The organism is Streptomyces sp. NPDC008139 (assembly GCF_042957025.1).
GTDB lineage: Bacteria > Actinomycetota > Actinomycetes > Streptomycetales > Streptomycetaceae > Actinacidiphila.
This window is the reverse complement of sequence record NZ_JBIBHM010000001.1, coordinates 57,127-114,383: the sequence shown is the minus strand read 5'-3', so window position 1 is coordinate 114,383 and position 57,257 is coordinate 57,127. Positions and strand designations below refer to the sequence as shown.

Genomic DNA, 57,257 nt, shown 5'->3' with positions numbered 1-57,257 from the left:
GGTCAGGACGCCGGGAACGACAGGCCGGGGGGCTCCTGACGGAGCAGTCGGGCGGAGCCGGTCGTCAGGACGCGGTCGCGGGTGCCGTTTCCGTACCGCCTTCCGCCCCGCTTCCCGCCCCGCTCTCCGTCCCCGCCGCCGGGTGCTGCCGCGCGTCGTACGACATCAGCTTCGGGAGAGCGGCGGCCAGGGCGACGACCGCCGCCGCGCACGCGACACCGCCGGTCCAGACGGAGGTACGGGCGGTGGTGAGGGCGGCCACGCCGCCGCTGCGGAGCTGACCGAGCTGCGGGCCGACCGAGTACGACAGCAGCTCGATCCCCGCCAGGCGTCCGCGCAGCTCGTCGGGGATCGTCTGATTCCACATCGTGGAGCGGCCGACGCCGCTGATCATGTCGCAGCCGCCCGCCGCCGCCAGGCACAGCAGCACCAGCCAGATCCGGCCCGTCCAGCCCGCCGCGGCCATGGCCAGGCCCCAGCCCACGGCCGCGTACACGACCATCCGGCCGTGCCGGTGGATCCGGGTGGTCCAGCCGCTGGTCAGGCTGACCGCCAGGGAGCCGACCGACCCGGCCGCGTACATCAGGCCGAGCGACCACGGCGCGTGCAGGTCGTCCGCGAGGAACGGGAAGATCGCCGCCGGGTACGCGAAGAACATCGCCGCCAGGTCGATCGCGTACGTGCCGAGGAGTTCCTTGCGACTCCACGCGTAGCGCGCGCCCTCCGCGATCGAGCGCAGCGACGGCGGCTTCGCGTCGTGCGCGGCCGGTGAACGGCTCAGCCCCAGGCCGAGCGCGACGGAGAGCGCGAAGGTCGCCGCGTCGGCCGCGTACGCCCACGAAAGGCCCGCGTACGCGATCACCAGGCCCGCGACGGACGGGCCCGCGATGGCCCCGACCTGCCAGCGCAGCGCGTTGAGCGCCGCAGCGGCGGCGAGTTGGTCGCGCTGGACGATCCTGGGCACGATCGCGTCCAGGGCCGGCCGCTGGAGTCCCGTCAGCGCGCTCGACAGCGCCGCCACCACGTAGAGCGGCCACACCACCGGGTGCGGCACCACCGTGTTGACCAGCAGCCCCACCGCCAGCAGGCCCTGCGCCGCCTCGGTCGCGTTGATCAGCAGCTTCCGGTCCATCGCGTCCGCGAGCGCCCCGCCGTACAGCCCGAACACGATCAGCGGCAGCAGTTCCACCGCGCCGATCGCTCCCACCGCGACGGCCGAGCCCGTCAGCTCCTTGATCTGCACCGGCAGCGCCACGAACGTCAGGAAGCTACCGAACGTCGTGATGGCTCCCGCCAGCCACATTCTCCGGAAGTCCGCCGAGGTTCGCCACGGCGTCATGTCGGGGAGCAACGCCCTCTTCCGCTTCCGCGGGGGTGGCGGGTCGTCGGCCACGGTCACTGTCACGTGAGGCGATGCTCCCTGCCGCGAGCTCCCCCCGCAAAGCCTTTTTCCCAGCGGAAGACCCGCCCGGCCCGCCCCCACCGGCCGGTGGTCCGGGGACCACCGAACTGCCCCGCCGGGGCGGGTGGTGACGTGAGGGAGCGTGGTGGCTTGTCGCGCAGTTCCCCGCGCCCCTAAAAAAGATCGGCTCGCCGCCCGGGCGGAGGACGGTCGCCCCGTCAGGGGCGCTGGGGGCACCTCCCGGCCGAAGGCCGGGGGAGGAACTGCGCGGGCAACCCGCCCACCGGCCGGTGGTCCGGGGACGACCGATCTGCCCCGCCGGGGCGGGTGGTGACGTGAGGGAGCGTGGTGGCTTGTCGCGCAGTTCCCCGCGCCCCTAAAAGATCGGCTCGCCGCCCGGGCGAGAGACGGTGTGCCCCGTGTCGTGAACGGGGTGGGGGTTACCAGCGGGGGGGGTGGGGTGGAGAGGTGGTCGGCCAGGCGGGAGAGGGGGTCGCGGAAAGGGGGGCGGCGAGGGGCCGTGGCCTCACCCGCAGCGGAGCTGACAAGGTGCTGGAGGACGTCGAGGGAGAGCGCGGGCGCCTCGGGGGAGGGAAGGCTCAGTACGTCGTGGGCGAGGCCGTCGAAAGGGTGACCCTCCGGGGAGGCGGAGAGGGCGAGGACGGTGGCACCGGAGCGCCTGGCGTCGTGGACGCGTTCGAGGATGCCGGCTCCCGGCCGGTCGGGGGCGACGAGCAGCACGGTCTCGCCGCGAGCGGCGGCGGCCAGCCGTCGCAGACCGACGGCGAGATGCGGCGGCGCGCCCGGCGGCACGCGGAACCGCAGGAGCGTGGGGGAGAGTTCGGGCACCCCGCTCCAGGCGGCCTCGTCGTCGAGGTGCGCGGCGAGGTGCCACGGCTCGTACGCGTCGGTGCCGACGAGCAACAGCGGTCCCGGCCCGCGCTGCACCGCGGTTCTGAGGGTCCCGCCGAAGGCCCGGGCGGCGCGCGGCCACTCCGTTCCGGCGAGCACTTCGCGCAGCAGCGCGACCCGTACGGCGTCCATGGCACGGCATCCTTCCGCCCCCGGAGTGATCCGCGCCACCGAACACCGTCGAACACCGCCCGCACCTGGCAGGATCGCCGGTATGACTACCCCTGAGGACGTGAAGACCCCGGCCAAGGCACCGGCCAAGGACCCCTGGGAGCTGCCCGACGTGTCGGGCCTGGTGGTGGGAGTGCTCGGCGGCACCGGTGACCAGGGCCGCGGGCTCGCCTACCGGCTGGCCAGGTCGGGGCAGAAGGTCGTCATCGGCTCCCGCAACGCCGAGCGCGCGCAGACCGCCGCCGCTGAACTCGGCCTCGGCGTCGAGGGCGCGGACAACGCGGAGTGCGCCCGCCGCAGCGACATCGTGATCGTCGCGGTGCCGTGGGACGGCCACGCCAAGACCCTGGAGTCACTGCGCGAGGAACTGGCGGGCAAGCTCGTCGTGGACTGCGTCAACCCGCTCGGTTTCGACAAGCAGGGCGCGTACGCCCTCAAGCCCGACGAGGGCAGCGCCGCCCAGCAGGCCGCCGCCCTGCTCCCGGACTCGCGGGTCACCGCCGCCTTCCATCACCTGTCGGCGGTGCTGCTCCAGGACCCGGAGATCGCGGAGATCGACACCGATGTGATGGTTCTCGGCGAGGCCCGCGCCGACACCGACATCGTCCAGGCGCTCGCCGCCCGTATCCCCGGCATGCGCGGTGTCTTCGCGGGCCGGCTGCGCAACGCCCACCAGGTCGAGTCGCTGGTCGCCAACCTCATCTCGGTCAACCGCCGTTACAAGGCCCACGCGGGCCTGCGCCTCACCGACGTCTGAGCCGCATCGAGCCGTAGCCGCGCCGCATCCGAGCCAGCCACGCGAGCCAGCCAGCCACGCGAGCCGGTACACGCGAGCCGTACGTCCGAGACGTACGGCTCGCGTCCCGAGCGGTCGGGGGCATGGGGGACAATGGCGGACGACCGTACGCGTCCGCCCGGACAGGAGCCGCACCCCATGCCCCGCCTCGCCCTCTACGCCCTCATCGCGTGCCTGCTCGCCGTCGCCGCCGCGGTGGTGTCCTTCGCGCACGGCAGCTTCCTGGGCATCGTGTGGGTGCTGCTCGCCGGGCTGACCAGCAACATGTGCTGGTACTACTTCCGCAAGGCGAAGATGGACGCCGCCGCTGCCGCCGACGCGACGGGCCGGCCGCAGAGCTGACGTCACTTCCGCCAGAACTGGAACAGCGTGTAGCCGTAGTCCACGTAGTCGCGCGGCACGTGCAGCCAGCCCATCACCGTGTCGATGGCGTGGAAGAACTTCACGTTCACCGCCGGGATCCACAGCACACCGAAGACCGCCAGCAGGCCGAACTGTGAGAAGGGCTCGAACTGGCGGCGGGCGGCGGGCGAGAGCCACGGCTCGATGATGCCGTAGCCGTCCAGGCCCGGGACCGGCAGCAGGTTCAGGATCGCGGCGGTCACCTGGAGCATGGCCAGGAAGGCGAGCGCGCACAGGAACTCGGTCGGCCAGGAGTCCAGCGCGCCGAGCGCGAACGGCAGCATCAGCAGCACCGCGAAGGCGACGTTGACCAGCGGGCCCGCCGCCGAGATCAGGCTGTGCCGCCAGCGCCCCTGGATCCGGCCGCGCTCGATGAAGACGGCGCCGCCGGGCAGGCCGATGCCGCCCAGGATCACGAAGACCACCGGCAGCACGATGGACAGCAGCGCGTGCGTGTACTTCAGCGGGTTGAGGGTCAGATAGCCCTTGGCGCCGATGGAGATGTCACCGCTGTGCAGGGCGCTGCGGGCGTGCGCGTATTCGTGCAGGCACAGGGAGACGACCCAGCCGGACACCACGAACAGGAAGACCGCGAAGCCGTGGTCGGAGGCGAACTGGCTCCACACCGCCCAGCCGGACACGGCCATCACCGCGACGATGGCGAGGAAGATCGGGCTGATCCTCCGGTCGCTGCCGCCGCGACGGTCGGCCCTGCGGATCGATGTGACGCTCATGGACGGGCTCCTGGCGTGGGCGGTGGGGCGCTGAGGCTACGGGAGGTCGTGCGCGGGCTCGGCGGCCCGACTGTGGGGGGACTGACGGTGGTGGGGACGGACGCGGCCTGAGGCAGCCGCCCGATCATGCCATCCGGGACGGAAACGACACAGGCCGTGCCCGGGAAACGTCCGGCGGCGTGACCAGGTTCCAGCGCCGCGTCACGCCGGGCCACCGCTGTACGCAGGCGCGTGAGCGGACGCCACGCCTCCGCCCCTCCGTGGACCGTACGCCGTCGCCGCCGCGGGCGGGCCGGGGCCGACCGGGGCGCGGTGACCGTGCGGGCTCCGTAACAATGGGGCCGTGCGATACGCGATTCTCGGCACCACTCAGGCTCTGCGCGACGACGGCACGCCCGCCGCGCTGGCGGGCGGTCGGCTGCGCGCGCTGCTGACGGCGCTCGCACTGCGGCCCGGCCGGGTGATCGGCGCGGACGCGCTCATCGACGAGGTGTGGGACGGCGACCCGCCCGCCGGGGCGACCGGCGCGCTGCAAGCGCTGATCGGTCGGCTGCGCCGGGCCATCGGCCATGACGCGGTCGGCTCGGTCGACGGCGGCTACCGGCTGGAGGCGACGCCCGAGGACGTGGACCTCTACCGGTTCGAGCGGCTGGCCGACGAGGGGGCGCGGGCGCTGGCCGACGGCGACCCGGTCAAAGCCGCCGGCCTGCTCGGCGACGCGCTCGCGCTGTGGCGCGGGGCCGCGCTCGCGGACCTGCCCGACCGGGGTACGGCCGCCGTCCGCAGCGAGGCGCTGCGCAGGGACGCCCAGCGGCAGCGGCTCACCGCGGAACTGGCCCTCGGCAGGGCCGGCCCGATCCTCCCCGAGCTGGCGGAGCTGGCCGCCGCGCACCCCCTGGACGAGCCGCTGCGCGCCCTCCACATCCGCGCCCTGCGCGCCGCGGGCCGTACCGCGGACGCCCTGGCCGCGTACGAGTCGGTCCGCCGTGACCTCGCCGACCAGCTCGGCGCCGACCCCAGCCCCGAACTGCGCGCCCTGCACGCGGAACTGCTGAACCCGCCGGGTGACCGTCCGGTCGGGGGGAATCCGCCCGGCCCGGGCGGTTCCGCGGCCGGAAGGGCGCCGAGCCGCGCCCGCGGCACCCGCCCGCCCACCCCCGGATCCGACACCCGCGACCCGACCGCGGCCCCCGGCCAACGCCCGGGCGATCACGGACAGGACGGCCGGGACCACCGGACCGGACCCGCTTCCGGCGGACACGGGCCGGGCGGCCCGGCCGGATACGGCCCGGGCGGATCCGCCCGGACCCGTCCCGGCATCGGTGGAGGCTGGCAGGGCGGAGACGGGCCGGGCGGCCCGGCCGAGTACGGCCCCGGCGGGGCCGTCATGGGCGCCGCCGGGGGCGAGGCGGCTGACGGCGGTGCCGTCGGGCGTCGGGGCGCGGCCTTTCCGGGCGGGGCCCGGCCCGTACCGGGGAACGCCCGCGCGCGGCTGACCAGCTTCGTCGGCCGCGAGGCCGACCTGGCCGCGGTGCGCGGCGACCTGTCGCGCGCCCGGCTCGTCACGCTCACCGGACCCGGCGGTACGGGCAAGACGCGGCTGTCGCAGGAGGCCGGTGACCTGGTGGCGCAGCGCTGGAAGGACGGCGTCTGGTACGTCGAACTGGCGCCGGTCAGCGATCCGCGGACGGTGCCCGAGGCGGTGATCAGCTCGCTGGGGCTGCGCGAGACGCTGCTGCACTCCGGCAGCGCCACCGAGGCCGCGCTGTCCGTCGAGACCAAGACCAAGGACCCGGCGCGGCAGCTCGCCGACTACTGCGCGAGCCGCGAGCTGCTGCTGGTGCTGGACAACTGCGAGCACGTGATCGGCGCCGCCGCGGCCCTGACCGAACAGCTCCTCGCGCACTGCCCGGGCGTCTCGGTGCTCGCCACCAGCCGCGAACCCCTGGGCGTGCCGGGCGAGTTGGTACGGCCGCTGGACCCGCTGCCGGACCCGACGGCGCTGCGGCTGCTCGCCGACCGGGGCGCGGCGGCCAGGCCCGGCTTCTCGGTGGACGAGGACCCGGTGGCCTGCGCCGAGCTGTGCCGCCGCCTGGACGGGCTGCCGCTGGCCATCGAGCTGGCCGCGGCCCGGCTGCGCAGCCTCTCGCCGCGCCAGCTCGCCGACCGTCTCGACGACCGCTTCCGCCTCCTGACCGGCGGCAGCCGTACGCTGCTGCCCCGCCAGCAGACGCTGCGCGCCGTCGTGGACTGGAGCTGGGACCTGCTGGACCCGGCCGAACGCGTCCTGCTCCGCCGCCTGGCCGTCTTCCACGGCGGCTGGACCCTGGAGGCCGTCGAGGCGATCTGCCCGGACCCCGAAGGGACCGACCCCGCGGAAGCCGGCCCGGCAAAAGCGGCGGACGGCGCCTGCGACGGCGTCCGCATCGACGCCCTCGACGCCGCAGCCCTGCTCGCCTCCCTGGTCGACAAGTCCCTCGTGCTGGCCGACCTCACCGACGACGGCGTACGCCACCGGATGCTGGAGACGATCTCGGAGTACGCGACCGAGCGGCTGGAGGAGTCCGGCGAGCGCGCGGCCGTCGAGCGGCGGCATCTCACGTACTTCAGGGAGTACGTGCGCACCGCCGACCCGATGCTGCGCGGCGCGGGGCGCGGCCAGCACCGGGTCGCGGGCGAGGAGGGCGTGGGCCAACTCGTATGGCTGGAACGGCTGGAGCGCGAGCACGAGAATCTGCGGGTCGCGCTGCGCCGGGCGGTGGAGACCGGCGACGAGCAGGAGGCGCTGCTGCTGGTGCTGAGCTGCTGCTGGTTCTGGGAGGTCCGCAACTACCAGTCGGAGCGCCGTCATTGGCCCGCGGCGGTGGCCGCGATGGGCCCCGACCCGTTCGAGACGCCGCCCGCCCTCGAACCGCTGGACCGCGGCCCGCTGGACGATCCGCCGCCGCTGGAGGGCGAGCGGCTGCTGGAGGCCAGGCGCTGGGTGCGGATCGAGGACATGGCGTCCATGCAGGGCGAGACCGACTGGTGGGAGCACCCGAAGCTGGCCCGTATCGGCCGCGCGCTGATAGAGACTTACCCGCCGCATCTGCCGCAGTCCGCCCGCTTCCCCGGCATCCTGCGGCCCTACGGCGCCTTCTTCTCCGGCGACTTCTCCCGGCTCGGCCCGCTGATGGACGAGACCGTGGAGAGCTGCCGCGTCCACGGGCGGCAGTGGGAGCTGGCCTTCGCGCTGCAACTGCGCGCCAAGATCAACAACGACATCAGTGAACGGCTCGCCGACGCGCTGGCCGACATCGCGGAGAGCCGCGGGCTCTTCCAGCGGCTCGGCGACGAGTGGGGCACCGCGGAGACGCTGTCCGCCGAGGCGGAGGCGGCCTCCAACGGAGGTGAGTGGGCGCGCGCCGCGCAATGCTGCCGCGACGGCATCGCGCTGGCCCGCAAGATCGGCTCCCACCAGCACGTACCGGTGCTCACCGTCCGGATGGGCGAGGCGCTGTTCAACTCGGGCGAGGAGGACGAGGGCGAGCGGCTGCTGCGCGAGGGGGTCGCGGACGCCGACAAGTACGCGGCGGCCAGCGAGGGCGCGGGCTTCTTCGGCCGGGTGCTGCTCGCCCAGGTGCTCAGCCGCCGCGGCAGGCTCGACGAGGCGCTGGAGCTGATCGACGACGCCCTCGACGCGACGATCCGCCACGCCAACGGTGTGCCCGGCTTCATCAAGGGGCTGTTGCACGCCATGCGCGGCTCCCTGATCGGCCGAGCCGGTGACCCGGAGACCGGGCTGCGGCTGATCGACGACGGTGTCGCGGAGCTCAGTCGCCACCCGCTGGCCACCGTCATCACCCCTCGGCTGGCGATCATGCTCTCGCCCGGAGTGGTGGAACTGCTGACGATGCTCGCCACCGCGGACGGCGCCGACCAGGAGCGTGCGCTGCGCAGGGCGCGCCGCGCGGTGGCGCTGCTCAACGCCAACGGCCGCCTGCGGCCGTCCGTGATGGCCCCGGCCGAGCGGCAGGACATGGAGCAGGCGGAGGGCCGGCTGCGGGAGATGCTCACCGACGCCGGGTACGAGGCCGCGCACGCGGAGAGCGACGGCCTCACCCTGGAGGAGGCCGTCGCTCTCATGCGTGACGTGGACTGAAGCGAACCGGTACGGGGTGGCCCGGCGGCCGGGTCAGGTCTTCTTGCGGAAGCGCGCCACCGCCAGCGGCATCGTCACCGCGGTGATGCCGACCGACCAGGCCAGGGTGATCAGCACCGGGTGGGTGACCGAGCCGCCGTTGATCAGCCCGCGGGCCGCGTCGGCCAGGTTGGACAGCGGGTTGACCTTGGTGAAGCCCTCCAGCCAGCCGGGCATGGTGGTCGGCGGCGCGAAGATCGAGCTGCCGAACTGAAGCGGCATCAGCACCAGCATCGCGACGCCCTGGACCGCCTGGGGCGTCTTCATGGCGAGGCCCAGCAGGATGAAGATCCACATCAGGGAGGCGCCGAACACCGCCGACAGGGCGATCGCCCCGAACAGGTGCAGGACATCGGTGTGGATGGACAGGCCGAGCGCGAAGCCCATGCCCAGCAGGATCGCGATGGCGATCATCATCCGGCCCATCTCGACGACGATCTTCGCGATGAGCACCGAGGACCGCGCGATCGGCATCGTGCGGAAGCGGTCCATGACCCCCTTGCGGAAGTCGTCGTTGACCCCGCTGCCGACGGCCATGGAGATGTTCATGCCCATCATGGCCATCAGGCCGGGGATCACGTAGTTCACGTACTCCTGCTGGTTGCCCTTGCCCGCCACCGCGCCGCCGAAGACGTACACGAACAGCAGGGTGAAGATGACGGGCATCAGGACCGCGTCGAACATCGACTCCGGGTCCTGCTTGATCTGGAGCATGTTGCGGCGCGCGAGCGCGCCGATGTGCCGGAGGTTGGCCCGCAGGCCGATCCGTCCCTCGCCGGTGGCCGCTGCCTTCGCGGGCGCGGTGACCGTCGCCGTAGCCGCGCTCATGCCGCGACCTCCACTTCGTTCTTGTCGTCGATCCGGGTGTCCTCGTCCGGCCGGGCGGCGGGCTGGCCCGCGCCGTCGTCGGACTTCTTGCCGGTGATGGCGAGGAAGACCTCGTCCAGGCTGGGCAGGTGGGTGCCGATGTGCGCGATGGAGAAACCGCGGGTGCCCAGCAGGCCGACCACGGCGGTCAGTTGCTCGTCGCTGAGGATCGGCACGCTCACCACGCCGTCCTCGCGGTCGGCGGTGGCGCCCGCCACCCCGTCGAGACCGGCGCCGGAGATGGCCTCGGCCATCGCCGCCACCATCGAGGGCTCGCTCGGCCGGATCACCAGGGTGCGCCCGCCGACCTTCGCCTTCAGCTCCTCCACCCGGCCGTTGGCGATCACCCGGCCGCGGTCGATGACCGTCAGCTCGTTGGCGAGCTGCTCGGCCTCCTCCATGTACTGGGTGGTGAGCAGGACGGTCGCGCCCTCGGAGACCATCCGCTGGACCTCGGCCCACACCTCGTTACGGGTGCGGGGGTCCAGACCGGTGGTCGGCTCGTCCAGGTAGAGCACCGCCGGGTTGCCGATCATGCTGGCCGCCAGGTCGAGGCGGCGGCGCATGCCGCCCGAGTACTCCTGGGCCGGGCGCTTGGCGGCCTCGGTGAGCGAGAAACGCTCCAGCAGCTCGTTGGCGCGGGCCTTGGCGTCCTTGCTGGACAGGTCGAGCAGCCGCCCGATCATGTACAGGTTCTCCCGGCCGGACAGCTTCTCGTCCACCGAGGCGTACTGGCCGGTCAGGCCGATCACCCGGCGGAGCTGCCGGGGCTGCTTGAGCACGTCGTATCCGGCGACCCACGCCGAGCCCGCGTCGGGCTGGACCAGCGTGGACAGCACGCGCACCAGGGTGGTCTTGCCCGCTCCGTTCGGGCCGAGCACGCCGAGCACGGTGCCCTGGCGGACATCGAGGTCCACCCCGTCGAGGGCCTTGGTCTCACCGTAGTGCTTGACCAGACCCCGTACCTCTACGGCGGAGTGCCCGCCGCCGTCAGTCAGTCGCTTCGTCATGCCGACAACAATGGCGGGTGCCGCTGACACCGCGCCGATATCGCGCCGACAGCCGGGGACCGACCGTAGCGATGGCGTGTCAGCGACCTGTCAGCGACCGGTCACCGATCGGTCGGTAACGCTAGAGTGGCACGCTGACCAGCAGTGTTCCGTCCGCCGCCCGGATCTCGAAGCGGCTGATCGAGTCCTTGTGCAGTCCCGCGGCGCCGTGCACGGTCAGCGGTCGCGGCTGGGCGTCCGTGCCGTAACCGGTCTCCGGCACCGCCCAGGTGGCCACCGTCTGGCCGTTGCCGTCCAGCGCGACCGCGACCAGGCTGCACGTCTGCGGGCCGCGTACGCCCGTCAGCCGCAGGTCCACCACGCTGCCCCAGCCCTTGTCCGCGATGCCGACGGTCGCCCTGACGCCGGTCTCCGGGTTGGTCGCGGAGCGCTGGTCGGACGCGAAGGCCCCGGCGGCCGGGCGCCCGCCGCCGTCGTCGGTGGCCAGCACCGCGACCAGCGGTCCGCCGACCACCAGCACCGCCACGGCGGCCACCGCGGCCAGCCGCCGCCGCTTGCGCGCCCCGCGCTCGCGGGCGACCTGGTCGAGCAGCCGGCCGAGCATCGCGTCACCGCCGGGCGGATGCGCGAAGGCGACGCCGTCCTCGCGCATCTCGTTGAGCACCGGCAGCAGCCCGCTCAGCTCGTCCAGCTCCCGGCCGCAGCTCTCGCACTCGACCAGGTGCTCCTCGAAGCGGGTCATCTCCGCTTCGTCCAGCGCCCCGAGCAGATAGGCGCCCACATCGACGTGCGGTGTCATGAAGTGGTCACCCCTCTCTCCTCCAGCGCGTTCCGCAGGGCCCGCAGCGCGTAGAACACCCGCGACCGTACGGTGCCCTGCGGCAGTCCCAGTTCGTCCGCCGCCTCGTTGACCGTACGGCCGCGGAAGTATGTCTCGACCAGCACCTCGCGGTGCGCGTCCGACAGGTCCCGCAGGGCGTCGGAGATGGTCATCAGCCGCAGCGACCGTTCCAGCTCGTCCCTGGCGGGGAGCAGGTCGAGCGCGGCGGGCGAGGTCTCCGGCGGCCGGGAGCCGCGGCTGCGGTGGCCGTCGATCACGATCCGCCGGGCCACCGTCACCAGCCAGGGCCGCAGTGAACGGGCCGCCGGGTCGAGCTTGGCCGCGCTCTTCCAGGCCCGCAGCAGCGTCTCCTGCACGACGTCCTCGGCCAGGAACCGGTCGCCCGCGACGAGCCGCAGCACATAGGCGTAGAGCGCGCCCGCGTGCTCGCGGTACAGCGCCCGCATCAGCTCCTCCTCCGGAGCCGACACCGGCGGTTCCGTCGGTTCCGGCGGCCCGGGGGCGCCGGGAGGTGGTCCGTCCACGGCGGCATCCTGCCGTACCCGCTGCCGTGGGTCGAGTTCGCCCGTGCCGGGACCCATGCCGACCTCCTCCCGTTCCGCGGCGCTCCCCTCCCGTATACGGACGCCGTGCCCGGATGACTCATGCCGTTCCGGACAAAACCGTTCCGGACGAGAACGCGGGTAAGAATGCGGACAGGTTTTCGGACAGAAACGAGAAGGGCGGCGCACCCGGGAGAACCGGGGCGCCGCCCTCCGCGGACGGGCGCGGGGATCAGTGGAAGGGGATCAGTGGAAGGTGTGCTCCTCGGCGGGGAAGGCCCCGCCCACGACGTCCTCGGCGAAGGACTTGGCGGCGTCGCCGAGCACGCGGCGCAGATCGGCGTACTGCTTGGTGAAGCGCGGCACCTTGCCGCCGGTGAGCCCGGCCATGTCGGTCCAGACCAGCACCTGGGCGTCGGTGTCGGGGCCCGCCCCGATGCCGACGGTGGGGATCTGGAGCGAGCGGGTGACCTCGGCCGCCACCTCGGCGGGGACGAGTTCGAGGACGACGGCGAAGGCACCGGCCTCCTGCGCGGCCTTGGCGTCCTGGACGAGCCGGTGGGCGGCCTCGTCGCCGCGGCCCTGCACGCGGTAGCCCATGGTGTTCACCGACTGCGGGGTCAGGCCCAGGTGCGCCATGACCGGGATACCGGCCCGGACGATCGCCTCGGTCTGGGCCAGGGAGCGCTCGCCGCCCTCCAGCTTGACCGCGCCGACCCCGGCCTCCTTGATCAGCCGGGTGGCGCTGCGCAGGGCCTGCACGGGACCTTCCTGGTACGCGCCGAAGGTCAGGTCGCCGACGATCAGTGCGCGGCTGGTGCCGCGTACGACGGCGGAGGCCAGGATCGTCATCTCGTCCATGGTGACCGGGACGGTGGTCTCGTAGCCGAGGTGACAGTTGCCCATCGAGTCGCCGACCAGCATGACCGGGATACCGGCCTCGTCGAAGACCGACGCGGTCATCGCGTCGTAGGCGGTGAGCATGGGCCACTTCTCGCCGCGCTCCTTGGCCAGGGCCAGGTCGCGGACGGTGATACGACGGGTGCCGGTGCCCCCGTAGAGCGCCTTGGGGTGGTCGGCGGGCTGGGCGCCGGGCGTGCCGGTCGCGGTCGTGCCCTGGCCGGCCCGGGAATCACGGCCCTGCTCGCGGGCAGCCGAAAGCTGCGTCATGGTGACGGCTCCTTCAGTCATCTCGAGGCGCCCTGACGGCGTCCCCGGATCCCTTCCATGCTGGCACGGCTCGCCCGGTCCGGAAAGAGGGGGCACGTTTTTGCCGCCCCTTTACGATACGAGACGGGATCGTATCGAAAAAGACCCTAGGCTGACCCTCATGGCCGACAACTCGATGACCGCCCCGCCGTCCCACGTGCCGGAGGCGATCCACCGCCGCCGCTGGGCGATTCTCACCGTGCTGTTGTTCAGCCTCCTCGTGGTGGTGCTGGACAACTCGATCCTCAACGTGGCGATGAAGACCATCGCCCAGCCCTCACCCACCGGCCTCGGCGCCTCGCAGAGCCAGCTCGAATGGGCCATCAACTCCTACACCCTGGTCTTCGCGGGCCTGCTGTTCACCGCCGGCCTGCTCGGCGACCGCCTCGGCCGCAAGAAGGTCCTGCTCTTCGGCATGGTCGTGTTCGGCGCCGGATCCGCGCTGTCCGCGTTCTCCGGCTCCGCGGGTGAACTGATCGGCTACCGCGCGGTGATGGGCCTCGGCGGCGCCTTCATCATGCCCGCCACCCTGGCGATCATCATGAACGTCTTCGAGCGCAAGGAGCAGCCCAAGGCGATCGGCATCTGGACCGGCGTGGTCGGCCTCGCCATCGCCATCGGCCCGATCACCGGCGGCGCGCTGCTCGAACACTTCTGGTGGGGCTCGGTCTTCCTGATCAACGTGCCGATCGTGATCGCCGCGCTCGTCGCCATGTTCATCCTGGTGCCCGACTCGCGCGACCCGCGCCCCGGCCGCCTCGACCCGGTCGGTGTGCTGCTCTCCATCGTCGGCCTGGTCCTGCTGATCTACGGCATCATCAAGGGCGGCCAGTTCGGCGACTTCACCAAGCCCGAGGTGTGGGCCACGATCGTCGGCGGCCTCGTCGTCCTCGGCGCCTTCGTGCTGTTCGAGAAGCGCAGCGACCACCCCGCCTTCGACGTCACCTACTTCAAGGACCGCCGCTTCTCCGCCTCCGTCGCCGCCATCGGCCTGGTCTTCTTCGCCCTGATGGGCGTCACCTTCTTCATCGTCTTCTACACCCAGACCGTGCGCGGCTACAGCCCGCTCAAGACCGGTCTGCTGCTGCTCCCGCTGGCCGCCGCGCAGATGGTCTTCGCGCCGCGCGCCCGGCTGGTGGTCGACCGCTTCGGGGCGCGCGCGGTGTGCACCGCGGGCCTGACCCTCACCGCGATCTCCTTCCTCGGCTTCCTGCTGCTCGGCCAGTCCACGCCGATCTGGGTGCTGGAAGTGCTGTTCTTCCTGATGGGTACGGCGATGGCGCACGTCATGCCGCCCGCCACCGTCATGATCATGTCGTCGCTGCCGCGCGAGAAGGCGGGCTCCGGGTCCGCGGTCAACAACACCTTCCGGCAGGTCGGCGGCGCGATCGGCGTCGCGGTCCTCGGCTCGGTGCTGTCCACCGTCTACCGCAACGGCATCAACGACCACCTCGACGTCCTGCCCGCCGGCGCGCGGCACTCGGCGGGGGAGTCCATCCAGGCCACCATCGGTGTCGCGGAGAAGCTCGGCCCCAAGGGCCAGTCGCTGATCCAGCCCGCGAACGACGCCTTCATCCACGCCATGCACATCACCGCCGCGTGCTCGGCCGCCGTCGCCCTGGTCGGCGCCGTCGTCACCCTGGTCTTCCTGCCCGCCAAGGAGCGGGTCGGACAGGCGCCCGACGCCGCCGCGGAGCCGGAGAAGGTGGGTGCCGAGCAGTGATCGACCCCGCCAGTACGTCGGCCGCGCGGCGCGGTCGCCCGCGCTCCGCGGCCGTCGACGGCGCGGTCATCGAGACCGTGCTGCGGCTGATCGCCGAGGGCACCTCGCTGTCCGAGCTGTCCATGGAGGGCATCGCGCGGGAGGCCGGGGTCGGCAAGGCCACGGTCTACCGCCGCTGGCCGGGCAAGGAGGCGCTGCTGATCGACGTGCTCGCCACGGTCGACTCCCACCCGCTGCCCGAACTGCCCGGCACGTCCTTCCGTGACGATCTGATCGTCGCGGTCGAGTCGATACGGCGGCGCGGTGTGGCCAAGCGGGAGTCCGCGCTGATGCGGACGATGCTGACCGAGGCGCAGAGCAGCCCCGAGCTGTGGCGGTGCTACCACGACACGGTCATCGCCACCCGCCGTGAGGCGCTGGCCCAACTGCTGCGTCGCGGCATGGCCGACGGCGACATCCGGCCGGAACTGGGCAGGGACGTCGAGCTGCTGGTCGACTTCGTGACCGGACCGATGCTGGCGCGCTCCACGCTCCGGCCGGACGCCGAACTGTCGCCCGACCTCACCGAACGGCTGGTCGATCTGCTGCTCGACGGGATGCGCCCACGCGGCTGACCAGCGGCGGGGCGTACGGGAGTACACGGGGGGCGCGGGGATGTCCACCGCGCCCCCCACATATGTCCTCCGTGTCCCCGTCGTGTCACAGGTGGGGCCGATGCGGTGGGTGAAGGAACCCGCCGCACCCCGCTGTCCGTCGGTTCTCATAACGATCCCCTAAGGTCGGCAGAGCACCCGGCAAGGCAGTGAGGACCCATATGACCCAGGCGCAGAGCGGCACGGACGCGACCACGGACGGCAGCGCCTTGCCGCCCAGGAACGCCTCCGGAGCCCGCGCCCGGTTCCGTCACTGGTGGCAGCCCGAAGGCATGTGGCGGCGCGGCATCATTCTCGCCGTCGTCGCCGTCCTCGTGGCCGTCCTGCTGCTCGTGCACGCCGACCTGCCGAACCGGATCGGCAACCTCGGCAGTCTGCTGGAGACCTTCCTGCCCTGGATCGGCCTGGCCGTGCCGGTGCTGCTGGTGGCCGCCGTGCTGCGGCGCTCCACGACCGCGCTGATCGCCCTGCTGCTGCCGTCGGTGATCTGGCTCAACCTCTTCGGCGGCCTGGTCACCGACAAGGCGTCCTCCGGCGGCGATCTGACGGTGCTCACCCACAATGTGAACGCCGAGAACCCGGACCCCGACGGCACCGCCAAGGACGTCATCGCGGCCGGCGCCGACATCGTCGCCCTGGAGGAACTGGCCGAGAGCCAGGCGCCCCGCTACGCGCGCGACCTCGCCGCCACCTACCCGTACCACTCGGTGCAGGGCACGGTCGGGCTGTGGAGCAAGTACCCGCTGTCCGGGGTGCGCACGGTGGACATCAAGATGGGGTGGACCCGCGCCATGCGGGCCGCGGTGAAGACCCCGGCCGGCCAGGTCGCGGTGTACGTGGCGCATCTGCCGTCCGTGCGGGTGAAGTTCAACGCCGGATTCACCGCGGGACAGCGCGACAACGCGGCGGACGCGCTCGGCCGGGCCATCGCGGGCGAGAACCTGCACAGCGTGGTGCTGCTCGGCGACCTCAACGGCACCATGAACGACCGGGCGCTGGCCTCGGTCACCTCGCAGATGCGCTCCACGCAGGGCGCGGCGGGCAACGGCTTCGGCTTCAGCTGGCCCGCGTCCTTCCCGATGGCCAGGATCGACCAGATCATGGTCAAGGGCATCGAGCCCAAGGCGTCCTGGACCCTGCCGAAGACCGGCAGCGACCACCTCCCGGTCGCCGCCCGCCTCCAGGTGCCGTAACCCCTCCGAACACGGCTTTCCCGCGGTTCGGCGCACTCCGCCGGATGGCGCACCGAGGTGGCGGCGCGGCGGCGGTTGCGCGAGCGTGACCCGCAGGTGCTCGTCGCCGGCGCCCGGTCCGCTGCCGTGAGGGTGTCGCCATGCAAGAACCGATGTCCGCCGCCGCGCGCAGACGCGGGTGGCGTGAGTGGCTTTCCCCCGCCCGGGCCGCCGTGGCCGCCGGGTGGTGCCTGCTGTCCGTCGCGGGCGTGTGGCTGGTGCAGCGCCTGGTGCGGGTCTCGATGATCGACGTGATGGTCTACCGGGCGGCGGGCTGGACGGTACGCACCGGCGGCGACCTGTACTCGCTGCGCGCCGACGGACTGCCGATGACGTATCCGCCGTTCGCTGGACTGCTGTTCGTCCCGCTGACCTGGCTGGACGTGGGCGCCATGCGCACCGCCGCGACCGTGGCGAATCTGCTGCTCGCGGTGGCCTTCGCCGCCCTGTCGCTGCGGCTGGTCGACCGGCGGCCGACCGTGGCGTCCGCGCTGCTCCTGACCGCGCTGGTGGTGTGGTGCGAGCCGGTCTGGGCGACCCTGCGCTACGGGCAGGTCAATCTGCTGCTCGCCGTGCTGGTGCTGGCCGACCTCACCTGCCGGGCCGACCGCAGGTGGGCGGGGGTCGGCATCGGCATCGCCGCGGGCATCAAGCTCACCCCGGTGCTGTTCGTCGCGCTGCTCGCCCTGGCCGCCTTCACCACCCGCGGGCGCGGCACACCGTATCTGCGCCGCGCGTCGGTCGCGGCCGGGACCTTCGCGGCCACCGTCGGCGTCGCCGCGCTGGCCCTCCCGCACGACTCGGTCCGCTACTGGACCCAGGACGTCTTCTCGCCCGACCGCGCCGGTTACGCCGAGGAGGTCGCCAACCAGTCGCTGCGCGGCGTCCTGGCCCGGCTGACGCACAGCGGCGACCCCGGCACGCTCTGGCTCTGCGTCGCGCTCGCCGTCGCCCTCGCGGGACTGGCCGTCGCGGTGGGCGCGCTCACGGCCGGGGACCGGCTGCCGTTCGCCGCCGCCTGGGCCGCGGTCTCCTGCGGTGTGACGGCCCTGCTGGTCAGCCCGGTGTCGTGGACGCACCACTGGGTGTGGGCGGTGCCCATGACCGTGCTGCTCGTCGCCGAGGGGGTACGCCGCCACGACCGGCGGTGGGTCTGGGGCGCGGCGGCGGCCGTCCTGGTGTTCTGCTCGTACGCGCTCTGGGCCCTCCCGCACGGCCGGGCACGCCCCGAACTGCACGAGAACCCCGCCCAGATGCTCCTCGCGGCCTGTTACCCGCTGGCCGGGCTCGCCTTCCTCGCCGTCGCGGGCCGCGTGGTGACCACGGCGCTGCGTACCGAGTCCCCGTCCCCGGCCCGCGCGGCGCGGTCCCGCGCAGCCCGCCTCAGGTCCCGTACAGCCGGCTCACGTTCGCCCGCGGGGCGGGCCGCGAAGCGGCGGCCCGCCCCGCGGCGAAGCCGGTCAGCAGATTCTCCGTGACCTTGGTGACGAACGTCCGGGTGCGCTCGTCCATGCCGTGGTCGCGGCCCATCAGACCGGTGCCCGCCATCAGCCCCTCGACCCAGCGCATCGTCCCGGTGGCGAAGACGCCCGCGCCGCCGGGCACCGTGTAGTACGCCGAGTCCGAGTGGCTGGCGCGGCCGTCGCACACCAGCGGCGAGTGGGCGACGACCTCGATCGGCGCCGGGGTCGGATAGCCGGGGTCCACCCGGTCGTACTCGACGCCGACCAGGTGGGCGAAGCGGTCGCCCCGCGCGGCGCCGGTGCCCGCGAAGAGCCAGTGGTCGGCGCTCTCCACCACGTACGGGGCGTCGGTCGGATACCCCTCGTAGATGACGCCGGTCAGCGAGGACTCGGGGTCGGGGGCGGGCCGGGCGCGGAAGTCGTTGGTCGGCTTCGCCGGGTCGCGCGCGAGGCCGGGGTCGCTCTGATAATCGGTCTTGTAGCAGACCACGGTGCGCGGTTCGCCGCCCCGGACGGCTTCGAGGCGGACCCGTCGGAAGCAGGTGTTCGCGCCGAGGAAGACCAGATTGGTGCCCGCGTCCCGCGCCGCCGTGACGTGCGCGCGCTGCTCCGGCGTCCAGTACTCGTCGTGGCCGAGCGCCACGGCCGTGGTCGCGCCGCGCAGCACGCCGGGGGCGCGGTGGACGTCGATCCCCGTCGTGTACGCCAGCGGCAGCCCGAGCCGCTCGGCGAGGACCACCAGGGCGCGCTCGTACACCAGGAACTTCTCGGCGCCGCTCTTCGCGTACGGCCGGTCGAACGACACGGCCAGCGACCGGTCTCCGTAGCCGCCGTCCCGGCCGTTGTAGAGGCTGTAGCCGCCCCAGTCGTTGTACGCCTGCCAGGTCGCGGGCGCGTGCATGATCAGGGTCCGGCCCGTGGCCACGGCCGAGCGGACCACGAGCGGGACGTACCGCTGATGGCCGTCGTCGGAGGTGAGCAGCAGCAGATAGGCGCCCTCGGGCCAGCCGTCGGTGGGGACGTCGAGGCCGCGCTCCCAGCCCGCCGTCACGGTCCTGGTGGACCCGGACGTCCTGGGCCCCGGCTGCCGGTGCCCCGCCGTCCGCGGCGACGTCCACACCCGTGTGGCCTGCGACCCGCCGTACCAGCCGACCCGGTAGGCGGCGACGCGGAAGCCGGGCGCGGTCGTCGACACGTACAGGCCCACGCGCTCGCCGGGCCGGACGCTGACCTTGTCGGCGTACCCCTCGATCGCGTCCGGCGGTCCCAGCGAGCGGATCCGCCAGTCGTCGGTGCCCGCCCGCCGGACGGGGGTGGGGCCGCTGGTGGGGGTGCGGCGCACCGCGGCGGAGCCGCTGTCGCACCCGGCCGCCGCCGCACCGACCACCCCGGCGACGGCCGCGTGGAGCACGCGCCGGCGGGCCGGACCGGGCGGCGCGCCGTCGTCGGCGGGACGGGCGTACGGGCCGGGAGGCGGGCTCCCGGCGCCCGGCTTGGGCGCCGGACCCTTCGCGGCCGGGTGCTCGCGTTCCTCGTCGGCTTCCTCGTCCACTTCCGCGTCCCCTTCCCGGTGCGCCGGGCGCTGGGGTGCGGCTCGGCTCCGTCAGGACGATCCTGCGCGTGATCCGGCCGCCCGCGGCCACGGCGCGCCGAACGCGGCGGTCACCGGGCGGTGTTGGTCAGCTCTGCTCGCCCTCGCGCCAGCGGTTGGTGATCGGCAGCCGGCGGTCCTTGCCGAAGCCCTTCGCGGAGATCTTCGTGCCCGGCGGGTACTGCCGCCGCTTGTACTCGGCGGTGTCGGTCAGCTTGAGGATGCGGGTCACCAGTTCGGCGTCGAAGCCCGCCGCGATGATCGCCTCGCGGCCCTGGTCCCGGTCGACGTACATCTCCAGGACCCGGTCGAGGACGTCGTAGTCCGGCAGCGAGTCGGTGTCGACCTGGCCGGGGCGCAGCTCCGCGCTCGGCGGCTTCGCGATTGAGTTCTCCGGGATCGGCGGGGTCTCGCCGCGCGCCTCGGCGTCGGCGTTGCGCCAGCGCGCAAGCCGGAAGACGGTCGTCTTGTAGACGTCCTTGATCGGGCCGTACGCGCCGACCGAGTCGCCGTACAGCGTCGAATACCCCACCGCCAGCTCGCTCTTGTTGCCCGGCGCGAGCACGATCTGGCCCTCCTGGTTGGAGATCCCCATCAGCGTGACGCCGCGCAGCCGCGACTGGAGGTTCTCCTCCGCGAGGCCGGTCAGCGACAGCGACGCCATGTAGGCGTCGAACATCGGGGCGATCGACACCGTACGGAGGTTGAGGCCGGTCCTGCGGGCCAGTTCCGCCGCGTCGCCCTTGGAGTGGTCCGAGGAGTACGCCGACGGCATCGACACGCCGTACACGTTCGCCGCGCCGATCGCGTCGACCGCGATGGCGGCCACCAGGGCCGAGTCGATGCCGCCGGACAGACCGATCAGCACCGAGCGGAAGCCGTTCTTCTCGACGTACGCGCGCAGGCCGGTGACCAGCGCGCCGTAGATCTCGGCGTCGTCGCTCAGCCGCTCGGCCTCGCCGCCGGTGAACTCGGCCGGATACGGCTCGACCGGCGTCTCGGACAGCGTCACATGGCGGATCTCCAGGCCGTCGGCCACCCGCCCGGACGGCGCGGGCCCGGGCGCGGCGGGCAGGTCGAGGTCGAGCAGCACGCACTCCTCGGCGAACTGCGGGGCCCGCGCGATCACCTCGCCGTCCTCGCCGACGACGATCGTGTCACCGTCGAAGACCAGCTCGTCCTGGCCGCCGACCATCGCCAGATACGCCAGCGTGCAGCCCGCCTCCCGCGCGCGCCTGCGCACCAGGTCCAGACGCGTGTCGTCCTTGTCCCGCTCGTACGGCGACGCGTTGACCGACAGCAGCAGACCGGCGCCGGCCGCGCGGGCCGCCGGGACCCGGCCGCCGTCCTGCCACAGGTCCTCGCAGATCGCCAGCGCCACGTCCACGCCGCGCACCCGGATCACCGGCATGGTGTCGCCCGGCACGAAGTACCGGAATTCGTCGAAGACCCCGTAGTTGGGCAGGTGGTGCTTGGCGAAGCGCAGCGCCACCTCGCCGCCGTGCAGCACCGCCGCGCAGTTCTGCGGCGCCCCTGCGGGCTGCCCGAACCTCGGCCGCGCGTTCTCGCTGCGGCCGAGATACCCCACGACCACCGGCAGTTCGCCCAGGCCCTCGTCCGCCAGCCGCTTCGCCAGCGCCACCAGGGCCGCGCGGCTCGCGTCCACGAACGAGGCGCGCAGCGCCAGATCCTCCACCGGGTACCCGGTGAGCATCATCTCGGGAAACGCCGCCAGGTGCGCTCCGCGCGCGGACGCGTGATGGGCCCAGCGCACGACGGTCTCGGTGTTCCCGGCGATGTCGCCGACGCGGGAGTCGATCTGATTCAGGGCGAGGCGTAGTTGAGGCATGGCCTCATCTTAATCGTCAATGCGACGAGATGTCGCCTGGGGCGCCCTTGCCCAGGGAGTCGGCCCCGAAGGGGCGCGGGGAACCGCCCGGCCACCTCGCGGTGGAGGGCAGGCGCGAAGGGGCGCGGGGAACCGCGCGCTCAGCCACCGTGCTCCCGCAGGTCACCACCGGCCCCGGCGGGGCAGATCGGTTGTCTCCGGGCCACCGGCCCGTTGGTGGCTGGCCGCGCAGTTCCCCGCGCCCCTTAAAAGATCGGCGTACCGCCCCGGTCAAGGAACCGGCCGGGGCCGCGCCCCAGAAAAGATCGGCCTGCCGTCCCTCGCAAGAAAATCGTTTCAGCGGCGCAGCCAGACGGCGGTGTCGGCGGGGATACGGCCGTCGAGGAGAGGTCCGCTGGTGAGCAGGAGCTCACTGTGCGCGGGCAGCTCCGCAGGAGCGTCGGCCAGGTTGACGACGCAGACGAACGCGTCGGTGCGGCTGAAGGCGAGGACGCCCGGGCCGGAGTCGAGCCAGTGCATGGGACCGTCGCCCAGACCGGCCTCGGCGCTGCGAATCCGCAGCGCCGACCGGTACAGCGAGAGCATCGACGCCGGGTCGGCGGACTGGATCTCGGCCGTGCGCCCCGCCCAGTCGGCCGGCTGCGGAAGCCACGGCTCCGCCGAACCCTCGGGGCTGAAGCCGAACGGCGAGGAGTCGCCGGACCAGGGCAGCGGCACACGGCAGCCGTCCCGGCCGGGGTCGGTGCCTCCGGACCGCAGGTACATCGGGTCCTGGAGCTTGGCCGCCGGAATGTCCTCGACCTCGGGCAGCCCCAGCTCCTCGCCCTGGTAGAGGTAGACGGATCCGGGCAGCGCCAGGGTCAGCAGCGCGGCGGCCCGCGCCCTGCGGGTGCCCAGCTCCAGGTCGGTCGGGATCCCGAACGCCTTGGTCGCGAAGTCGAAGCCGGTGTCGACCCGCCCGTAGCGGGTGACCGTACGCGTCACGTCGTGGTTGCACAGCACCCACGTGGCGGGCGCGCCCACCGGCTCGTGCGCGGCCAGCGTCGTCTCGATGGACTTGCGGAGCTGCTCCGGCGCCCAGGGGCACGCGAGGAAGTCGAAGTTGAACGCGGTGTGCATCTCGTCCGGCCGCAGATAGTGCGCGAAACGCACCGCGTCCGGCAGCCACACCTCGCCGACCAGGATCCGCGTGTTGTCGTATCCGTCGGCGATCCGCCGCCAGCCGCGGTAGATCTCGTGCAGGTCGTCCCGGTCGATGTACGGGTGCGGGGCGGCCGGGTCGCTGCTCAGGTCGGGCAGCTCCGGGTCCTTGGCGACCATCGCGGCGGAGTCGATCCGTACACCGCCCGCGCCGCGGTCGAACCAGAACCGCAGGATGTCCTCGTGCTCGGCCCGGACGTCCGGGTGGTTCCAGTTGAGGTCGGGCTGCTCGGAGTCGAAGAGGTTCAGGAACCAGTCGCCGGGCGTGCCGTCCGGGTCGGTCGTCCTCGTCCAGGCCGGGCCGCCGAACTGCGAAGGCCAGTTGTTCGGCGGCAGCTCGCCGTTGTCACCGCGGCCGGGGCGGAACCAGAAGCGGTCGCGCGCGGGCGATCCGGGACCGGCCGCCAGCGCCTCGCGGAACCACGGGTGGGCCGCCGATATGTGGTTCGGCACGATGTCGATGATCGTCCTGATGCCCAGCGCCAGGCCCTCGGAGATCAGCTTCTCGGCCTCGGCGAGCGTGCCGAAGACCGGGTCGATGTCCCGGTAGTCGGCCACGTCGTATCCGCCGTCGGCCATCGGCGACGGGTACCAGGGGTTGAACCAGAGGGCGTTGACGCCCAGCTCGGCCAGGTAGGGCAGCCGGGAACGCACCCCGGCGAGGTCTCCGGTGCCGTCGCCGTTGCTGTCGGCGAAGCTCCGCGGATAGACCTGGTAGATGACCGCGCCGCGCCACCAGTTCTCGTCGGCCTCGGGCTGAGGGGTGTCTGCCACGTCAACGTCCTTTCGGGCAGGTGGGACCCCGCCGCCGGCCCCGGAGGCGGGGATGTGGGCATAGAGGCCGGCGGCGGAGTTCTTGGGGGTGCGTTACGGAAGGCTTGCGGTCCGGTGACCCGTCAGCCCTTGAGGCTGCCCGCGGTCAGGCCGGACATGATGTTGCGCTGGAAGAGCAGGAAGATCAGCAGGGTCGGCACCGCGGAGATGGCCAGCGCGGCGATCAGCACGTTCTGCGGTACGCCCTGCGAGAGCGAGTTGATGCCGATGTTGATCGGCTGGTTCTTCGGGTCGGGCTCCACCAGCATCGGCCAGAGGAAGTCCTTCCAGACGTTGACCACCGCGAAGATCGACACGACGCCGAGGATCGGACGCGACATCGGCAGCACGATCGACCACAGCGTGCGCAGCGGCCCGGCGCCGTCGATCTTCGCCGCGGACATCAGGTCCTCGGGAATCGAGTCGAAGAATCGCTTGAGCAGGAAGATGTTGAAGCCGTTGGCCACCGTGGGCAGCCAGATCGCCCACGGGGTGCCGATCAGGTTCACGTGCAGCAGCGGCAGGTCGAGGACCGTCATGTACTGCGGCACGATCAGCACCGCCGCCGGGATCATCAGCGTGGCGAGCATCATGCCGAGGATCAGATTGCCGAGCACCGGCCGGAGCTTGGAGATCGCGTACGCCGCCGCCACGTCGAAGACGAGTTGCAGCAGCAGCGCGCCGAACGCGTAATAGAAGGTGTTGAAGAGCAGCCGGGCGATCTTCAGCTCGCTCCAGGCGTCCGAGTAGTTGCTCGCCCTCGGGTGTTTCGGGAAGAGCGTCGGCGGATTCGCCAGGACTTCCTGGGCCGACTTGAAACCGCCGGTCACCATCCAGTAGAGCGGGCCGAGGAACACCAGGGTGAAGACCAGGATGACCAGGCTCAGCACGGTCCAGTAGACGAATTTCGCCCGCGGTCGGCTCAAAGTGGCCGACGAGATCAGGGTCCGGTTTTGCTGGGTGAACGCTGCCATGTCCGTCTTCCGTCCTAGTCGCTGTTCCGGCTCAGCCGCGCGTACACACCGGAGAATCCGGCCAGCACCAGCAGCAGGAAAAGGCCCAGCGCCGCGGCGCTTCCGAAATTGTTGTAGCGGAACGCGTACTGGTAGACCATGTACACGACCGTCGTGGTGGAGTTCTCCGGGCCGTTGCCGCCGGTCAGCAGATAGACGTTGGTGAACTCCTGCATGGTCGCCACGATCTGGAGCAGCAGCATGAGTGAGAGCACCATGCGGGTCTGCGGGATCGTGACGTGCCAGATCTTGCTGAACAGCCCGGCTCCGTCCAGGTCGGCGGCCTCGTACAGCTCGCCGGGGATGTTCTGGAGCGCGGCCAGATAGATCAGCGTGGCGCTTCCCATGCTCATCCAGGTGGCCGCGATCACCACCGAGATCATCGCCGTGTGCGACGAGTCCAGCCATGCGGAGGTCGGCAGGTGCAGGGTCTTCAGAATGTGATTGAAGAGCCCGTACTCCGGGTTGTAGAAGTACTTGAACAGCAGCACACCGGCGACCGGAGGAAGCATCACCGGCAGGTACACCAGAATGCGCAGATACGCCTGTGCGTGCCGCAGTTCATTGAGCAGGATCGCCACGAAGAACGGCACGATGAAGCCGATCACCAGCGCGTACACCGTGAATTGCAGGGTGTTGCGCCAGGCCGTCCAGAAATACGGGTCGTGGTAGACCTGCTTGAGATTGTCGAAGCCCACCCAGGTGGTGACACCGCGCTTGGTCTTCTGGAAGCTCATGATGAACTCGCGGACCATCGGGTACCACGAGAAGAACCCGAAGCAGAGGACCGCGCCGATCAGAAAGCCGTACGCCTGGACATTCTGCCGGACTTTACGGCTCAGGCCGGAACGGCGCTGCGTTCCCTCGGGCTGACCAACGGGGCGCCCGGCGTGGCGCCTACTCGATTTCTCGGGGACGGTTGTCGCCGCCATGGGTGCTCCTCGACTGAAGTGATGCGTCGGGCCGGTACCGCTGAGCGGGGGCCGGTCGCCGGACCGGCCCCCGCGGGCTGTCGTTACTGAGAGGCGGCCAGGAGGCTGTTGACCTGGGACTCGGCAGTGGAGAGCAGCTTGGAGACGTCAGCGTTCTTGTTGGTCAGAACACCGGACATCACCGTGTCGAGCACGGTGTAGATCTTCTGGGCGTTCGGCGGCTCGGGCTTCACGGGCACCTGGGCGTCGACGTACGTCTTGAAGTTCTCGACCGGGACGGTCGCGTTCGCGGCCTTGGTGGAGTTGTCCTTGTCCTTCGACGCGCCGGTGAAGAAGAAGGGCTGCGGGAGACCGACGGGCAGGCCGTCCGTCTTGTTCCGCGGGTAGTTGAACTGGCCCTTCTCCAGGGTCAGGTACTTGAAGTTGATCCAGGCGATGCCGGCCTTGATCTGGTCCGGGGAGGACGACTTCTTGAACATGTAGTCGGCGCCGCCGAACAGCGAGGTCTTGCCGCCGGGGATCGGGGCCATGCCGAGGTCCTCGAACTTGGCCTTGTACTGCTGGACGACCAGCGGGATGTCGTCGGGAGCGCCGACGTACATGCCGACGACGCCGGTACCCATCGCCTTCTGGACGTCGCCCCACTCCTTGCCCGGGGTGGCGGGCATGCTGTTGTCCGTCCAGCGCATGTCGTGCAGCGTGGTCAGCAGGGTCTTGGCGCTGTCGTCGTTGAACGTCGCCTTCTTGCCGTCCTCGGACACCATGGTGCCGCCGAGGCCGTACAGCTCGGACGTGAAGTGCCAGCCGCCCTGGTTGCCGCCGGCGTTCTCGATGAAGCCGTGGATGCCCTTGCTGCCGAGCTTGTCCTCGATCTGCTTGGAGGCGGCGCGGACGCCTTCCCAGGTGGTGGGCGGGTTGTTCGGGTCCAGACCGGCGTCCTTGAAGATCTTCCGGTTGTAGATCAGGCCCATCTGGTAATTCGAGGTGGGCAGACCGTACAGCTTGCCGCCGTCCTTGAGGACGTCGAGGACACCGGGGTCGATGTCCTTGAGGTTCGGGACCGTCTTGTCGTTGACGTATTCCGTGATGTCGGCCGCCTGACCGGCGTCCAGCACCTGCTGGAGGTCGGTCATGTACGTGTAGAACGCGTCGGTCTGGCTACCGCCCTGGAGCTGGGCGGTGAACTTGGCCGGGTCCTCGCAAGGGAACGCGTCCTTGCTGTTGACCGTGACGTTCGGGTACGTCTTGTTGAACTCGGCGACGTCGTCGATCCACTGCTGGCGCTCGGCCTTCTTCGTGGTCGGCGGCTCACAGTCGACCGTGATCGACACCTTGGTCTTCGGGTCCAAGGGGGTGCCGGCGCTGCTGGAGCTGCTGCTGGCCTTCGTTCCCGGGTCATCCTTCTTGTCGTCGCTGCTGGAACACGCGGCAGCGGACAATCCGATGCCCGCGACCAGCGCGACCGCCACCAGTCTGCGGTAGCCGATTCTGCTCATGATCAAAACCCTTTCCCCTGAACCACTGCGCGTCGTTGGACTGCGATCTGGGACCCCCGCGGCACATGGTGCACGTGATGCTCGGCGCAGCTGCACGCCGCCGTTTCGGGTTGGCTCAACGTACTTAACCCGATAGATGTCCGCAAGATGTCGCGCGAATTTCGCAAAGACACGACTTGGTTACGACGTCGGACGGCCCACAAGTGGAAGCGGGGTCACCGGCCGTGGGCTTGCGGACGGACCGTGGCGGCCCCTCCGCGGCCCCTCCGCGGCCCCTCCGCGGCCCCGGCACGGGCCGGGTCGGAGGGGGTCGCCCGCGGGCCCGAGAGGGTCGCCCGGCGGGCCCCAGGGGGCCGCGGCGGCCGGGTGACCGCGGGTGACCGCGGGTGGTCGCGGGTGGTCGCGGATGGCCGCGACGGGGAGCGGCGGTCGGGCGCCGGGTCGGGCGCCCGGTCGGCGGGTCGGCGGGTCTCCGGGGGAGCGGGCGGCGGCGCCGGGGCGGGAGCACGGCTCTGCGCCCCGGCGCCGCGGTGGCATGACTCAGCTCGGGCCGAGCCCCGGGGCGGGCTCGGGCCCGGCTCTGGTTCCGGCTCAGGCCCAACTCAGGCCCGGTCGGGCCCCCGCCCGGGTCCTTCTCGGGTCTCGGCCCCGGGCGGGGTCTGCGGTGACTCGTGGTGCGGGGTCAGACGTTGGCGCGGGCCTCCGGGTGGGGGAGGCGGGAGGGGTGCGGGGCGGGACCGGTGGAACCGCGTACTACCAGTTCCGGTTCGAAGAACAGCTCGTCGTGGTCGACCGACGCCCCGCTGATCTCTCCGGCCAGCAGATCCACGGCCGCCCGGCCCATCGCCTCGATCGGCTGCCGGACGGTGGTCAGCGGCGGCTCGGTGCAGTTCATCAGCGACGAGTCGTCGTAACCGATTACCGACACGTCCTCCGGCACCGAGAGCCGCCGTCTGCGGGCCGCCCTTATGGTGCCGAGTGCCAGCAGGTCGCTCGCGCAGATGAAGGCCGTGATGCCGCGCGCGAGCAGCCTGCTGGCCGCCGCCTGGCCGCCCTCCAGCGTGAACAGCGCGTGCTCGACGGTCACCGACGGGTCGACCCGGCGGGCGGCGGCGAGCTTGCGGCGCGACGGTACGTGGTCGGGCGGGCCGAGCACGAGGGCTATCCGCTGATGGCCGAGCGAGATGAGGTGGTTCATCGCCTGCTCGACCGCGACCGCGTCGTCACAACTGACGCGCGGGAAGTCGAGATGGTCGATGGCCGCGTTCATCAGCACGGTGGGCAGATTGCGCTCGGCCAGCCGCGCGTAGTGGTCGTGCGGTGACTCGGCCTGGGCGTAGAGCCCGCCGAAGAAGACCACGCCGGAGACATGCTGCTGGAGCAGCAGTTCCACGTAGTCGGCCTCGGAGACGCCGCCCGCGGTCTGGGTGCACAGCACCGGGGTGAAGCCCTGCTGCGCCAGCGCGCCCCCGACCACCTCGGCGAAAGCCGGGAAGATCGGATTTTGCAGCTCGGGCATGACCATGCCGACCAGCCGGGCGCGTTCCCCCCGGAGCTGGGTGGGCCGTTCGTAACCGAGCACGTCAAGAGCGGTGAGGACCGCCGCCCGGGTTCCGTCGGAGACGCCAGGCTTCCCGTTCAGCACGCGGCTGACGGTGGCCTCACTCACCCCGACCTTCTTTGCCACCTCGGCAAGTCGTCGTGTCATGGCGTCGATTCTAGTACAGGTGGCGCAAGTTTCTTGCGGTGAATTTGCGAGATCTCTGCAAGTCATCCAAATTTTGCGAAATCCAATCGACATCTTGCTGTCTCATGCATGACATATCTAGGGTGTGCGTCACCTCTGTGACTCCAGTCAGAAGGGACACCCCCCACCCCATGGACAACAGACGTCGTTCCACGGCCTGGTTGGCTTCCGCCACCGCGGCGGCCGTCGTCGCGGGCGGGCTCGCGCTCGCCGTGACGGCCCAGTCGGCCAGCGCCGCCCCCTCCGTGTCGACCGTCTCGCCCTTCGCCGTGAGCGGAGGCGCGAGCGTCCCGTTCACCGAGTACGAGGCCGAGGCCGCCGCCACCAACGGCTCGGCGGTCGGCCCCGACTACACCCAGTCCACCGTCGCCTCCGAGGCGTCGGGCCGCCGCGCGGTCAGCCTCAACGGCCAGGGCAAGTACGTCGAGTTCACCCTGACCGCCCCGGCCAACGCGGTGGATGTCGCCTACAACCTGCCGCGCGGCGCCTCAGGCACCGTCTCGGTCTACGTCAACGGCACCAAGATCAGCCAGAAGCTGACGGTCACCGCGCAGTACAGCTACGTCGACACGTCGTGGATCGCCGGCTCCAAGACCCACCACTTCTTCGACGACTCGCGGATCAAGCTGGGCCAGAATCTGGCCGCCGGCGCCAAGGTCAAGCTCCAGCTCGACGCGGGCGACACCGGCCAGGCCACCATCGACGTCGCCGACTTCGAGCAGGTGGCGGCGGCGGCGAGCGCGCCGGCGAACTCCATATCCATCGTCAGCAACGGCGCCGACGCCACCGGGGGCGCCGACTCCACCAGCGCCGTCAACACGACCATCGCCCAGGCGAAGTCGCAGGGCAAGGAGGTCTGGATCCCGTCCGGTGACTTCAAGCTGGGCTCCACCATCCAGGCCGACGGCGTCACCATCCGAGGCGCGGGCAACTGGTACTCCGTCCTGCACAGCTCGCACCTGATCGACCAGACCAGCGCGAGCGGCAACACCAAGCTGTACGACTTCGCCGTCTTCGGCGAGGTCAGCGTCCGAAACGACGGCTCGCCCGACAGCTTCATCACCGGCAGCCTCGGCCCGAACTCGGTGGTCTCCGGGATCTGGGTGCAGCGCGAGAAGTGCGGTCTGTGGCTGACCGGCAACAACAACAACCTCGTGGTGCAGAACAACCGCATCCTCGGCACCACCGCCGACGGCCTCAACCTCGACGGCAGCGCCAACGGCGTCCAGGTGAAGAACAACTTCCTGCGCAACCAGGGCGACGACAGTCTCGCCATGTGGTCGCTCGGCGCGCCCGACACGGGCAACACCTTCAGCAACAACACCATCGTGCAGCCCAACCTGGCCAACGGCATCGCGATCTACGGCGGCAGCAACAACACCGTCTCCAACAACGTGATCGCCGACACCAACGCGCTCGGCGGCGGCATCGCCATCTCCAACCAGGCGTTCCTCCAGCCCTTCAACCCGCTGTCCGGCACCGTCACGGTCTCCGGCAACACCCTGATCCGTACCGGCGCGCTGAACCCCAACTGGGGCCACCCGATGGGTGCGTTGCGCGTCGACAGCTACGACTACGCGATCAACAACGACATCCGGATCAGCAACACGACCTTCATCGGCAGCCCGTACAGCGACTTCGAGTTCGTCTCCGGCGGCGGCCACGGCTACACCATCAACGGCGTCACCGTCAGCGGCGCGACGGCCGGCAACACCGGCACCGTCGTGGTGCAGGCCGAGACGCCCGGCTCCGCGACCTTCACCAATGTGACGGCCACCGGCACCGGCGCGACGGGTACGTACAACTGCTCCTACCCGGCGAACCTGCCCGCCTTCACCATCAACCGCGGTGCGGGCAACAGCGGTTGGGACAGCAACTGGAACGACTGCTCCACCTGGCCGCAGCCGGGCTCGGGCAACCCGACCACCCCGCCGACCACGCCCCCCACCACCCCGGCCTCCGGCAACCTGGCCCAGGGGCACCCGGCCTCCGACACCGGTCACTCCGATGTCTACGTCGCGGGCAACGCGGTGGACGGCAACGCCAACAGCTACTGGGAGAGCACCAACAACGCCTTCCCGCAGTCGCTGACCGTCGACCTCGGCGCGGCCAGGACCGTCGGCCGGGTCGTCCTCAAGCTCCCGCCCGCCACGGCGTGGGCCACCCGTACCGAGACGCTGAGCGTCCTCGGCTCCACCGACAACAACACCTACAGCACGCTGAAGTCGTCCGCGGGCTACACCTTCAACCCCGCGAGCGGGAACACCGTCACCATCCCGGTGACTCCCGCGAGCGCCCGCTACGTACGGCTGACCATCACCGGCAACACCGGCTGGCCCGCGGGCCAGATCTCCGAGTTCGAGGTCTACTCCTCGTAACGTGAGGGGTCGCGCGCCGGGCGGCGGTCCTCCGACAGGAGGCCGCCGTCCGGCGTTTCGCCGTTCTCCTGGAGGTGCAGCGCGCGCAGCGCGATCTCGGTGGCGAACCGGTCGTCGGGGCGGGCGAGTTGGTCGCCGAAGGCGCGGTCGAGGATACGGATCCGGTAGCGCACGGTCTGCGGGTGCACGCCGAGTTGGTCGGCGATCTGCGCCGCGGTGCCGCGGGTGGTCAGCCAGATCCGCAGGGTGTCGATCAGCCGGGCGCGCTGGGTCGCGGTCAGCCCGACCAGCGGCCCGAGATAGCGCTTGGCGATCTGCGCGACGAGCGCGGGATCGCCCAATAACCACAGCGGCAGCAGATGGTTCTCGCTCATCGCCACCGAGTCGTCGTCGATGATCCCGGCGTCGGCCAGCGCCAGCGTGTGCCGGGCCCAGCGCAGCGAATCCGCGGCCTCGCTCAGCGAGGTGGTCAGCCCGACCGCCGCCCGGCAGCCGTTGAGCGCCGCGTGCAACCGCTCCCGCCGCTCGTCGGTGAACGGCCCCGGCACCAGCAGATGCGGTTCCGGGTCCGCGAAGTCCATCAGGATGTCCTTGTCGAGCGCCGCCCCGGCCGGACGCGTGTCGGGGGCGACCGCGATCAGCGTCACCTCCTCCGGCAGCGGCCAGGCCGAGTGCTCGGCCAGTTCCGCCAGCGCGCTGCGGGCCACCGAGGCGCCGTTGAGAATCCGCCGCAGCAGCCGGCGGCGGCGATTGTCGGGCTCCTCGCCCAGTTCCGCCATCGCCTGCACATAACCCTCGCGGGAGAGTTCGGCGAGATCGCCCATGTACGCGAAGAGCGCGTCGGCGAAGGTCAGCATGAAGGACGCCGACAGGTTGTAGCGGCGGCCCACGCTGCGCACCCGGCGCAGCGCCACCTGGCAGCCGATGCGGTACGCGGCCTGGAGGTTGTCCAGGCTGCGGCCCTCGTACGCCTCGAAGCGGCCGAACTGGCGGCACAGGTCGTCGCGGAGCGCGGTGGTCGCGGTCGGCGCGGCCACCCGGTCGACGAAAGTGGCGATGCTCTGCTCGATACCGATTTTGATCACCCGGGCGTTCGGGCCCTCCAGCAAGTGGCCGTATTCGGGGATCGTGGTGACGATTTCTGTGGCCATCTCTTTTAAAAGGCTGGGGAGTTCCGGCCGCATGATGGCGGCGAACTCCCGTGGAATCGGACCGATTGATTCCGCCTGCTCCGGCGTCTGCCGCGTTACGGTCATGTCCGTACCCCCCTCCCGCGACGGCCCTGCTGGCCGGTGAACCGGTGAAGTGGTGTGCCACGCATGGTAGCCGCGGGCAACCTCGCTGCAACATAGACCAATCGCGTACGGAACGCAGCACCTTGCACACGGAAACGTGTCAGGCCCGCGACGGTGGGCGACGGCGACCGATGGCCATGGTTGCACTCCGGGTGATCGTCCCTCGCGCCGGCCGATGCGCGCACCGCGCGGCCGACTTGCTCACTTGCTTATAAAAAATCCCGGCGCACTGTTGCTTCCGTGACAGAAAAATACCCGAGAGTAGGGTCCGCCGGAGAATCTTGGCCGGGATTATTGCGCCTCCGGGTTACCCGTGCGTAACGTCCTGCTCCGCAAGGGCAACCGAGCGGAATCGGTGCCACGTTCCAGGTAGTGAGTCGTAACCGAATTCCCCTTCCCGCCACACATGGAAGACGCGGAAGCCGGTTTATCAGGTACGTCATCTCCCAGGAAGGATCAGCCCGTGCACAAGCTCTCCAGGACCGCCAAGGGAACCATGGTCACCGGTGCCGCGATGGCGGCGGCGCTCGGCCTCGCGGTCAGCCCGGCCTCGGCCGTCACGTACACCGTCTCGGGCAGCTCGTCGACCGGTGCGATCACCGCGACGGCCACCACGCCCACGCTGACCGACACCACCACGGGCACCAAGCTCACCTGCACCTCGTCGGCGGCCACCGCCACCGTGACCAACGGTTCGCACGGCGGCACCCTCGGCACCATCAACACCGTCTCGTGGAACACCTGCAAGGTCGGCGGCATCACCTTCTCCGTCGCCGCCCAGGGCACCCCGTGGACGCTGACCGGCACCGCCGCCACCACGTCCGCGGGCGTCACCACCGGCACGCTGAGCGGCGTCAAGGCCACCCTGTCCGGCCTGTGCAACGCGACCTTCGCCGACCCCAGCGGCGTGGGCAACGGCGCCACCCTCAACGCCACGTACACCAACTCCACCCACACGCTGGCCATCACCGGCGGCACCCTCAAGGCGTACAACGTCTCCGGTCTGTGCCTCGGCCTGATCAACAACAACGACCTGGCCACCTACTCGGCCGGCTACGTCGTGACCCCCACGACGCTGAACGTCGTCTCTCCCTGAGCCCCGCCCCTCGCGTAACCCCGGCCGCCGCGACCGCTGAAGCCCGCGCCGGCCGAACCGGGACCCCGGACCGCCGCAGTGGCGGCCGGGGTCCCGAACACGCACTGGAGGACAAAACTCCGCTTGTGTTTTGTCATTCGGTGACAGGAAATCCGCCCCGGTCCACGCCGTCGAATATTCGTCCGGTCGATCACTTGTGGGGCCTTATTACTCGACCGTAATGTCCTGCGTCGCCGACGCCTGCCTGAGGAGTTCCGTAATGAGGGGTGCCGTGAAGCCGCGCCGCGCGGTGCGGTTCGCCGCTGTCGTAGCGGCGGCGCTCCTGGCCGGACTGCTGCCAGGACCCGACTCCGCGGCCAGCGGCCCGGACGGCAAGGTGACCCTCGGATACGCGTGCGCCTTCCCCGCCGGTACGGCCGCCGGCGGCTCCGGCGGCACCGACAAGGCCGTCGTCCAGGACGTCACCGTCGCGCTGGTGCAGAACTACCCGGACACCGCCGTGGTCGGAAAGCCCATCCAGCCAGGCGACCTGACGGCGACGGTCACCATGCCGCGGGCCGGCGCCGAGGCGCTGCTGCCCGCCGGCACCACCGCCCTGACCGGCGCCGCGAGCCTCACCGCCCATGTCGCGCAGGGCACTTCGCGAGCGGACGCCGTATGGCCGGGACTGACCGCCCCCTCGACACCGCTCAAGGGCGACGGGGACCTGGTGCTCACCTTCGGCGGCGCGGTGCCGCCGCTGACGGTCACCGCGTCCGGCGAAGTGCGCTTCACCGCAGGGGAGTTGGGCCTCAAGCTCAGCCCCGTGACCGACCCCGCGTCCGCACCGCCCGACTCCCCGAGCACCGGCACCGACAGCGCGTCCGGCACCGACAGTGCGTCCGGCACCGACAGCGCGACCGGCACGGCCGCGGACTCCGCCGGTACGGGCCAGGCCGCCAAGGACGCCGCCGACATCATCGGCACCTGCGCCCCCAAGCCCGACCAGGGCGACCTCCTCGGCACCGTCTCCGTCCCCGGCGCCCCCGGCGGCTCCTCGGGACCCGGCCACGTCACCGCGCCCGGCGGCTCCTCGGCCGCCGCCCCCACGGCAGGCACCGGCTCCCGCGCGGGCGTCGGCAAGACCGGCAAGGGCGCGGGCGACGGAGCCCCCGACACCGCCCGGTCCGACGGCCGCAACACCATCACGCTGGCCTCGCCCCCGCACTCCGGCGTGCACGACTGCGAGGACCCGCCGGAGGGCGACACCGACCCCGCGATCATGGACTCCATTCCCCGGCCGTCCAACGCCGTCCGCAGCCCCGGCCCCGGCGACCCGCCGTTCCCCCCGTACTCCCAGTGCGGTTACGTCACCGGCTACTCCAACGTCTTCAAGCTCAAGGGCGCCGCGGTCATCAACGACCTCACCAAGAAGCCGACCCGCGTCACCGTCGTGCAGAAGAGCATCTGGACGGAGTTCACCGACCCCGACCCGCTCAAGCAGTACTTCGAGATCGACTCGATCGCGAAGCTGGCCCTGCCGCCGTCCGACACCACCTTCCTGACCTTCGGGTTCGTGCCGGTCACCGCCCGGATGGAACTCCTCCCCAAGGGCCTGATGACCGTCGTCACGGTCGGCACCAGCAACCTCGGCACGATCACCACCAGCACCATCTACGGCAAGCAGGAACTGCGGCTGTCCGACGTCAAGGTCAACGGCGTACCGCTGGACGTCGGCGCCAACTGCCGCGCGTCGGCGCCGCTGGACGTCAAACTCGTCGGCTACGACCGCAGTTCACTGACCGGCCGCCCGACCGGACCCACGGACTACGGAGTGCAGGACGGCGGGCCGCTGGCCCAGGACGACCTCTACATCCCCCCGTTCACCGGCTGCGGCAGCCACGGAGAGAACCTGAATTCCCTCTTCACCTCGGCGATATCGGGGCACGGCAATTCACTGAATCTCATCCAGGGACCGCTGTGCGTGCCCATCGCGGCCTCGGGATGCGATCCGGAGATCGCCTTTCCCGAACCGCCCCACCACTGATCAGCTCCGGGAGGTGCAATGGGAATCGAAGTGATCGTCGAAGGACTCACCAAGTCCTTTGGTACGCAGAACGTCTGGCAGGACGTCACGCTCACACTGCCGCCCGGTGAAGTCAGCGTGATGCTCGGCCCTTCCGGAACCGGCAAGACGGTATTCCTGAAATCGCTCATCGGCCTGCTCAAGCCCGAACGCGGCCGGGTGCTCGTCGGCGGCGTCGACATGGTGAACAGCCCGGAGCGCGACATCTACGAGGCGCGCAAGATGTTCGGCCTGATGTTCCAGGACGGCGCGCTCTTCGGGTCGATGAACCTCTTCGACAACATCGCCTTCCCGCTGCGCGAGCACACCAGGAAAAAGGAGTCCGAGATCCGCCGCATCGTCATGGAGCGGGTCGACATGGTCGGCCTCCTCGGTGCCGAGGGCAAACTGCCGGGCGAGATATCCGGCGGCATGCGCAAACGCGCGGGACTCGCCCGCGCCCTGGTGCTCGACCCGCAGATCATCCTGTGCGACGAGCCCGACTCCGGCCTCGACCCGGTCCGCACCTCGTTCATCTCGCAGCTCCTCATCGACCTCAACGCCCAGATCGACGCGACGATGCTGATCGTCACCCACAACCTCGACATCGCCTCGACCGTGCCCGACAACATGGGCATGCTCTTCCGCCGCGAACTGGTCGCCTTCGGCCCCCGCGAGCTGCTGCTCACCAGCAACGAGCCGGTCGTACGGCAGTTCCTCAGCGGACGCCGCGACGGACCGATCGGGATGTCGGAGGAGAAGGACGAAGCGGCCCTGGCCCGCGAGCAGTTGAACGGCCGCGAGCTGCCGGCGGCCCCGCGCCGCGTCGCGCCGCAGCTCGAACCGTCACCCGGACTGCCGCCCCGGCAGGCGGTGCAGCGCCGCAGGGCCCGCGTCCTGGCCATGTGGGACCAGCTTCCGGCCGCGACCCGCGAAGCCGTACAGGCCGGACTCGTCCCCGTCCAGGGGGAGCCCGCATGACCGCGCCCGTACGGGTCCCGGGACCGGGACCCGAGCCGACCCCGCCGCGCCCCGAACGCGTCACCGTGCCGCGCCGCCCGATCCCCGGCACCGGCGCACTGCGCGAGACCGGGCAGCTCATGACGCTCGCCGCCACCACCGTGCGCGACACCTTCCGCAGGCCGTTCCAGATGCGCGAACTCATCGAGCAGTTCTGGTTCGTGGCCAGCGTGACGATCCTGCCCGCCGCCCTGGTCTCGATCCCCTTCGGCGCCGTCATCGCCCTGCAAGTCGGCTCACTGGCACAGCAGTTGGGCGCCCAGTCGTTCACCGGCGGCGCCAGCGTGCTGGCCGTCATCCAGCAGGCGAGCCCGCTGATCGTCGCGCTGCTCATCGCGGGCGCGGGCGGCAGCGCCATCTGCGCCGACCTCGGCTCGCGCAAGATCCGCGAGGAACTGGACGCGATGGAGGTGATGGGCGTCTCCCCGGTGCAGCGGCTGATCGTGCCGCGCGTCCTGGCGACGATGCTCGTCGCGGTCTTCCTCAACGGCCTGGTCTCGGTCGTCGGCACCGCGGGCGGCTACTTCTTCAACGTCATCGTCCAGCACGGCACCCCCGGCGCGTACCTGTCCAGCTTCTCCGCGCTCGCCCAGCTCCCCGACCTGTACATCAGCGAGATCAAGGCCGTGATCTTCGGCTTCATCGCGGGCATCGTCGCCGCCTACCGCGGCCTGCATCCCAAGGGCGGCCCCAAGGGCGTCGGCGACGCGGTCAACCAGTCCGTCGTCATCACCTTCCTGCTGCTGTTCCTGGTGAACGTCGTCCTGACCGCGATCTACCTCCAGCTCGTCCCGCAGAAGGGAGCCTGAGCGATGGCGCTCCTGGACAAGGACACCCCGCAGGCCGAGCCGCCGCCCGAAGGACCACGGCCGCGCCGGCGCCCGAACACCGGCCGCTGGCTGCACTGGCTGGACGAGACCGGCGACCACTTCATCTTCCACATCACCGCCGTGCTGTGGATCCCGCGCACCCTGCGCCGCTACCTCAAAGAGGTCCAACGCCTGCTCGCCGAGGTCGTGTTCGGCAGCGGCGGCCTCGGCGTCATCGGCGGCACCGTCGGCGTGATGATCGGCATGACCCTCGCCACCGGCACCGTCGTCGGCCTCCAGGGCTACGCCGCGATGAACCAGCTCGGCACCGCCGCGTTCACCGGCTTCATCTCCGCCTACTTCAACACCCGCGAGATCGCCCCGCTCGTCGCGGGCCTGGCCCTGTCGGCCACCGTCGGCGCCGGATTCACCGCCCAGCTCGGCGCGATGCGGATCAACGAGGAGATCGACGCGCTGGAGGGCATGGGCCTGCGCAGCATGCCGTACCTGGTCACCACCCGGATCATCGCCGGGGTCGTCGCCATCGTCCCGCTCTACGGCATCGGCCTGCTCAGCAGCTACGTCGCCTCCCGGATGGTCACCGTCATGTTCAACGGCCAGTCCGCGGGCACCTACGACCACTACTTCAACCTCTTCCTGTCCCCGCAGGACGTCCTGCTCTCCGGACTGAAAGTGCTGATCTTCAGCGTCATCGTGATCCTCGCCCACTGCTACTACGGGTTCACCGCCAAGGGCGGCCCCGCGGGAGTCGGCATCGCCGTCGGCCGCTCGGTGCGCAACGCCATCGTGATCATCTCGATCACCGACTTCTTCCTCAGCCTCGCGATCTGGGGCGCCACCACGACGGTGCGGGTGGCGGGATGACCACCACCGACACCCGTCCCGCCGGAGCGCCCCCGGCCCCGCGCCGCCGCCCGACCGGCGGCGCCACCGCCCGCCGCAGGACCGCCGGCATCGTCTTCCTGCTGGTGCCCGCGCTGCTGGCCTGGCTCGCGGTCGCCGTCTACGACAAGACGTTCAGCGACACCGCGACCGTCCACCTGGAGACCGGCACCGTCGGCAACGAGATGCACCAGGGCGCCGACGTGAAACTGCGCGGGGTCGTCGTCGGCCGGGTCGCCTCGATCAGTGCCGACGGCGACGGCGCCCGGCTCAACCTCGCCATCGACCCCGGCCAGCTCAAGCGCATCCCCGCGAATGTCACCGCGCAGATGCTGCCCACCACGCTGTTCGGCGAACGCTTCGTGGCCCTCGTGCCCCCCACGGGCACCGACACCACCGGCGGCGGCCCCACCCTCGCCGCCGACAGCACCATCGCCCAGGACCGCTCCAGCGACGCCATCGAGCTCCAGCAGGTACTCGACAACGTGCTGCCGCTGCTCACCGCCGTCCAGCCGCAGAAGCTCGCCGCGACCCTCAACGCCGTCGCGACCGCGCTCGACGGCCGCGGCACCCAGCTCGGCACCACCCTCGTCCAGCTCGACCGCTACCTGACCAAGCTCAACCCCGAACTGCCCGTGCTGAACGACGACATCAAGCAGCTCGTCACCGTCAGCCACGTCTACAACGCCGCCGCGCCCGACATCGTGCAGGCCCTCACCGACTTCACCAGGACCAGCGGCACCATCGCCGAGGAACAGGCCGACCTCAACAGCGTGTACGGCAGTACCACCGCCACCGCGCAGGACCTGACGACGTATCTGCGGCAGAACAAGGACACCATCATCCGGCTGACCGCCGACAGCCGCGGCACCCTCGGGCTGCTCGCGAAGTACTCCCCGTCCTTCCCCTGCACACTGCGCACCCTGGCCGCCTTCGTCCCCGTCATGGACAAGGCGCTCGGCAAGGGCACCCACGAGCCGGGCCTGCACGTCGACCTCACCAGCGTGCCGTCGCGCGGCAAGTACGTACCCGGCAAGGACACCCCGGTGTACGACGCGAGCGGCGGCCCGCAGTGCTACCCGGTCCCGTACACCGGCCGTGGCGGCGCACCGGCCGCGACGCACTCCACGAAGTCCGCGACCTCGCCGACCGCCACGACGTCCACGACCTCCACGGCGTCCACGTCCACCGTGACCACCACCGACTCCCCGGCCAACTCCCCGCAGGAGAACGAGCTGATCAACGAACTCCTCGCGCCGGGCATCGGCACCGACCCCGGCTCGCTCCCCGACTGGAGCAGTCTGCTCACCGGTCCCGTCTACCGAGGGGCGGAGGTGACTGTGCGGTGAAGCGCCGCAGCCTCGTCGGACCGATCGTCAAGTCGCTGATCTTCATTCTGGTCACCGCGCTGGCCACCACCGTGCTCGCGGTGAGCATCGCGGGCGGAACCGACGTCGGCGACACCACCGGCTACAACGCCCGGTTCACCGACACCACCGGCCTCACCTCGGGCGACAGCGTCCGGATCGCCGGGGTCAAGGTCGGCCAGGTCGACTCGATCAAGGTCGTCGACCACCGCGTCGCGCAGGTGCACTTCTCGGTGCAGCGCGCCCGGAAACTGCCCGGTTCGGTGACCGCCACCATCAAGTACCTCAACATGGTCGGCCAGCGGTACATCGACCTCCAGCAGGGCACGGGACCGGTCGGCCAGGCGCTCGCCCCCGGCGACACCATCCCGCTCCAGCGCACCACCCCGGCCCTCGACCTCACCCAGCTCTTCAACGGCTTCCAGCCGCTGTTCCAGGGCCTGTCGCCCAAGGACGTCAACCAGCTCGCGGGCGAGATCGTCCAGGTGCTCCAGGGCGAGGGCGGCACCGTCGACAGCCTGATCAGCAACGTCGGTTCGCTGACCACGACGCTCGCCGCCAAGGACAAGGTGATCGGCCAGGTCATCGACAACCTCAACTCGGTGCTCACCACGGTGAACACCCGCGAGGCCGGGTTCAACGACCTGGTGACCTCGCTCCAGCAGCTCGTCAGCGGCTTCGCCTCCGACCGCGAACCGATCGGCCAGTCGATCACAGCGATCTCCCAACTCACCACCAGCACCGCCGGGTTGCTCACCGACGGCCGCCAGCCGCTGAAGGACTCCATCGCCCAGCTCGGCCGGCTGTCCACCAACCTCGCTGACAACACACCGCAGTTGGAGAACTTCCTCACCAAGACCCCGGCCAAGCTCCAGACCATCGGCCGGCTCGCCTCCTACGGCTCCTGGCTCAACCTCTACCTCTGCCAGGCCACCGTCGCCGGGGTCACCACCTCCGACGGCAGCAAGCCGCCCACCGGCATAGCGATCACCGAATCGAGGTGCCGGTCATGAACCGCCCCCGCATACCGACCCCGCGCCTCCGCTTCCGCGACCCCGCGCGCCGGGGCCGCCCCCTCTTCCGGCCGCTGCGCGAACGCAGCCCCGTCCTCGTCGGCACCGTCGGCCTGCTCGTGCTCGCCCTGGCCGGCCTGGTCGCGTACAACGCGGACGCGCTCCCGCTGATCGGCGGCGGCACCACGTACAGCGCGAGCTTCACCGAGGCCGCCGGGCTCAGGTCCGGCAACGAGGTGCGGGTCGCGGGCGTCAAGGTCGGCAAGGTCACCGGGGTGTCGCTGGACGGCGCCCAGGTCAAGGTCACCTTCCGCGTCAAGGACACCTGGATCGGCGACGCCAGCACCGCCGCCATCGGCATCAAGACGCTGCTCGGCGAGAAGTACCTGGCCGTCGACCCGCTCGGCAGCCGCGCGCAGAACCCCGGCCAGCGCATCCCCAGGACCCGCACCACCTCGCCGTACGACGTCACGCAGGCGCTCGACGGCCTCGGCAACACCCTCGGGTCGATCGACACCACGCAGCTCGCCGCCAGCTTCCAGACGATCTCCGACACCTTCAAGGACACCCCGGCCTCGGTACGCAGCGCCGCCACCGGCCTGTCGTCGCTGTCGCGGACCATCTCCAGCCGGGACGCCCAGCTCGCCGACCTGCTCGCGGGCAGCAAGCAGCTCACCAAGACCCTCTCCGACCAGAACAGCCGCTTCCAGACGCTGATCTCGGACGGCAACCTGCTGCTCGGCGAGATCCAGAAGCGCCGCGACGCCATCCACGCGCTGCTCACCGGCACCCAGGACCTCGGCACCCAGCTCAACGGCCTGGTCGCCGACAACAACCGGCAGCTCGGCCCGACCCTGGACGCCCTCGACCGGGTCACCGGCGTCCTGCTCGCCAACCAGTCCAGCCTCGACAAGGCGCTCGCCCTGGCCGGGCCCTACTACCGGCTGGTCGGCAACACCCTCGGCAACGGCCGCTGGTTCGACAGCTATCTGTGCGGCCTGGTCCCCAAGAGCTATCTGCCCCCGGGCACCCAGCCGACGACCGGGTGCGAGCCGCCCAAGGCGACGGGAGGCACATCGTGAAGGCATCCATCGGCCGCGCCGCGCGAGGGCGGCGGGCCATCGCCCTCGGCACGGTGCTCGCCGTCGTCCTCGCGGCCCTCGCCTACGGCGGCGTACGCCTCTTCGGCGGCCCCGACGGCACCCGGATCACCGCCTACTTCGACCACGCCGTGGGCGTCTACGCCGGGTCCGACCTGCGCGTGCTCGGCGTCAAGGTCGGCACCGTCGACTCGGTGAAGCCGCAGGGCAAGCAGGTCAAGGTCGTGCTGGTCCTCGACCACGGGGTGAAGGTCCCGGCGGGAGCCGACGCCGTCGTCGTCGCGCCCAGCGTCGTCGCCGACCGCTACATCCAGCTCACCCCGGCCTACACCGGCGGCCCCCGGATCACCGCGGGCACCGTCATCCCGGCCACCCGCACGGCGACCCCCGTCGAGGTCGACCAGCTCTACGAGAGCATCACCCAGCTCAGCGACGCCCTCGGCCCGAACGGCGCCAACGCCACCGGCGCCCTGTCGAACCTCCTCGACACCGGCGCGAAGAACCTCGACGGCAACGGCAAGGCCATCGGCGACAGCATCGACCAGCTCGGCCAGGCCACCAAGACCCTCAACGGCCACAGCGACGACCTCTTCGCGACCCTGTCCTACCTCCAGTCCTTCACCACCATGCTGAAGAACAACGACGGCAAGGTACGGGCCGCCACCGACCAACTCTCCACCGTCAGCGGCTTCCTGGCCGAGGACAAGGAGAACCTGGGCGGCGCGCTGCACCAACTGTCCACCGCGCTCGGCCAGGTGAAGACCTTCATCCAGGACAACCGGGCCCGGCTGAAGACCAGCATCGGCAAACTCGCCCCGATCACCCAGACGTTGGTCGACCAGCGCGCCTCACTCGCCGAACTCCTCGACACCGCGCCGCTGGCCGCCGACAACCTCCTCAACGCCTACGACCCGCAGCACGGCACCATCGACGGGCGCGCCAACATCAACGAGCTGAGCATGGGCGGCGACATCTCGCCCGCCGCCGCCAAGGACGCCACCAAGAATTCGGCCAAGGCCGGCTCCGACTTCACGCCCGCGGCCAAGGACGCCAAGACCCTGCCGCTGCCCCTGCCGGCGGTCGGCACCGTCTACACCAAGGGGGCGGCCCGATGAAGCGTCCGCACATCCGGGGGAGCGCCGCCACCGTCGGCGGGACCGCGCTGCTCGCGCTCGCCCTCGCCGGCTGCTCGCTGAACGTCCAGAACGTGCCGCTGCCCGGCGGCGCCGACCTCGGCGGCCACCCCTACACCGTGAAGGCCGACTTCGCCGACGTCCTCGACCTCGTCCCGCAGGCTTCGGTACGCGTCAACGACGTCGCCGTCGGCCGCGTCACCAAGATCGGCCTCGGCGCCGACGGGTGGTCCGCGACCGTCACCATGAAGGTCAACGGCAAGGTGAGACTGCCCGCCAACGCGTACGCGCACCTGGAACAGTCCAGCCTGCTCGGCGAGAAGTACATCCAGCTCTCCGCGCCGCCCGGCACCCAGGCCGCCAGTGGCACCCTGCGCGACGGCGCCGTCATCCCCGCCTCGCGCACCAACCGCAACCCCGAGGTCGAAGAGGTCTTCGGCGCGCTGTCCATGCTGCTCAACGGGGGCGGCGTCGCCCAGCTCAAGACCATCTCGGTGGAGCTGAACAAGGCCCTGACCGGAAACGAACCGCAGATCCGCTCCATGCTCCACCAGGTCGACACGCTCGTCAGCGACCTCGACGCCCACAAGCAGGACATCACCGACGCACTCGACGGCGTCAACGAACTGTCCGCCACCCTCGCCGCCCGCGACCAGAAGATCGGCACCGTACTGACCGGCCTCAGCCCCGGACTGAAGGTGCTGGAACAGCAGCGCGGCTCGCTGGTCACCATGCTGCGCTCGCTGGACACGCTCTCCGGCGTCGCGGTGGACACCGTCAACCGCAGCAAGGACGACATGGTCGCCGACCTCAAGGCCCTCGCGCCCACCCTGCAACGGCTCGCCGACGCGGGCGACGCGCTGCCCGACTCGCTCCAGGTGCTGGTCACCTACCCGTTCACCGACGAGGTCCTCAACGGCGTCAAGGGCGACTACCTCAACGTCTACCTCGACCTGACCGCCGTACCCGGCACCCAGCTCATCCCCGAGATGCCCGCGTCCGGGAACGTCTACCCGCCCGACCCCGAGAACCCGATGTCCGCGCACACCAAGGCCGACCGGACGACGACCGTCGACAAGAAGCTGCGGGAGGCGGGCATCCCGCTGCCGCTGCCGTCGGTCACCGGCTCGACCAGGACCGGGGGCCGCTGATGCTGACCCGCGTCACCATCGCCAAGAACATCGCCTTCCTGTTGATCGCCGTGCTCGTGCTCGGCTTCATCGGCGTCCGCTACGCCGACCTCGGCCGGTACGTGGGCCTGCGCGGCTACTACACCGTCAAGGTCGAACTCCCCGAGGCGGGCGGCCTGTTCGAGCACGCCAACGTCACCTACCGCGGCGTCTCGGTCGGCCGGGTCGGCCCGATCAGACTCACCGACGACGGCGTGGAGGCATCCTTGCGGATCAACGACTCCGCGCCGCACATCCCCTCCCACCTCAAGGCCGTCGTCGCCAGCCTGTCCGCCGTCGGCGAGCAGTACATCGACCTGCGGCCGACCACCGACCAGGGGCCGTATCTCGCCGACGGCTCCCGCGTCGAACGCGCCGACACCACCATCCCCGCGCCCGTCACCAACCTGCTCACCAGCGTCAACAGCCTCACCGGGTCGGTCCCGTTGAAGTCCCTTCAGACCGTCGTCGACGAATTCGGCAAGGCGTTCGCGGGACAGGGCGACAACCTCCAGTCGCTGCTCGACACCAGCGGCGAGTTCATCTCCGCCGCGGACATGAACCTGCCCGGCAACATCACGCTGATGGCCGACGGGCGGACGGTGCTGCGCACGCAGGCCGACGAGGGCGACGCCATCAAGTCCTTCGCCACCAGCGCCAGTCAGCTCGCCAAGCAGCTCAACGACTCCGACACCGACCTGCGACGGCTCATCGCCGCGGCACCCGACGCGGCCGGACAGGTCAGCGCGCTGCTGCGGGACGTCGGACCTCAACTCAGCGTCGTCCTGGCCAATTTGCTGACCACCTCGGACGTGGCCGTCACCCGGCAGCACGGCATCGAGGAGTTCCTGGTGAAGGTGCCCGCGGTGGCCGCCGCCGGATCGACGGCGGTGGACGGCAAGGGCCTGCACTTCGGCATGGCCGTCACCTTCTTCTCCCCGCTGCCCTGCACCTCCGGATACGGCGGCACCACGTACCGCAACGGCCTCGACACCAAGGCGCCCGCCACCGCCCTCAACACCGCGGCCCGCTGCACCGCCCCCGCCTCCTCCGGCACCGACGTGCGCGGCTCGGCCAACGCCCCGAACGGCGGGGGCGTCCCGAACCCCGTGCAGCCCGGCTCGGTGCTGCCGACCGGCACCGGGACCCCGTCCGCCACGGGCCCGTCCACCGGGACGACGACGTACGGCACGAGCGTGCTGCCGGGAGCGCTGGGCCTGCCCTCGCTCCCGACCGGGCCCACCGGCGGCACGATGGCTGACCTGCTCGGCCTCGGCGACACGCGACTCGGGGACACGCGCTTCGGCGACACGCGCTTCGGGGACACGCGATGAGCGCCCGCCGGTCCACCCTGGTCTGGGTCACCGCGTGGGCGGTCGCCGCCGTGGTGTGCGCGCTCGGCGCCTGGTCGTACGCGGACACGCGCGGCGACGACACGCTCAATTACGCCAAGGCCCGCGACGCCGTACTGGCCGACGGGCAGCGGGACATCACCCGGCTGAACACGGTGGACGCCGCCCACCTGGACCGCGACCTCGCGACCTGGCTGGACGCGACGACCGGGCCGCTGCACGACCGCATGAGCCGTACGCACACCGCGGACGCCGCCGCGCTCAAGCAGTCCGGCACCTCCACCCGGGGCACGGTCACCGACGCGGCGGTCACCGAACTCGACACCAGGGCCGGTACGGCGAAGCTCATCGCGACCGTGCAGGTCCGGGTCATGCCGCGCGGCGGCGCGGCCACCACCGACCGCAAGCGGTTCGAGGCGGGCCTGTCCCGTACCTCGGACGGCTGGAAACTCACGGCGCTCACCGCGGTGCCCGTCGGCGCGAGCTAGGGCCTGTCGCGTGGATCTCGGTGGGGAGGGGGCGGTGTCCGGTGCGTGCGGATGCAAGGCGGAGGAGGGAGGCGACGCGGAGCGTCGTCGACCGACGACAACGCGGCAGATGTGCGTGCCGGGCGCCGGGACGCCGCGGAGATCCACACGACAGGCCCTAGGAGAGGCGGCCCAGTGAGCACCACGCATGAGCCCGAGGTCGAGGCGGCGGAGGCCGAGGCGCCGCAGACCGACGCATCGGACGAGCCGGAGGCCAACGTGCCCGCCGCCGGACGGCGTTGGCGGTGGCCGTACGGATGGCGGCGTACGGCGGCGGTCGCCGCGATCGTGCTGCTGCTCCTCGGCGGCGGCGGATTCGGTTACGCGGCCCACCGGTTGACCGACCCGGCCGCGACGCACAACCGCGCGCTGACCGACACCGAGGCGACCAACCGGGTCGTCGGGGACGTCAGCAACGCGCTCGGCAAGATCTTCGCGTACACGCCGGAGGACACCGGGTCGACGGAGCGGGCCGCCCGCGACCTGCTGGACGGCGCGGCGGCCGACCAGTACCAGGCGCTGTTCGGGCAGATCCGGCAGCGCGTCGCCGAGCAGCAACTCACCCTGACCACACGGGTGGTGCGCGCCGGGGTCGTCCGGCTCACCGCCGACCACGCCCGGCTGCTGGTCTTCCTCGACCAGACCGCCCAGCGCAAGGGAGCCGCGGCCACCAGCGCGGCGGCCCAACTCTCGGTCACCGCCTGGCTCGACGGCGACCACTGGCGGATCACCGATCTCAAGGCCCGGTAGGAGGAAGACGGATGGCACGGATGCCCTTCAAGGGTGGCGGCGGGTCGCGGGACCGGCTCGGGGCGCGGCTGCGCGCGCCGGGCCGGTCGCTGCTCGCCACGGCCGTCGCGCTCGCCGTCGCCGCGGCGGTCGCCGCCGCCCTGACCGGCTGGTCCTGGTACGGGGCCGCGCACGACGACGACGCGGCCTTCGCGCGGACCCGCGACACGGTGCTCGCGGCGGGGGAGCAGGCGGTGCAGAACATGAACACGCTGGACCACTCCGACGTCGACCACGGGCTCGACATCTGGGAGAGCTCCACGACCGGCGACCTGCACAGCCAACTGGTCCAGGGGCGGGCCGAGTTCGAGAAGCAGGTGCAGCAGGCCCAGACGGTCAGCACCGCGAAGATCCTGTCCGGCGCGGTCACCGAACTCGACACCAGGACCGGCAAGGCCAGAGTGATGATCGCGCTGCGGATCACCGTCGAGGCGCCCAAGGCCAAGCCCGCGGTCAAGGAGAGCCGGATGCTCGGCGAACTCACCCGCACCGACACGGGCTGGAAGCTCAGCGCCCTCGGCCAGGCCCCGATGGGCGACAGCGCCGCGGACCCGTCCGCGTCCTCGCCCCCGAGCGGCGGCGCCGCCACCGCGAAGCCGTCCCCGTCCACCACCGACGGCCAGTAAGCCGCCCCGCCGTCCGCGAGAGGACCGCCGCCCATGTCGACCACCCGCCACCTCATCAACCGCCAACGCCGTCTCGCGGCCACCGCGCCGCCGCGCGAGCGCGTGACCCATACGGCGGAAGCCGCCACCGACGTCGACACCGACATCGACATCGACACCGGCCCGGAGACCGAGGCGGAGGGCGGCGACCGTTCGGAGCGCCCCGCCCAGGGCCGCGCCGCGACCGCCGTCCGCACCCGCCCGGCACGGCCGCCGCGTACGGCCGACAAGGCCGCCGACGTCACCGCCGAGACTCCTACCGGCACGGTCGCCGACGCTGACCCCGAGGCCGGGAGCGGCCCGCGCAAGTGGCGCCCGCGACCCGTCACCGTCCTCACCGTGGGCCTCGCCCTGCTGACGGTGCTGCTCGGCGGCCTCGCCGCCTGGTCCGCGGGCAAGGCGTCCGACCTGCGCGACTCGGTGGCCTCCGGCAACACCGCGCTGACCGACACCGCCCGCACCAGCGAGGTCAAAGGCACCGTCGCCCAGGCTGTGAACGCGGTCTTCTCCTACAACTACGCCGACACCGCCCGCACCGACGACGCGGCCAAGCGCGTACTGATCGGCAAGGCCGTCCAGCAGTACGCGACGATGCTCGCCCAGGTCCGCGCCCAGGCACCGGCGCAGAAGCTCGTGCTGACCACGACCGTCACCGACACCGGCGTGGAACTGCTCGACGGCGACCGCGCCCGCGTCCTGGTCTTCGCCGACCAGAGCAACACCAGCACCGCCAAGTCCGCGAACGCGGCGACCACTTACGCGGCGGCGATGTTCGCGGTGGACGCCGTGCACCAGGACGGCACCTGGAAGATCGCGAGCATCGACACCTTCGGGTAGCGCGGACCTCGCGGCCAGCGGTCGCGGTCAGCGGTTGTGATCAGCGGTTGCGGTCAGCGGTTGGTGAGGCGCCGGCCGCGCGCGCGTTCGTGTTCCGACCACAGCGCGGCGTAGCGCCCGCCCGCGGCGAGCGGTTCCGCGTGCGACGGCCACGCGCTGCCGCTCACCGCCGGACAGCAGCCATCCGCACCGACCAGGGGCACGTGTTAATAGGTAAGGCGTACCTTACTAAACATCGGCCTTACCGCGCCGTCAACGATCAGGCGCCGCGATCAGGCGCCGCGCGATGATGAAGGACTCGTCGCGGGCAGGCACTATGGGGGAGAGGGCCCCCGCAACGCGCCGGAAATCGCGTGATGGGATGCTCGGCTCGCAATCCCGGATGTGCGTCCCCGATATGGCCAGTGGCGGGGAGCAGGTGGCCTGACCGGCAAGGATGGATGGATATGGACAAGCAGCAGGAGTTCGTTCTCCGCACTCTGGAGGAGCGGGACATCCGCTTCGTCCGCCTGTGGTTCACCGACGTGCTCGGCTACCTGAAGTCGGTCGCCGTCGCACCGGCCGAACTGGAGCAGGCCTTCGACGAGGGCATCGGCTTCGACGGCTCCGCCATCGAGGGCTTCGCCCGGGTGTACGAGTCCGACATGATCGCCAAGCCGGACCCCAGCACCTTCCAGATCCTGCCCTGGCGCGCCGAGAGCCCCGGCACCGCGCGCATGTTCTGCGACATCCTCATGCCCGACGGCTCCCCGTCGTACGCCGACCCGCGCTACGTCCTCAAGCGCGCGCTCGCCAAGACCTCCGACCTCGGCTTCACCTTCTACACCCACCCCGAGATCGAGTTCTTCCTGCTCAAGGACAAGCCGATGGACGGCGGGCGGCCGACCCCCGCCGACAACTCCGGCTACTTCGACCACACCCCGCAGAACGTCGGCATGGACTTCCGCCGTCAGGCCATCACGATGCTGGAGTCCATGGGCATCTCGGTCGAGTTCTCGCACCACGAGGGCGCCCCCGGCCAGCAGGAGATCGACCTGCGCTACGCCGACGCGCTCTCCACCGCCGACAATGTGATGACCTTCCGGCTCGTCATGAAGCAGGTCGCCCTCGAACAGGGCGTGCACGCCACCTTCATGCCCAAGCCGTTCTCCGAGCACCCCGGCTCCGGCATGCACACCCACCTGTCGCTCTTCGAGGGCGACCGCAACGCCTTCTACGAGTCGGGCGCGGAGTTCCAGCTCTCCAAGGTCGGCCGCTCCTTCATCGCGGGCCTGCTCCGGCACGCCGGTGAGACCGCCGCGGTCACCAACCAGTGGGTCAACTCCTACAAGCGGATCTGGGGCGGCTCCCAGCGCACCGCGGGCGCGGGCGGCGAGGCCCCCTCGTACATCTGCTGGGGTCACAACAACCGCTCGGCCCTGATCCGCGTCCCGATGTACAAGCCCGGCAAGACCGGCTCCACCCGCGTCGAGGTCCGCTCGATCGACTCCGGCGCCAACCCCTATCTCGCCTACGCCGTCCTCCTCGCCGCGGGCATGAAGGGCATCCAGGAGGGTTACGAACTCCCGGCCGGCGCCGACGACGACGTCTGGGCCCTGTCCGACTCCGAGCGCCGCGCCCTCGGCATCGAGCCCCTCCCGCAGAACCTCGGCGAGGCCATCATCCTCATGGAGCGCAGCGAACTCGTCGCCGAGACCCTCGGCGAGCACGTCTTCGACTTCTTCCTGCGCAACAAGAAGCAGGAGTGGGAGGAGTACCGTTCCGAGGTCACCGCCTTCGAGCTGCGGAAGAACCTCCCGAACCTGTAATCCCAGGTCAGCGGGGTTGAAACCGTAGAACCACCCTTCGGGCGAGCGGCTGGCAGCCGCTCGCCCGAAGTCGTCTCACTCGCCCTGGGCCGTCTCTGGGCCGTCCGGTGCGGGATCGACCGCCTCATACATGCCGTCCACCGCCCGCCGGGCCCGCCCGTCACTGCTGGGCATGAGGTGCGTGTAGACGCGGAGGGTGAAGCCGGGGTCGTCGTGCCCGAGGTAGTGGCTCAGCGCCTTGACGTTCTCGCCGGCCGCCAGCAGCACCGAGGCGTAGAAGTGCCTCAGCGCGTGCATGCCGTCTTCGCGTGACGCCGCGTACCGCTCGCCGTCCTCCGGATTCTTGATGACGCCTGCGACGGCAAGAGCGGGTTTCCACGTCCGCGTATTGAAGTCCGTGCGGCGTACCGCTCCGCCTCCGTCCAGCCGGGTGAAGAACAGTCGCTTTGTCACCTTCGGACCGTCGGGGAGAAGCCAAGGGAGAGTCACTTCTACCGGCTCGTATTTCTCGCTGTGGGCTTTGAGCACCTCGGCCACGCGCCGGGGGAGAGGCACATCCCGCTCTTTCCCCCGCTTCGGCAGACCGAAGACGAGATGCCCGTTCGCCACCTTCACCTGACAACCGACGTGCAGCCATCCCGTTTCGTAGTTGAGCGCGTCGGCGGCGAGACCGAAAATCTCGCCCTGCCGCAAACCGCATCCTCCACCGACATCGACCATCGCCTGATAGCGCTCGGGTAGGGCGGCCCGTACTCCGAAGACGCGGCTTGCCGTCCATGGCTGCACTCGCGGCGGCATCGACCTGGGAGCACGTACCGAGCGGGCCCGGCACGGATTCGTGTTCAGGTGCTTGTCGTCCACGGCGGCGCTGAACACTGCCGAGACGCTGGAGAAGATGACGCGACGATACGAGGAAACGGGCAGCACCTTCTCCAGGTCGCTGATCCATTCGCGGATGTGCGAGGGCTGGAACGAGCCGAGCGGGCGCGTCCCGATGTACGGAAAGGCGTGCAGCCGGAGTTGTGTCCGTACCGACGTCCGCGTCGTGGCGTCGGTCGTCTGACTCGCCAGCCACTTCTCTCCGTACTGTTGAAAGGTGATTCGGCCGACGGTTGGGTCGACGTACTGACCCCGGGACATGTCCGCCTCGATCTCCGCCAGCCACTTCTCGGCGAGGCGCTTTTGCCGGTCCGGGAATGACTTGCTCTTCTCCGTTCCGTCAGGGCCGATGTACCGGGCCCGGTACCGCATGCCGATGCCGTATCGGTCGGTCTTGACGCGTACGGGCTTGCCTGCCGAGTCGGATTCGGTCTTGTACCAGCGGTCTTGGATGTGGCCTGCCATGGTGGGCGGCTCCCTGTAGGCATGACTGCGGCCGGCGGCGAGCATGTGCGCTCGCAGCCGGCCGCGATGGTTCGGAAGGAGTTCTGCTAGGCGGGTTGAGTCGTCTGCTGGTTGATCCAGGCGCGTACGGCTTCGGGGTCGTAGCGCAGGTGTTTCCCGGCGCGGAATCCGGGCGGCCCGGTGCGCTTCTTGCGCCAGGCGTAGACGGTTTCGACGCTCGGCAGGCGCAGGATCTCGGCGAGTTCGTCGGGGGTCAGGAAGTGGTCGGGGAGTGCGGACACGCGGGGGTCCTCCGGTCTCCGTGCCTCTGGTCTCCTAGGTCCGCTACATCCGCTATGCCGCTACATCGCAGGTCAGCGGCATGTTTTGTGTAGCGGGGCGTACGGATGTAGCGGCTACGGCCGTTTGCGGGCGGGTGGGTCCGCTCGTGCGGTAGCCGCTACATCTGCGGTGTGCGCTACGCGGAAACCGCCTCTGACGTGCTGTGTAGCGGGAGAAGCGGATGTAGCGGAGTTTCCGGAGCGGGCGGGCAGTAGCGCTGCCATGCGTCGTGGAGATCTGCGGCGTAATAGCCCTTGAGGACGCCGCCGGACGTACGGATGTTGCGTGAGGCGATCGGCTCGTTGTCGTCGGTCACGTAGTCGTGCAGCATCCGCGACAGTCGCCGGGAGTCCAACGGCCTGCCTTGGAGGTCGGCCCACGGGGCGTCGTCCAGAGCGTTGAGGCGGTCGACAACGGCGATGGTCGGCAGTCGATCGACTCCCACCATGACATAGTCGCGCAGGTCGGTGAGCAGCCGGATTCCGAGGCTGCCTTTGTCGTCCACCTGCGCGGCTTTGACGAGTTGGGTACAGGCGGCGCGAGCGCGCTCGGGCCAGGTTCCGCCGGCGGCATCCGCGATGGCGAGTAGGGGTTCCCATACGTCGGCGGGCCGGTCGGTGATGCCGTCTGGCATCTGCGGCCACGCCCCGAGGACGTGTTCGCGGACCTGCTCCGCCCACGTGGCGAGACGGTCGCGCAGGGCGTTGCCCTCCTTCTCGTGGAGGCGGGCCCGGAAGGGCTCGACGTGCTCGTTGCGGGCCCTGCGGCGCATGCGGATGATGACCGAGCGGGTGAGGATCGTGTCGGGCAGGGAGCCGAGTCCGGCGACGGCGACGGCGGTGTAGGACGGGAACGGCGTGACGGTCTGGCTGTCGCCAACGCAGCGGTAAGTGACGCCGGTCCGGCGGTGACCGGCGTTGAGGAATCCGCGCAGTTCCTCGTTGTCGCCAGCCTTGGGGCCGAACACGGTGTCGATCTCGTCAAACAGGATTGTCGGCCGTCCGTCCGGGCCGGAGACCGCGCGGAAGAGCGCCGCTGCCGAGGCGTTGACCGCGACCATGGGCCGGGGCACGAGGGTTTCCACGATCTCCAGCGCGCGGGACTTGCCCGATCCCGGCTCGGGTGAGAGGAACGCGATGCGGGGTGTGGAGTCGAACGCGTCGATCAGGTGGGCGTGGGCGTCCCACAGGGTGACGGCGGCGTAGGCGGCTTCGAGGGGGAAGACGTTGAAGCGGCGGTGGAACTGCTCGACCTCGTTGAGCAGGTCGGCGCCGTTGTCGACGGTGGCGGTCATGCGGTCCGCCTCCCTTCGGGTGTGTGGTGCAGCGGGCACACGGTCCGGTGTTCGACGTGGTTCTCGATCAGGGCCAGTACGCGGGTCCGGCCGCGGGCGGTGAGGTACCGGCCGCACTCGCAGCGGGACACCGCGCGCGGCGGCATCTCCCGCGCGGATGGGGCGATGATGTGCAGCCACGCGATGGGCCGGCGTCCGTCCGCCGGGCGCGGGCCCATGCCAACAGCAGACAGGACGCCTTCGGCGGCGGCCTTCGGCGCCCCACTCGCCGCGGGAGCGCCGGCCGGTTCGGCGGGCCGGGCCTGGTCGGGGGTGGTGGTGAGGCTTTTCAGGCGGGGGGATCGGCCCGCGGTGGTGGTCATGAGGCTGCCTGCCGGGGGCGGGCGGTGCGCAGGGCATAGTCGAGGGCGCTGCGGATGGTGGTCCGGCACTCGGACGCGGGCAGTCCGGCCGTCTCGCCCCCCGCCTGAAAAGCCGCTTCCACGGTGGTGCGGTCGAGGTCGCCCCATGCCACGAACCGGCCCACCGCCCGCACCGCGCGCAGCAGTTCGGCGTTCCGCCCGCCCTCACCAGTCGTGGCGACGGCGGCGACTTCCCGTTCGAGGACGACGGAGGCGAGCCGGGGAGCGTCACGCGGTGCCGTGAGCCGTGTGGGGCCCGTGACGGGGCGCTGTGGGGTCGCCAGGGCGCTTTGGAGCCATTCGGGCAGGTTTACAACCGGGGAGTCGTTCAGGGCCGTGTACGGGCCGCCAGGGGTCACGGACCCAGGGGCGACGACCTGACCGCCCCACGCGCGGGTATCGACCTTCGGCGCCAACGTGCCCGCACTGCACGGCAGTTGGACCCCGGACGGAGCGCGGAAGTACAGATGCTCACCCCCGCTGGGAGTCCGGACACGGCGGGTCACAGGCGCCACGTGGCCGGCGCGCTCGCAGAGCGCCAGGAAGTTCGCCGCGCCGTCAGGCGTGCCCTTGCTGTCCTTCGGCTTGGCGGTGTCGAGGTCCACCACCAGCAGGCCGGCGGGCCCGGTGGCGATGCCGACGTTGAACGGGCCCGCGGCCCAGCAGCGTTCGATGCGGGCCGGGTCGGTGGTGGCGCGCTGCTCGAACGTCTTGTGCCCGTTCGTGCAGTCGCCGGTTCCGGGGCACCGCCGGTCCCCGTGCAGCGCGGGAACCTTGCTGCACGGGTGCAGGGGGATCACGGGCCAGCCGTGGTCAGCGGCGTCCAGCGCCGCGCGCAGCAGCGCGGTTCGGGTGGTGGTCATGCCGCCACCCCCACCGCGGTGCGGGCGAGGAAGGCGCGGCCGATGCACTTGGTGTAGGCGGGCGGGATGGCCTCGGTCAGTTCCTCGCGGACGTTCGTCCACGTGATGCCCATGGCGGCCTGCAACTCCGGGATGCTGGGCTTGCCCCCGCCGTTGCCGTACGCGGCGACGTACGGGCCGTCGTAGAACTTCCCGTGCCGGTACCCGCGCACCCGGCCGCGGTGCACGATGTGCGCCGGCCGGACGGCCGTCCAGCCGCCCAACTCGAAATTGCGGTGTCGGATCACGTCCAGGCCGAACATCTCGCCGCACAGGGTGAGGTCTTTGCGGATCTTCGCCCGGCCGTTGGGCTGCTCGATCACGTACGGCAGCCCCGTGGCGTCCAGCAGGGTGCGCATGTCGGCGACCAGGTCCACATGGGCGCGACCCCACCCCCGGGACCGGTTGGTCCCGACGGTCAGCGCGCACCCGGCTTGGCAGGGCGGGGAGGTGTGCACCATCGTGTAGCGGTGGATCTCGCCGGAGGTGATCAGGTCGGCGAGGTGGGTGAGCGCGTCGGCGCGGGTGAAGGGGAAGGGGTAGTTCGGGCGGGGCGCGATGTCCACGCCGTGCACCTCGAACCCCGCGTCGGCGTAGCCGGTTCCGGCGCCGCTGGCGCAGCAGAAAAGGTCCAGCAGTAACGGCCGGTTCGACCGTCGCCGCATGAGGATGGGATGGGTCATGCTGGTGGTCTCCAGTCCCTTCGGGGATGCGGATGGGCCGCGGGCGGTGGCGTTTCCTTGGCCGGGAGCCACCGCCCGCGGGCGGTTCTTGACGTAGTGGGAGTCGTGGTGGGAGATCGGCACGTGTGGGGGATGGCCCTGCTCCGCCTCGGTCTCGGCGTTGGCTTGGGCACGCTGACCAGCCCGTGGTGGCTCGGTGACGGGTGGGTGCACGGGCTTCGCGCATCGTTGTTGCCGGCGGCGGCCGTCGTGGTTTTCCTGGCGCTGGCGGAGCGACGCGACCGGCGCAGGGCGAGGGATCAACGCTCGTAGCAGGACACGCAGCAGCCCAGCGAGGTGGGGATGACGTATCCCGCATCGCGCCGGCATACGGGGCAGGTGCGGCGAGCCCGCATCATCGCGGCGTGGGAGCGCCAACGGCCCGGCGTCATCGGTTGGACGGGGCGGGCGGTGGTGGGGTCGTAGAGGTAGGCGACGCGGCGTCCGCGGCGCCAGCGGATCTCGCCGACCACGTCGGCGCGGTGCGCGCTGAGTCCTTGTGCGCGCAGTTGCCGACGGGTCATGAGTCCGTGCGGGGCGAGGCGGTAGCGGTAGACGGGCAGAGCGGCCACGGTTTCCCCTTTCCGGGTTGGGCCGGTCAGGGTTCCTCGGACGGGCGGTTGGCGGGCAGTTGGGGCAGGCCGAGCGCGTCGCGTCGCCGTTGCAGGAGGGCGGCCACGAAGTGACGGTCCACTTCGCGTGCTCCGAGTCGGAGGGCGCGGGCCCGCTTGGGCGGGGTGATGTCGTAGTGCCAGCGGTAGTCATCGGGCCCCTTGCGCTGGTACCACGACCGCTTGAGGCCCAGGCGTCCGGCGAAGGCGTGGAGTTCGCTTTCGGTGTCCGCGGTCAGGTGGCACCAGTGCGTGTGCCGCAGTCCGCGGAACTTGGCGATGAACGTGTAGTCGCGTGTCTCATCGACGTAGACGGCCACGGGTCCTCCCGAATGATGACGGCCGTAACGGTGACTGTGCGTGCAGGACAGGAGAGGGACGGGGATGCATGTTCGGGCCGGTTTCCGGGGCGATTCCGGGGGTGGCGGATGCCGCCTCCCCAGCTTCCCCAGCCTCCCCAACTGGGGTATTGCTGCTGATCAGGAGGAGTGAGGCGGTTTGGGGAGGCGGTTGGGGAAAACTCCCCAGGATTCCCGCGCCTCCCCAACCGCCTCCCCATCACTGTGTGTTGATCTACTCGGTGTCCGCGGCCTCTTCAGCGCGGGACTCGATCGCGGCGAGAAGGCGAGCACGGGAGACCATCTGGTTGCCGTTGTACTTGCGCGGTTCGGCGCCGAACGGCTTGAGTGCCTGCACCAGATCCGATGCCGTCCACGCCCCGTAGACCTCCGGCCACCGCCGGCCGAGGTGCTGGCGGACCTCGTCGGACTTCATCCGCTCCTCGCCGCCCAGCACGGCGGCCACGTCGGCGAGGTGGTCCACCTCCCGCGCCTGCGCCTCGGCGCCGGCCGCGGCCGGCGCGCCTCGCAGGGCCTTGGCGCGCTCGGCGATGGCCTCGGCGTCCTCGGGCCCGATGTAGTGGGTCCGGGCGGTCACCGACGGCTGGCCGGGCGCGAGCTTGATGCCGTCGCCGGCGACCACGAGGGTGCCTTTGTCCTGGCCCTGCCGCAGTTTGTGCGGGGCCGCGCCAGCGTCGATGGCGTTGTCGCCCAGCGCCATGCGGGCCTGGGACTCGGTGCCCAGCACCAGCGAGGCGCGGATGTGGTTGCCCTCGCGGGAGCGCTTGGGGAGGTTCTCGTTGGTGGGGTCCTGGGTGCCTTCCCAGGTGGTGACGTTCACCGCGCGCCCCTGGTCGTGGATCTTTTTGACGGCCTGGAAGTACCGGCTGTCGGCCTTGGACCCGCCGTAGGAGGAGCCGTAGCGGACGGTGCCCTTGTCGGTGACGTAGCTCTCGCGGGCGCCGGAGCCGTAGGCGACCTGCGCTTCGTCCACGATCAGCACCAGCGGGTTGAACCGCGGGTCGGCCAGGATCTTGTCCTGGCTCCAGCCCTTGGCGGTCAGCTCCCGCATCAGCGCGATACGGGCGGCCATCTCCTCCACGCCCTCTTCGATCATCTGCGTGGCCTGGATGACGTGGTCGTCGGTCGGTCCCTGGATCAGCACGGTGGCGATGCCGTCGAACATGTTCCAGTCGCCGACGCCCTTGAGGTCCGCGATGCGCAGTTCCACCCGCACGTCC

The 57,257-nt window shown here is 71.0% G+C and carries 50 protein-coding genes (2 of these 50 only partly in view); 26 read left to right on the top strand and 24 right to left on the bottom strand.

From position 1 onward, the window contains the following. Positions 1–39, top strand: partial view of a hypothetical protein gene (locus tag ACFZBB_RS00495; protein ID WP_391116355.1) — the end only. It extends 219 nt beyond the left edge of the window; only the last 39 of its 258 coding nucleotides appear in the window; the start codon falls outside the window, past its left edge; it ends in the stop codon at positions 37–39. A gap of 25 nt (positions 40–64) precedes the next feature. Here ACFZBB_RS00495 and ACFZBB_RS00490 read toward each other — a convergent pair whose 3' ends face one another. Beyond that, positions 65–1,339 carry an MFS transporter gene (locus ACFZBB_RS00490; RefSeq protein WP_391116353.1) on the bottom strand — a complete coding sequence of 425 codons (1,275 nt, stop codon included), beginning with the start codon at positions 1,337–1,339 and terminating at the stop codon, positions 65–67. Between the two features lie 750 nt (positions 1,340–2,089). On the opposite strand from ACFZBB_RS00490, the gene ACFZBB_RS00485 reads away from it, so the two are divergent. The 3 genes from ACFZBB_RS00485 to ACFZBB_RS00475 all read left to right on the top strand — a co-directional run bounded on the left by ACFZBB_RS00485 (position 2,090) and on the right by ACFZBB_RS00475 (position 3,623). Then, positions 2,090–2,542, top strand: coding sequence for a hypothetical protein (locus ACFZBB_RS00485; RefSeq protein WP_391116351.1), 453 nt, complete (start codon positions 2,090–2,092; stop codon positions 2,540–2,542). Next, a complete protein-coding gene (npdG, locus tag ACFZBB_RS00480; protein ID WP_355334512.1) occupies positions 2,529–3,242 on the top strand; it encodes an NADPH-dependent F420 reductase in 714 nt (237 codons plus the stop codon). Before ACFZBB_RS00485 ends, npdG begins: the two co-directional genes overlap by 14 nt. A gap of 177 nt (positions 3,243–3,419) precedes the next feature. Next, positions 3,420–3,623 (top strand): hypothetical protein, encoded by a 204-nt coding sequence (locus tag ACFZBB_RS00475; RefSeq protein WP_391116349.1) that lies wholly within the window; start codon positions 3,420–3,422, stop codon positions 3,621–3,623. Positions 3,624–3,625: 2 nt separating this feature from the next. On the opposite strand, the gene ACFZBB_RS00470 is transcribed toward ACFZBB_RS00475, so the two are convergent. Next, positions 3,626–4,417, bottom strand: coding sequence for a site-2 protease family protein (locus ACFZBB_RS00470; protein ID WP_391116347.1), 792 nt, complete (start codon positions 4,415–4,417; stop codon positions 3,626–3,628). 343 nt (positions 4,418–4,760) lie between these two features. Between ACFZBB_RS00470 and ACFZBB_RS00465 the strand changes: the two genes are divergently transcribed. Beyond that, the gene (locus tag ACFZBB_RS00465) at positions 4,761–8,558 is read left to right on the top strand and encodes a BTAD domain-containing putative transcriptional regulator (RefSeq protein ID WP_391116345.1); all 3,798 of its coding nucleotides are present in this window, start codon (positions 4,761–4,763) and stop codon (positions 8,556–8,558) included. 33 nt (positions 8,559–8,591) lie between these two features. Here the strand turns inward: ACFZBB_RS00465 and ACFZBB_RS00460 are convergent, their stop codons facing one another. The 5 genes from ACFZBB_RS00460 to panB all read right to left on the bottom strand — a co-directional run bounded on the left by ACFZBB_RS00460 (position 8,592) and on the right by panB (position 13,027). Then, a complete protein-coding gene (locus ACFZBB_RS00460; protein ID WP_188280623.1) occupies positions 8,592–9,425 on the bottom strand; it encodes an ABC transporter permease in 834 nt (277 codons plus the stop codon). Then, positions 9,422–10,474 carry an ATP-binding cassette domain-containing protein gene (locus ACFZBB_RS00455; RefSeq protein ID WP_391116343.1) on the bottom strand — a complete coding sequence of 351 codons (1,053 nt, stop codon included), beginning with the start codon at positions 10,472–10,474 and terminating at the stop codon, positions 9,422–9,424. Before ACFZBB_RS00455 ends, ACFZBB_RS00460 begins: the two co-directional genes overlap by 4 nt. A gap of 121 nt (positions 10,475–10,595) precedes the next feature. Then, positions 10,596–11,273 carry a zf-HC2 domain-containing protein gene (locus tag ACFZBB_RS00450; protein WP_391116341.1) on the bottom strand — a complete coding sequence of 226 codons (678 nt, stop codon included), beginning with the start codon at positions 11,271–11,273 and terminating at the stop codon, positions 10,596–10,598. Next, positions 11,270–11,896: a sigma-70 family RNA polymerase sigma factor gene (locus ACFZBB_RS00445; RefSeq protein ID WP_391116339.1), complete on the bottom strand. Its 627-nt coding sequence runs from the start codon at positions 11,894–11,896 to the stop codon at positions 11,270–11,272. The genes ACFZBB_RS00450 and ACFZBB_RS00445 overlap by 4 nt, the downstream gene beginning before the upstream one ends. 207 nt (positions 11,897–12,103) lie before the next feature. Then, positions 12,104–13,027: a 3-methyl-2-oxobutanoate hydroxymethyltransferase gene (gene panB, locus ACFZBB_RS00440; RefSeq protein ID WP_391116337.1), complete on the bottom strand. Its 924-nt coding sequence runs from the start codon at positions 13,025–13,027 to the stop codon at positions 12,104–12,106. Between the two features lie 160 nt (positions 13,028–13,187). Here panB and ACFZBB_RS00435 point away from each other — a divergent pair, with 160 nt between their 5' ends. From ACFZBB_RS00435 to ACFZBB_RS00420, 4 genes are all read left to right on the top strand, one after another. Continuing rightward, a complete protein-coding gene (locus tag ACFZBB_RS00435; protein WP_391116335.1) occupies positions 13,188–14,789 on the top strand; it encodes a DHA2 family efflux MFS transporter permease subunit in 1,602 nt (533 codons plus the stop codon). Beyond that, positions 14,786–15,403 carry a TetR/AcrR family transcriptional regulator C-terminal ligand-binding domain-containing protein gene (locus tag ACFZBB_RS00430; RefSeq protein WP_391116333.1) on the top strand — a complete coding sequence of 206 codons (618 nt, stop codon included), beginning with the start codon at positions 14,786–14,788 and terminating at the stop codon, positions 15,401–15,403. The genes ACFZBB_RS00435 and ACFZBB_RS00430 overlap by 4 nt, the downstream gene beginning before the upstream one ends. A 311-nt stretch (positions 15,404–15,714) precedes the next feature. Beyond that, entirely contained in the window at positions 15,715–16,635 is a 921-nt protein-coding gene (locus ACFZBB_RS00425) for an endonuclease/exonuclease/phosphatase family protein (RefSeq protein WP_391117437.1), read from the top strand. A gap of 152 nt (positions 16,636–16,787) precedes the next feature. Continuing rightward, complete coding sequence (locus tag ACFZBB_RS00420; protein ID WP_391117435.1) at positions 16,788–18,152, top strand: glycosyltransferase 87 family protein; 1,365 nt, start codon at positions 16,788–16,790, stop codon at positions 18,150–18,152. On the opposite strand, the gene ACFZBB_RS00415 is transcribed toward ACFZBB_RS00420, so the two are convergent. From ACFZBB_RS00415 to ACFZBB_RS00385, 7 genes are all read right to left on the bottom strand, one after another. Continuing rightward, complete coding sequence (locus ACFZBB_RS00415; protein ID WP_391116332.1) at positions 18,058–19,689, bottom strand: N,N-dimethylformamidase beta subunit family domain-containing protein; 1,632 nt, start codon at positions 19,687–19,689, stop codon at positions 18,058–18,060. The two genes, ACFZBB_RS00420 and ACFZBB_RS00415, sit on opposite strands and share 95 nt — an antisense overlap. 127 nt (positions 19,690–19,816) lie before the next feature. Further along, positions 19,817–21,577, bottom strand: a complete 1,761-nt coding sequence (locus tag ACFZBB_RS00410) for an NAD+ synthase (protein ID WP_391116330.1) — start codon at positions 21,575–21,577, stop codon at positions 19,817–19,819. Positions 21,578–21,913: 336 nt separating this feature from the next. Next, positions 21,914–23,551, bottom strand: a complete 1,638-nt coding sequence (locus tag ACFZBB_RS00405; RefSeq protein WP_391116328.1) for an alpha-amylase family glycosyl hydrolase — start codon at positions 23,549–23,551, stop codon at positions 21,914–21,916. 122 nt (positions 23,552–23,673) lie between these two features. Continuing rightward, positions 23,674–24,564 (bottom strand): ABC transporter permease subunit, encoded by an 891-nt coding sequence (locus ACFZBB_RS00400; RefSeq protein WP_391116326.1) that lies wholly within the window; start codon positions 24,562–24,564, stop codon positions 23,674–23,676. A gap of 14 nt (positions 24,565–24,578) precedes the next feature. Next, positions 24,579–25,535 carry an ABC transporter permease subunit gene (locus tag ACFZBB_RS00395; protein WP_391116324.1) on the bottom strand — a complete coding sequence of 319 codons (957 nt, stop codon included), beginning with the start codon at positions 25,533–25,535 and terminating at the stop codon, positions 24,579–24,581. Positions 25,536–25,618: 83 nt separating this feature from the next. After that, positions 25,619–27,031 carry an extracellular solute-binding protein gene (locus ACFZBB_RS00390; RefSeq protein WP_391116322.1) on the bottom strand — a complete coding sequence of 471 codons (1,413 nt, stop codon included), beginning with the start codon at positions 27,029–27,031 and terminating at the stop codon, positions 25,619–25,621. A 682-nt stretch (positions 27,032–27,713) separates the two neighbouring features. After that, a complete protein-coding gene (locus ACFZBB_RS00385) occupies positions 27,714–28,739 on the bottom strand; it encodes a LacI family DNA-binding transcriptional regulator (protein ID WP_188279764.1) in 1,026 nt (341 codons plus the stop codon). A gap of 170 nt (positions 28,740–28,909) precedes the next feature. Between ACFZBB_RS00385 and ACFZBB_RS00380 the strand changes: the two genes are divergently transcribed. Next, entirely contained in the window at positions 28,910–31,156 is a 2,247-nt protein-coding gene (locus tag ACFZBB_RS00380) for a discoidin domain-containing protein (protein ID WP_391116320.1), read from the top strand. On the opposite strand, the gene ACFZBB_RS00375 is transcribed toward ACFZBB_RS00380, so the two are convergent. Then, positions 31,144–32,412, bottom strand: coding sequence for a helix-turn-helix domain-containing protein (locus ACFZBB_RS00375; protein ID WP_391116318.1), 1,269 nt, complete (start codon positions 32,410–32,412; stop codon positions 31,144–31,146). The two genes, ACFZBB_RS00380 and ACFZBB_RS00375, sit on opposite strands and share 13 nt — an antisense overlap. 502 nt (positions 32,413–32,914) lie before the next feature. Here ACFZBB_RS00375 and ACFZBB_RS00370 point away from each other — a divergent pair. From ACFZBB_RS00370 to ACFZBB_RS00295, 16 genes are all read left to right on the top strand, one after another. Further along, complete coding sequence (locus tag ACFZBB_RS00370; RefSeq protein ID WP_391116316.1) at positions 32,915–33,547, top strand: hypothetical protein; 633 nt, start codon at positions 32,915–32,917, stop codon at positions 33,545–33,547. Between the two features lie 259 nt (positions 33,548–33,806). Beyond that, positions 33,807–35,573, top strand: a complete 1,767-nt coding sequence (locus ACFZBB_RS00365; RefSeq protein ID WP_391116314.1) for a DUF6801 domain-containing protein — start codon at positions 33,807–33,809, stop codon at positions 35,571–35,573. 18 nt (positions 35,574–35,591) lie between these two features. Beyond that, positions 35,592–36,572, top strand: a complete 981-nt coding sequence (locus tag ACFZBB_RS00360) for an ATP-binding cassette domain-containing protein (RefSeq protein WP_355334456.1) — start codon at positions 35,592–35,594, stop codon at positions 36,570–36,572. Beyond that, on the top strand, positions 36,569–37,420 hold the full coding sequence (locus ACFZBB_RS00355; protein ID WP_188279770.1) for an ABC transporter permease: 852 nt from the start codon (positions 36,569–36,571) through the stop codon (positions 37,418–37,420). Before ACFZBB_RS00360 ends, ACFZBB_RS00355 begins: the two co-directional genes overlap by 4 nt. Before the next feature lie 3 nt (positions 37,421–37,423). After that, positions 37,424–38,305: an ABC transporter permease gene (locus ACFZBB_RS00350; RefSeq protein ID WP_391116312.1), complete on the top strand. Its 882-nt coding sequence runs from the start codon at positions 37,424–37,426 to the stop codon at positions 38,303–38,305. Continuing rightward, entirely contained in the window at positions 38,302–39,672 is a 1,371-nt protein-coding gene (locus ACFZBB_RS00345; RefSeq protein ID WP_391116310.1) for an MCE family protein, read from the top strand. The genes ACFZBB_RS00350 and ACFZBB_RS00345 overlap by 4 nt, the downstream gene beginning before the upstream one ends. Further along, entirely contained in the window at positions 39,669–40,703 is a 1,035-nt protein-coding gene (locus tag ACFZBB_RS00340) for an MCE family protein (protein ID WP_391116308.1), read from the top strand. Before ACFZBB_RS00345 ends, ACFZBB_RS00340 begins: the two co-directional genes overlap by 4 nt. After that, a complete protein-coding gene (locus ACFZBB_RS00335; RefSeq protein WP_391116306.1) occupies positions 40,700–41,785 on the top strand; it encodes an MCE family protein in 1,086 nt (361 codons plus the stop codon). The genes ACFZBB_RS00340 and ACFZBB_RS00335 overlap by 4 nt, the downstream gene beginning before the upstream one ends. After that, the gene (locus ACFZBB_RS00330; protein WP_391116304.1) at positions 41,782–42,918 is read left to right on the top strand and encodes an MCE family protein; all 1,137 of its coding nucleotides are present in this window, start codon (positions 41,782–41,784) and stop codon (positions 42,916–42,918) included. Before ACFZBB_RS00335 ends, ACFZBB_RS00330 begins: the two co-directional genes overlap by 4 nt. Next, positions 42,915–44,087 (top strand): MCE family protein, encoded by a 1,173-nt coding sequence (locus ACFZBB_RS00325; RefSeq protein WP_391116302.1) that lies wholly within the window; start codon positions 42,915–42,917, stop codon positions 44,085–44,087. Before ACFZBB_RS00330 ends, ACFZBB_RS00325 begins: the two co-directional genes overlap by 4 nt. Then, positions 44,087–45,439, top strand: a complete 1,353-nt coding sequence (locus ACFZBB_RS00320; RefSeq protein ID WP_391116300.1) for an MCE family protein — start codon at positions 44,087–44,089, stop codon at positions 45,437–45,439. Before ACFZBB_RS00325 ends, ACFZBB_RS00320 begins: the two co-directional genes overlap by 1 nt. Then, a complete protein-coding gene (locus tag ACFZBB_RS00315) occupies positions 45,436–45,945 on the top strand; it encodes a hypothetical protein (RefSeq protein ID WP_391116298.1) in 510 nt (169 codons plus the stop codon). Before ACFZBB_RS00320 ends, ACFZBB_RS00315 begins: the two co-directional genes overlap by 4 nt. Positions 45,946–46,119: 174 nt before the next feature. Next, the gene (locus ACFZBB_RS00310) at positions 46,120–46,734 is read left to right on the top strand and encodes a hypothetical protein (RefSeq protein ID WP_391116296.1); all 615 of its coding nucleotides are present in this window, start codon (positions 46,120–46,122) and stop codon (positions 46,732–46,734) included. Positions 46,735–46,745: 11 nt separating this feature from the next. Next, positions 46,746–47,399 carry a nuclear transport factor 2 family protein gene (locus tag ACFZBB_RS00305; RefSeq protein WP_391116294.1) on the top strand — a complete coding sequence of 218 codons (654 nt, stop codon included), beginning with the start codon at positions 46,746–46,748 and terminating at the stop codon, positions 47,397–47,399. Positions 47,400–47,432: 33 nt separating this feature from the next. Next, on the top strand, positions 47,433–48,275 hold the full coding sequence (locus ACFZBB_RS00300; RefSeq protein WP_391116292.1) for a hypothetical protein: 843 nt from the start codon (positions 47,433–47,435) through the stop codon (positions 48,273–48,275). 446 nt (positions 48,276–48,721) lie between these two features. Beyond that, complete coding sequence (locus tag ACFZBB_RS00295; RefSeq protein ID WP_391116290.1) at positions 48,722–50,083, top strand: glutamine synthetase beta-grasp domain-containing protein; 1,362 nt, start codon at positions 48,722–48,724, stop codon at positions 50,081–50,083. Positions 50,084–50,158: 75 nt separating this feature from the next. Here ACFZBB_RS00295 and ACFZBB_RS00290 read toward each other — a convergent pair whose 3' ends face one another. From ACFZBB_RS00290 to ACFZBB_RS00250, 9 genes are all read right to left on the bottom strand, one after another. Further along, the gene (locus ACFZBB_RS00290) at positions 50,159–51,427 is read right to left on the bottom strand and encodes a tyrosine-type recombinase/integrase (protein WP_391116288.1); all 1,269 of its coding nucleotides are present in this window, start codon (positions 51,425–51,427) and stop codon (positions 50,159–50,161) included. Positions 51,428–51,513: 86 nt separating this feature from the next. Continuing rightward, positions 51,514–51,708 (bottom strand): helix-turn-helix domain-containing protein, encoded by a 195-nt coding sequence (locus ACFZBB_RS00285; protein WP_391116286.1) that lies wholly within the window; start codon positions 51,706–51,708, stop codon positions 51,514–51,516. A gap of 176 nt (positions 51,709–51,884) precedes the next feature. Further along, positions 51,885–53,042, bottom strand: a complete 1,158-nt coding sequence (locus tag ACFZBB_RS00280) for a DUF3631 domain-containing protein (RefSeq protein ID WP_391116284.1) — start codon at positions 53,040–53,042, stop codon at positions 51,885–51,887. After that, complete coding sequence (locus tag ACFZBB_RS00275) at positions 53,039–53,404, bottom strand: hypothetical protein (protein ID WP_391116282.1); 366 nt, start codon at positions 53,402–53,404, stop codon at positions 53,039–53,041. The genes ACFZBB_RS00280 and ACFZBB_RS00275 overlap by 4 nt, the downstream gene beginning before the upstream one ends. Next, complete coding sequence (locus ACFZBB_RS00270; RefSeq protein ID WP_391116280.1) at positions 53,401–54,306, bottom strand: bifunctional DNA primase/polymerase; 906 nt, start codon at positions 54,304–54,306, stop codon at positions 53,401–53,403. Before ACFZBB_RS00270 ends, ACFZBB_RS00275 begins: the two co-directional genes overlap by 4 nt. Then, positions 54,303–55,028, bottom strand: coding sequence for a DNA methylase (locus tag ACFZBB_RS00265; RefSeq protein ID WP_391116278.1), 726 nt, complete (start codon positions 55,026–55,028; stop codon positions 54,303–54,305). Before ACFZBB_RS00265 ends, ACFZBB_RS00270 begins: the two co-directional genes overlap by 4 nt. Before the next feature lie 299 nt (positions 55,029–55,327). Further along, positions 55,328–55,639 (bottom strand): RRQRL motif-containing zinc-binding protein, encoded by a 312-nt coding sequence (locus tag ACFZBB_RS00260; protein WP_391116276.1) that lies wholly within the window; start codon positions 55,637–55,639, stop codon positions 55,328–55,330. A 26-nt stretch (positions 55,640–55,665) separates the two neighbouring features. Next, positions 55,666–55,998, bottom strand: a complete 333-nt coding sequence (locus ACFZBB_RS00255) for a DUF4031 domain-containing protein (protein ID WP_391116274.1) — start codon at positions 55,996–55,998, stop codon at positions 55,666–55,668. A 253-nt stretch (positions 55,999–56,251) separates the two neighbouring features. Beyond that, positions 56,252–57,257 carry the 3' end of an FtsK/SpoIIIE domain-containing protein gene (locus tag ACFZBB_RS00250; protein ID WP_391116272.1) on the bottom strand. Its footprint extends 1,259 nt past the window's final position, so 1,006 of the gene's 2,265 nt are visible here — the last part of the coding sequence; its start codon lies beyond the right edge, outside the window — the gene reads right to left on this strand; its stop codon occupies positions 56,252–56,254.

What these genes read in the sequence shown, in the direction of transcription:
- ACFZBB_RS00470 (WP_391116347.1), bottom strand. Translation starts at nt 4,417, where the DNA reads ATGAGCGTCACATCGATCCGCAGGGCCGACCGTCGCGGCGGCAGCGAC.
- ACFZBB_RS00325 (WP_391116302.1), top strand. Translation starts at nt 42,915, where the DNA reads ATGAAGCGTCCGCACATCCGGGGGAGCGCCGCCACCGTCGGCGGGACC.
- ACFZBB_RS00420 (WP_391117435.1), top strand. Translation starts at nt 16,788, where the DNA reads ATGTCCGCCGCCGCGCGCAGACGCGGGTGGCGTGAGTGGCTTTCCCCC.
- ACFZBB_RS00380 (WP_391116320.1), top strand. Translation starts at nt 28,910, where the DNA reads ATGGACAACAGACGTCGTTCCACGGCCTGGTTGGCTTCCGCCACCGCG.
- ACFZBB_RS00320 (WP_391116300.1), top strand. Translation starts at nt 44,087, where the DNA reads ATGCTGACCCGCGTCACCATCGCCAAGAACATCGCCTTCCTGTTGATC.
- ACFZBB_RS00315 (WP_391116298.1), top strand. Translation starts at nt 45,436, where the DNA reads ATGAGCGCCCGCCGGTCCACCCTGGTCTGGGTCACCGCGTGGGCGGTC.
- ACFZBB_RS00475 (WP_391116349.1), top strand. Translation starts at nt 3,420, where the DNA reads ATGCCCCGCCTCGCCCTCTACGCCCTCATCGCGTGCCTGCTCGCCGTC.
- ACFZBB_RS00490 (WP_391116353.1), bottom strand. Translation starts at nt 1,339, where the DNA reads ATGACGCCGTGGCGAACCTCGGCGGACTTCCGGAGAATGTGGCTGGCG.
- ACFZBB_RS00365 (WP_391116314.1), top strand. Translation starts at nt 33,807, where the DNA reads ATGAGGGGTGCCGTGAAGCCGCGCCGCGCGGTGCGGTTCGCCGCTGTC.
- ACFZBB_RS00280 (WP_391116284.1), bottom strand. Translation starts at nt 53,042, where the DNA reads ATGACCGCCACCGTCGACAACGGCGCCGACCTGCTCAACGAGGTCGAG.
- ACFZBB_RS00450 (WP_391116341.1), bottom strand. Translation starts at nt 11,273, where the DNA reads ATGACACCGCACGTCGATGTGGGCGCCTATCTGCTCGGGGCGCTGGAC.
- ACFZBB_RS00395 (WP_391116324.1), bottom strand. Translation starts at nt 25,535, where the DNA reads ATGGCGGCGACAACCGTCCCCGAGAAATCGAGTAGGCGCCACGCCGGG.
- ACFZBB_RS00335 (WP_391116306.1), top strand. Translation starts at nt 40,700, where the DNA reads ATGAACCGCCCCCGCATACCGACCCCGCGCCTCCGCTTCCGCGACCCC.
- ACFZBB_RS00290 (WP_391116288.1), bottom strand. Translation starts at nt 51,427, where the DNA reads ATGGCAGGCCACATCCAAGACCGCTGGTACAAGACCGAATCCGACTCG.
- ACFZBB_RS00270 (WP_391116280.1), bottom strand. Translation starts at nt 54,306, where the DNA reads ATGACCACCACCCGAACCGCGCTGCTGCGCGCGGCGCTGGACGCCGCT.
- ACFZBB_RS00355 (WP_188279770.1), top strand. Translation starts at nt 36,569, where the DNA reads ATGACCGCGCCCGTACGGGTCCCGGGACCGGGACCCGAGCCGACCCCG.
- panB (WP_391116337.1), bottom strand. Translation starts at nt 13,027, where the DNA reads ATGACGCAGCTTTCGGCTGCCCGCGAGCAGGGCCGTGATTCCCGGGCC.
- ACFZBB_RS00400 (WP_391116326.1), bottom strand. Translation starts at nt 24,564, where the DNA reads ATGGCAGCGTTCACCCAGCAAAACCGGACCCTGATCTCGTCGGCCACT.
- ACFZBB_RS00375 (WP_391116318.1), bottom strand. Translation starts at nt 32,412, where the DNA reads ATGACCGTAACGCGGCAGACGCCGGAGCAGGCGGAATCAATCGGTCCG.
- ACFZBB_RS00445 (WP_391116339.1), bottom strand. Translation starts at nt 11,896, where the DNA reads ATGGGTCCCGGCACGGGCGAACTCGACCCACGGCAGCGGGTACGGCAG.
- ACFZBB_RS00410 (WP_391116330.1), bottom strand. Translation starts at nt 21,577, where the DNA reads ATGCCTCAACTACGCCTCGCCCTGAATCAGATCGACTCCCGCGTCGGC.
- ACFZBB_RS00385 (WP_188279764.1), bottom strand. Translation starts at nt 28,739, where the DNA reads ATGACACGACGACTTGCCGAGGTGGCAAAGAAGGTCGGGGTGAGTGAG.
- npdG (WP_355334512.1), top strand. Translation starts at nt 2,529, where the DNA reads ATGACTACCCCTGAGGACGTGAAGACCCCGGCCAAGGCACCGGCCAAG.
- ACFZBB_RS00295 (WP_391116290.1), top strand. Translation starts at nt 48,722, where the DNA reads ATGGACAAGCAGCAGGAGTTCGTTCTCCGCACTCTGGAGGAGCGGGAC.
- ACFZBB_RS00390 (WP_391116322.1), bottom strand. Translation starts at nt 27,031, where the DNA reads ATGAGCAGAATCGGCTACCGCAGACTGGTGGCGGTCGCGCTGGTCGCG.
- ACFZBB_RS00305 (WP_391116294.1), top strand. Translation starts at nt 46,746, where the DNA reads ATGGCACGGATGCCCTTCAAGGGTGGCGGCGGGTCGCGGGACCGGCTC.
- ACFZBB_RS00455 (WP_391116343.1), bottom strand. Translation starts at nt 10,474, where the DNA reads ATGACGAAGCGACTGACTGACGGCGGCGGGCACTCCGCCGTAGAGGTA.
- ACFZBB_RS00345 (WP_391116310.1), top strand. Translation starts at nt 38,302, where the DNA reads ATGACCACCACCGACACCCGTCCCGCCGGAGCGCCCCCGGCCCCGCGC.
- ACFZBB_RS00425 (WP_391117437.1), top strand. Translation starts at nt 15,715, where the DNA reads ATGTGGCGGCGCGGCATCATTCTCGCCGTCGTCGCCGTCCTCGTGGCC.
- ACFZBB_RS00275 (WP_391116282.1), bottom strand. Translation starts at nt 53,404, where the DNA reads ATGACCACCACCGCGGGCCGATCCCCCCGCCTGAAAAGCCTCACCACC.
- ACFZBB_RS00300 (WP_391116292.1), top strand. Translation starts at nt 47,433, where the DNA reads ATGTCGACCACCCGCCACCTCATCAACCGCCAACGCCGTCTCGCGGCC.
- ACFZBB_RS00265 (WP_391116278.1), bottom strand. Translation starts at nt 55,028, where the DNA reads ATGACCCATCCCATCCTCATGCGGCGACGGTCGAACCGGCCGTTACTG.
- ACFZBB_RS00350 (WP_391116312.1), top strand. Translation starts at nt 37,424, where the DNA reads ATGGCGCTCCTGGACAAGGACACCCCGCAGGCCGAGCCGCCGCCCGAA.
- ACFZBB_RS00460 (WP_188280623.1), bottom strand. Translation starts at nt 9,425, where the DNA reads ATGAGCGCGGCTACGGCGACGGTCACCGCGCCCGCGAAGGCAGCGGCC.
- ACFZBB_RS00360 (WP_355334456.1), top strand. Translation starts at nt 35,592, where the DNA reads ATGGGAATCGAAGTGATCGTCGAAGGACTCACCAAGTCCTTTGGTACG.
- ACFZBB_RS00435 (WP_391116335.1), top strand. Translation starts at nt 13,188, where the DNA reads ATGGCCGACAACTCGATGACCGCCCCGCCGTCCCACGTGCCGGAGGCG.